At 70.0% G+C, this 57,197-nt stretch carries 52 protein-coding genes (1 of these 52 running past the window's edge); 29 read left to right on the forward strand and 23 right to left on the reverse strand.

Annotated elements, in window-relative coordinates:
* From BLW84_RS26675 to BLW84_RS26710, 8 genes are all read left to right on the forward strand, one after another.
* The coding region (locus tag BLW84_RS26675; protein WP_143061112.1) for a transposase at positions 1–326 on the forward strand (326 nt) is incomplete at its 5' end.
* Positions 327–511: 185 nt separating this feature from the next.
* Positions 512–1,372, forward strand: a complete 861-nt coding sequence (locus BLW84_RS26680) for an ABC transporter permease (RefSeq protein WP_093270450.1) — start codon at positions 512–514, stop codon at positions 1,370–1,372.
* Positions 1,345–2,082, forward strand: a complete 738-nt coding sequence (locus tag BLW84_RS26685) for an ABC transporter ATP-binding protein (protein ID WP_093270453.1) — start codon at positions 1,345–1,347, stop codon at positions 2,080–2,082. The genes BLW84_RS26680 and BLW84_RS26685 overlap by 28 nt, the downstream gene beginning before the upstream one ends.
* Entirely contained in the window at positions 2,079–3,179 is a 1,101-nt protein-coding gene (locus BLW84_RS26690) for an LLM class flavin-dependent oxidoreductase (RefSeq protein ID WP_093270456.1), read from the forward strand. Before BLW84_RS26685 ends, BLW84_RS26690 begins: the two co-directional genes overlap by 4 nt.
* 114 nt (positions 3,180–3,293) lie before the next feature.
* Positions 3,294–4,106, forward strand: coding sequence for a class II aldolase/adducin family protein (locus tag BLW84_RS26695; RefSeq protein WP_093270459.1), 813 nt, complete (start codon positions 3,294–3,296; stop codon positions 4,104–4,106).
* A 16-nt stretch (positions 4,107–4,122) separates the two neighbouring features.
* A complete protein-coding gene (locus BLW84_RS26700) occupies positions 4,123–5,088 on the forward strand; it encodes an ABC transporter substrate-binding protein (protein ID WP_177226705.1) in 966 nt (321 codons plus the stop codon).
* Positions 5,089–5,100: 12 nt separating this feature from the next.
* Positions 5,101–6,132, forward strand: coding sequence for an Rrf2 family transcriptional regulator (locus BLW84_RS49980; RefSeq protein ID WP_093270465.1), 1,032 nt, complete (start codon positions 5,101–5,103; stop codon positions 6,130–6,132).
* A gap of 19 nt (positions 6,133–6,151) precedes the next feature.
* Positions 6,152–6,631 (forward strand): cupin domain-containing protein, encoded by a 480-nt coding sequence (locus BLW84_RS26710; protein ID WP_093270468.1) that lies wholly within the window; start codon positions 6,152–6,154, stop codon positions 6,629–6,631.
* A 291-nt stretch (positions 6,632–6,922) separates the two neighbouring features.
* On the opposite strand, the gene BLW84_RS26715 is transcribed toward BLW84_RS26710, so the two are convergent.
* Together BLW84_RS26715 and BLW84_RS26720 are read right to left on the reverse strand one after the other, a co-directional pair.
* Positions 6,923–8,149, reverse strand: a complete 1,227-nt coding sequence (locus BLW84_RS26715; RefSeq protein ID WP_143061113.1) for a phospholipase D-like domain-containing protein — start codon at positions 8,147–8,149, stop codon at positions 6,923–6,925.
* 142 nt (positions 8,150–8,291) lie between these two features.
* Entirely contained in the window at positions 8,292–9,587 is a 1,296-nt protein-coding gene (locus BLW84_RS26720; protein ID WP_093270474.1) for an MFS transporter, read from the reverse strand.
* 156 nt (positions 9,588–9,743) lie between these two features.
* Between BLW84_RS26720 and BLW84_RS26725 the strand changes: the two genes are divergently transcribed.
* The 7 genes from BLW84_RS26725 to BLW84_RS26755 all read left to right on the forward strand — a co-directional run bounded on the left by BLW84_RS26725 (position 9,744) and on the right by BLW84_RS26755 (position 17,576).
* Positions 9,744–10,700: a DUF6772 family protein gene (locus tag BLW84_RS26725; protein ID WP_245761399.1), complete on the forward strand. Its 957-nt coding sequence runs from the start codon at positions 9,744–9,746 to the stop codon at positions 10,698–10,700.
* A gap of 10 nt (positions 10,701–10,710) precedes the next feature.
* Positions 10,711–11,046, forward strand: coding sequence for a DUF6385 domain-containing protein (locus BLW84_RS26730; RefSeq protein WP_093270714.1), 336 nt, complete (start codon positions 10,711–10,713; stop codon positions 11,044–11,046).
* Positions 11,047–11,095: 49 nt separating this feature from the next.
* Positions 11,096–12,127 carry a LacI family DNA-binding transcriptional regulator gene (locus BLW84_RS26735; protein WP_245761400.1) on the forward strand — a complete coding sequence of 344 codons (1,032 nt, stop codon included), beginning with the start codon at positions 11,096–11,098 and terminating at the stop codon, positions 12,125–12,127.
* A gap of 330 nt (positions 12,128–12,457) precedes the next feature.
* Entirely contained in the window at positions 12,458–12,859 is a 402-nt protein-coding gene (locus BLW84_RS26740; RefSeq protein WP_093270483.1) for a hypothetical protein, read from the forward strand.
* Between the two features lie 35 nt (positions 12,860–12,894).
* Positions 12,895–13,266, forward strand: coding sequence for a hypothetical protein (locus tag BLW84_RS26745; protein WP_143061114.1), 372 nt, complete (start codon positions 12,895–12,897; stop codon positions 13,264–13,266).
* Positions 13,263–14,207 (forward strand): ATP-grasp domain-containing protein, encoded by a 945-nt coding sequence (locus tag BLW84_RS26750; RefSeq protein ID WP_093270489.1) that lies wholly within the window; start codon positions 13,263–13,265, stop codon positions 14,205–14,207. Before BLW84_RS26745 ends, BLW84_RS26750 begins: the two co-directional genes overlap by 4 nt.
* Positions 14,208–14,330: 123 nt before the next feature.
* Positions 14,331–17,576, forward strand: a complete 3,246-nt coding sequence (locus BLW84_RS26755; protein ID WP_093270492.1) for an acetyl-CoA carboxylase family protein — start codon at positions 14,331–14,333, stop codon at positions 17,574–17,576.
* A gap of 99 nt (positions 17,577–17,675) precedes the next feature.
* Here BLW84_RS26755 and BLW84_RS26760 read toward each other — a convergent pair whose 3' ends face one another.
* Positions 17,676–17,882 carry a hypothetical protein gene (locus BLW84_RS26760; RefSeq protein ID WP_093270495.1) on the reverse strand — a complete coding sequence of 69 codons (207 nt, stop codon included), beginning with the start codon at positions 17,880–17,882 and terminating at the stop codon, positions 17,676–17,678.
* 204 nt (positions 17,883–18,086) lie between these two features.
* Between BLW84_RS26760 and BLW84_RS26765 the strand changes: the two genes are divergently transcribed.
* A complete protein-coding gene (locus BLW84_RS26765; RefSeq protein ID WP_177226706.1) occupies positions 18,087–18,980 on the forward strand; it encodes a helix-turn-helix domain-containing protein in 894 nt (297 codons plus the stop codon).
* On the forward strand, positions 18,943–19,137 hold the full coding sequence (locus tag BLW84_RS26770) for a DUF397 domain-containing protein (protein ID WP_177226707.1): 195 nt from the start codon (positions 18,943–18,945) through the stop codon (positions 19,135–19,137). The genes BLW84_RS26765 and BLW84_RS26770 overlap by 38 nt, the downstream gene beginning before the upstream one ends.
* A gap of 60 nt (positions 19,138–19,197) precedes the next feature.
* Here BLW84_RS26770 and BLW84_RS49310 read toward each other — a convergent pair whose 3' ends face one another.
* The 9 genes from BLW84_RS49310 to BLW84_RS26815 all read right to left on the reverse strand — a co-directional run bounded on the left by BLW84_RS49310 (position 19,198) and on the right by BLW84_RS26815 (position 29,026).
* On the reverse strand, positions 19,198–19,413 hold the full coding sequence (locus BLW84_RS49310; protein WP_093270503.1) for a biotin/lipoyl-binding carrier protein: 216 nt from the start codon (positions 19,411–19,413) through the stop codon (positions 19,198–19,200).
* A gap of 15 nt (positions 19,414–19,428) precedes the next feature.
* Complete coding sequence (locus BLW84_RS26780; protein ID WP_093270506.1) at positions 19,429–20,751, reverse strand: ATP-binding protein; 1,323 nt, start codon at positions 20,749–20,751, stop codon at positions 19,429–19,431.
* The gene (locus BLW84_RS26785) at positions 20,748–21,935 is read right to left on the reverse strand and encodes a CaiB/BaiF CoA transferase family protein (protein WP_093270509.1); all 1,188 of its coding nucleotides are present in this window, start codon (positions 21,933–21,935) and stop codon (positions 20,748–20,750) included. Before BLW84_RS26785 ends, BLW84_RS26780 begins: the two co-directional genes overlap by 4 nt.
* A 4-nt stretch (positions 21,936–21,939) precedes the next feature.
* Entirely contained in the window at positions 21,940–23,472 is a 1,533-nt protein-coding gene (locus tag BLW84_RS26790) for an acyl-CoA carboxylase subunit beta (RefSeq protein ID WP_093270512.1), read from the reverse strand.
* Positions 23,473–23,691: 219 nt separating this feature from the next.
* Entirely contained in the window at positions 23,692–24,549 is an 858-nt protein-coding gene (locus BLW84_RS26795; protein WP_093270515.1) for an ABC transporter permease, read from the reverse strand.
* A gap of 4 nt (positions 24,550–24,553) precedes the next feature.
* Complete coding sequence (locus BLW84_RS26800; RefSeq protein WP_093270518.1) at positions 24,554–25,534, reverse strand: ABC transporter permease; 981 nt, start codon at positions 25,532–25,534, stop codon at positions 24,554–24,556.
* The gene (locus BLW84_RS26805; RefSeq protein WP_093270521.1) at positions 25,531–27,039 is read right to left on the reverse strand and encodes an ABC transporter substrate-binding protein; all 1,509 of its coding nucleotides are present in this window, start codon (positions 27,037–27,039) and stop codon (positions 25,531–25,533) included. The genes BLW84_RS26800 and BLW84_RS26805 overlap by 4 nt, the downstream gene beginning before the upstream one ends.
* Positions 27,036–28,019 (reverse strand): ABC transporter ATP-binding protein, encoded by a 984-nt coding sequence (locus BLW84_RS26810; protein WP_218157487.1) that lies wholly within the window; start codon positions 28,017–28,019, stop codon positions 27,036–27,038. Before BLW84_RS26810 ends, BLW84_RS26805 begins: the two co-directional genes overlap by 4 nt.
* Positions 28,016–29,026, reverse strand: a complete 1,011-nt coding sequence (locus tag BLW84_RS26815) for an ABC transporter ATP-binding protein (RefSeq protein ID WP_245761401.1) — start codon at positions 29,024–29,026, stop codon at positions 28,016–28,018. The genes BLW84_RS26810 and BLW84_RS26815 overlap by 4 nt, the downstream gene beginning before the upstream one ends.
* A 124-nt stretch (positions 29,027–29,150) precedes the next feature.
* Between BLW84_RS26815 and BLW84_RS26820 the strand changes: the two genes are divergently transcribed.
* Positions 29,151–29,771 (forward strand): TetR/AcrR family transcriptional regulator, encoded by a 621-nt coding sequence (locus BLW84_RS26820; protein WP_177226708.1) that lies wholly within the window; start codon positions 29,151–29,153, stop codon positions 29,769–29,771.
* Positions 29,772–29,916: 145 nt separating this feature from the next.
* On the opposite strand, the gene BLW84_RS26825 is transcribed toward BLW84_RS26820, so the two are convergent.
* On the reverse strand, positions 29,917–31,557 hold the full coding sequence (locus tag BLW84_RS26825) for an FUSC family protein (protein ID WP_093270527.1): 1,641 nt from the start codon (positions 31,555–31,557) through the stop codon (positions 29,917–29,919).
* Between the two features lie 51 nt (positions 31,558–31,608).
* On the opposite strand from BLW84_RS26825, the gene BLW84_RS26830 reads away from it, so the two are divergent.
* The 4 genes from BLW84_RS26830 to BLW84_RS26845 all read left to right on the forward strand — a co-directional run bounded on the left by BLW84_RS26830 (position 31,609) and on the right by BLW84_RS26845 (position 39,996).
* Positions 31,609–32,091: a MarR family winged helix-turn-helix transcriptional regulator gene (locus BLW84_RS26830; protein ID WP_235883544.1), complete on the forward strand. Its 483-nt coding sequence runs from the start codon at positions 31,609–31,611 to the stop codon at positions 32,089–32,091.
* A 121-nt stretch (positions 32,092–32,212) separates the two neighbouring features.
* Complete coding sequence (locus BLW84_RS26835) at positions 32,213–33,526, forward strand: glycosyltransferase family 87 protein (RefSeq protein ID WP_093270533.1); 1,314 nt, start codon at positions 32,213–32,215, stop codon at positions 33,524–33,526.
* 460 nt (positions 33,527–33,986) lie between these two features.
* Positions 33,987–38,552: a glutamate synthase large subunit gene (gene gltB / locus BLW84_RS26840; RefSeq protein ID WP_093270536.1), complete on the forward strand. Its 4,566-nt coding sequence runs from the start codon at positions 33,987–33,989 to the stop codon at positions 38,550–38,552.
* Positions 38,545–39,996 (forward strand): glutamate synthase subunit beta, encoded by a 1,452-nt coding sequence (locus tag BLW84_RS26845; protein ID WP_093270539.1) that lies wholly within the window; start codon positions 38,545–38,547, stop codon positions 39,994–39,996. Before gltB ends, BLW84_RS26845 begins: the two co-directional genes overlap by 8 nt.
* A gap of 79 nt (positions 39,997–40,075) precedes the next feature.
* On the opposite strand, the gene BLW84_RS26850 is transcribed toward BLW84_RS26845, so the two are convergent.
* The gene (locus BLW84_RS26850) at positions 40,076–41,035 is read right to left on the reverse strand and encodes an SDR family NAD(P)-dependent oxidoreductase (RefSeq protein WP_093270543.1); all 960 of its coding nucleotides are present in this window, start codon (positions 41,033–41,035) and stop codon (positions 40,076–40,078) included.
* Between the two features lie 55 nt (positions 41,036–41,090).
* On the opposite strand from BLW84_RS26850, the gene BLW84_RS26855 reads away from it, so the two are divergent.
* The 4 genes from BLW84_RS26855 (at position 41,091) to BLW84_RS26870 (ending at position 44,438) form a co-directional block, all read left to right on the forward strand.
* Positions 41,091–41,522: a MerR family transcriptional regulator gene (locus tag BLW84_RS26855; protein ID WP_093270547.1), complete on the forward strand. Its 432-nt coding sequence runs from the start codon at positions 41,091–41,093 to the stop codon at positions 41,520–41,522.
* Positions 41,523–41,626: 104 nt separating this feature from the next.
* Complete coding sequence (locus BLW84_RS26860; protein ID WP_093270550.1) at positions 41,627–42,376, forward strand: glycoside hydrolase family 30 protein; 750 nt, start codon at positions 41,627–41,629, stop codon at positions 42,374–42,376.
* 621 nt (positions 42,377–42,997) lie between these two features.
* On the forward strand, positions 42,998–43,552 hold the full coding sequence (locus BLW84_RS49315) for a glycoside hydrolase family 30 beta sandwich domain-containing protein (protein ID WP_245761402.1): 555 nt from the start codon (positions 42,998–43,000) through the stop codon (positions 43,550–43,552).
* Between the two features lie 43 nt (positions 43,553–43,595).
* On the forward strand, positions 43,596–44,438 hold the full coding sequence (locus BLW84_RS26870; RefSeq protein WP_093270553.1) for a hypothetical protein: 843 nt from the start codon (positions 43,596–43,598) through the stop codon (positions 44,436–44,438).
* Positions 44,439–44,478: 40 nt separating this feature from the next.
* Here BLW84_RS26870 and BLW84_RS26875 read toward each other — a convergent pair whose 3' ends face one another.
* Entirely contained in the window at positions 44,479–46,143 is a 1,665-nt protein-coding gene (locus BLW84_RS26875; RefSeq protein ID WP_245761403.1) for an amidohydrolase, read from the reverse strand.
* A 17-nt stretch (positions 46,144–46,160) separates the two neighbouring features.
* Positions 46,161–47,489: an MFS transporter gene (locus tag BLW84_RS26880; protein ID WP_093270556.1), complete on the reverse strand. Its 1,329-nt coding sequence runs from the start codon at positions 47,487–47,489 to the stop codon at positions 46,161–46,163.
* Between the two features lie 158 nt (positions 47,490–47,647).
* On the opposite strand from BLW84_RS26880, the gene BLW84_RS26885 reads away from it, so the two are divergent.
* Positions 47,648–48,547: a LysR family transcriptional regulator gene (locus tag BLW84_RS26885; RefSeq protein ID WP_093270559.1), complete on the forward strand. Its 900-nt coding sequence runs from the start codon at positions 47,648–47,650 to the stop codon at positions 48,545–48,547.
* A 24-nt stretch (positions 48,548–48,571) separates the two neighbouring features.
* Here the strand turns inward: BLW84_RS26885 and BLW84_RS26890 are convergent, their stop codons facing one another.
* Positions 48,572–49,765 carry an MFS transporter gene (locus tag BLW84_RS26890; RefSeq protein WP_218157479.1) on the reverse strand — a complete coding sequence of 398 codons (1,194 nt, stop codon included), beginning with the start codon at positions 49,763–49,765 and terminating at the stop codon, positions 48,572–48,574.
* Positions 49,766–50,131: 366 nt separating this feature from the next.
* On the opposite strand from BLW84_RS26890, the gene BLW84_RS26895 reads away from it, so the two are divergent.
* Complete coding sequence (locus BLW84_RS26895) at positions 50,132–51,145, forward strand: M14 family zinc carboxypeptidase (RefSeq protein ID WP_093270728.1); 1,014 nt, start codon at positions 50,132–50,134, stop codon at positions 51,143–51,145.
* A gap of 261 nt (positions 51,146–51,406) precedes the next feature.
* Here BLW84_RS26895 and BLW84_RS26900 read toward each other — a convergent pair whose 3' ends face one another.
* The 6 genes from BLW84_RS26900 to BLW84_RS26925 all read right to left on the reverse strand — a co-directional run bounded on the left by BLW84_RS26900 (position 51,407) and on the right by BLW84_RS26925 (position 56,793).
* Positions 51,407–52,801, reverse strand: a complete 1,395-nt coding sequence (locus BLW84_RS26900) for an MFS transporter (RefSeq protein ID WP_245761404.1) — start codon at positions 52,799–52,801, stop codon at positions 51,407–51,409.
* 29 nt (positions 52,802–52,830) lie between these two features.
* On the reverse strand, positions 52,831–53,343 hold the full coding sequence (locus tag BLW84_RS26905; RefSeq protein ID WP_093270562.1) for an SRPBCC family protein: 513 nt from the start codon (positions 53,341–53,343) through the stop codon (positions 52,831–52,833).
* A gap of 114 nt (positions 53,344–53,457) precedes the next feature.
* The gene (locus BLW84_RS26910; RefSeq protein ID WP_093270565.1) at positions 53,458–54,675 is read right to left on the reverse strand and encodes an RNA polymerase sigma factor; all 1,218 of its coding nucleotides are present in this window, start codon (positions 54,673–54,675) and stop codon (positions 53,458–53,460) included.
* Complete coding sequence (locus BLW84_RS26915; protein WP_093270732.1) at positions 54,672–55,007, reverse strand: YciI family protein; 336 nt, start codon at positions 55,005–55,007, stop codon at positions 54,672–54,674. The genes BLW84_RS26910 and BLW84_RS26915 overlap by 4 nt, the downstream gene beginning before the upstream one ends.
* A 490-nt stretch (positions 55,008–55,497) precedes the next feature.
* Entirely contained in the window at positions 55,498–55,932 is a 435-nt protein-coding gene (locus BLW84_RS26920; protein WP_093270568.1) for a VOC family protein, read from the reverse strand.
* Positions 55,933–56,091: 159 nt separating this feature from the next.
* Positions 56,092–56,793, reverse strand: coding sequence for a haloacid dehalogenase type II (locus tag BLW84_RS26925; RefSeq protein WP_093270571.1), 702 nt, complete (start codon positions 56,791–56,793; stop codon positions 56,092–56,094).
* An 82-nt stretch (positions 56,794–56,875) separates the two neighbouring features.
* On the opposite strand from BLW84_RS26925, the gene BLW84_RS26930 reads away from it, so the two are divergent.
* On the forward strand, positions 56,876–57,197 hold the 5' portion of the coding sequence (locus tag BLW84_RS26930; RefSeq protein ID WP_177226709.1) for a CGNR zinc finger domain-containing protein. 218 nt of this gene lie beyond the right edge of the window; 322 of the gene's 540 nt are visible here — the first part of the coding sequence; it begins with the start codon at positions 56,876–56,878; the stop codon falls past the right edge of the window.

Raw genomic sequence — 57,197 nt, forward strand, 5'->3', positions numbered from 1 at the left:
CCTCCAGCTTCAAGTCCTCCGCCCACCTCGCCGCCTACGCCGGAATCGCCCCAGTCACCCGCAGTTCGGGCTCCTCCATCAAGGGCGAACACCCGGCCAGAACCGGCAACCGCAAACTCAAACGAGCGTTCTTCCTGGCTGCGTTCGCGGCCTTGTCCGATCCCACCAGCAGGACCTACTACCAGCGGAAACGCGATGAAGGGAAGAAACACAACGCCGCGCTGATCTGCCTGGCCCGGCGCCGCTGCGACGTCCTGTTCGCCATGCTCCGCAACAAGACCTACTACCGGCACCCCCATCCAGACGCCGCGCCCGCTGCGGCTTGACAACCACATAGGGACACCCCCCCGCACAGCGTCTCCGCTGGTCAACACCCGTGCGTGGTTTTCGTCGCCATAGCAGCAAAAAGTGCGCACGGCACCTGAGCAGCGGAACCGGGGCTCCGGTGATCCTCCAGCGCGGCCCATCCGTCGTGGCCGTGCTGCGCCCTCATGCCCTCCGGAGAGTGCAGATGACTGTATCCACCGAACGCGCGCCCACCGGCGCGCCGACCGATCGAGATCCGATCCCCGTCACGACCGTGCAAACCCGCACCGCGCGGCGCGAAAACCGCGTTCCCCGCTGGATTTTCAAGCTGATCAGCCCCATCGCGCTGGTGGTGCTCTGGCAGGCCCTCAGCAGCACCGGCGTGCTCAGCGACGACACCCTCGCGTCGCCCGCCACGGTCGCCGGGACCGCCGTGGAGATGTGGGACGAAGGGCGGCTGCAGGAGGCGATCGCCGCCTCGCTGCAACGCGTCGGCGCCGGCCTGGTGATCGGCGTCGGCGTCGCGATCGTGCTGGCGACGCTGTCCGGCCTGTTCCGCCGCGGCGAGGACCTCATCGACGCGCCGATGCAGATGCTGCGCACGGTGCCGGTGATCGGCCTCATCCCGCTGCTGATCATCTGGTTCGGCATCGGCGAGCAGCCCAAGATCGTGCTGATCGCGCTGGCCGTGATCTTCCCGCTGTACATGAACATCTACGGCGGCATCCGCAACGTCGACGCGGGCCTGGTGGAGGCGGCCAAGACGCTCGGGCTCGGCTGGTTCGCCCAGGTGCGGCACATCATCCTGCCCGCCGCGATGCCCAACGCCCTGGTGGGGCTGCGGTACTCGCTGGGCTCGGCGTGGCTGGCGCTGGTCTTCGGCGAGACGATCAACGCCACCGCGGGCATCGGCTACGAGATGAACATGGCCCGCGAGTTCTTCCAGACCGACGTGATCGTGGTCTGCCTGGTGCTGTACGCACTCCTCGGCCTCGTCGCCGACTTCATCGTCCGACTGCTGGAAAGGACCTTGCTGGCATGGCGACCGGCGTTCAGCGGAGCGTAGTGAAACCCGCCTCGGTGCGCGGCCTGAGCCGGCGTTTCGGCGACCGCACCGTGCTCGACGACCTCGACCTGGAGATCGAGCCCGGCCAGTTCGTGGCGCTGCTCGGCCCGAGCGGCTGCGGCAAGAGCACGCTGCTGCGGATCCTGGCCGACCTCGACCGCGAGGTGACCGGCGAGGTCGAGGTGGCCGTGCGGCGCGCGGTGGCGTTCCAGGCGCCGCGGCTGATGCCGTGGAAACGCGTGTGGCGCAACGTGATCCTCGGCCTGTCCGGTCGCCCGGACAAGAAGCGGGCGGTGGCCGCGCTGGAGGAGGTCGGCCTCGGCCACCGGGTGGACGTCTGGCCGAAGGTGCTCTCCGGCGGCGAGGCGCAGCGGGCGTCGCTGGCGCGTGCGCTGGTGCGCGAACCGGACCTGTTGCTGCTGGACGAGCCGTTCTCGGCGCTGGACGCGCTGACCCGCATCAAGGCGCAGCAGCTGGTCGGCGAGCTGTGGCAGCGCCACGGCTGCGCGATCTTGCTCGTCACGCACGACGTGGAGGAGGCGCTGCTGCTGGCCGACCGGGTGCTGGTGATGCGCGACGGCCGCATCGGCTACGACCAGGTGCTGGACCTGGACCGCCCGCGCGATGTCACCGACCCGGCCTTCCTGGCGCTGCGCGCGGAGTTGCTGTCCTGGCTGGGCGTCGGGACCGGAGAGAGGAGTTCCTCATGACCGTCGAGTTCATCGGGATGATCGGGGCGCAGCACGTCTCGGAGATCCACGCCGCGGACGGACCGGCGGTCAACCCGGCGTTCCTGCGGAAGTTCGCCCAGGCCCACGAGGCGGCCGGGTTCGACCGGGTGCTGATCGGCTACGGGTCGAGCAGCCCGGAGAACACCCAGCTCGCCGCCTACGCCGCCGCGCACACCGAGCGGCTGGGATTCCTGATCGCGCACCGCCCGGGCTTCGTGGCCCCGACGCTGGCGGCCCGCACCTTCGCCACCGCCGACCACCTCACCGGCGGCCGGATCGCGGTGCACATCATCACCGGCGGCAACGACGCGGACCAGCGCCGCGACGGCGACTACCTGGGCAAGGAGGAGCGCTACGCGCGGACCGACGAGTACCTGGACGTCCTCCGCAGGGTGTGGGCCGCCGAGGAACCGGTGAGCCATTCCGGCGAGCACTACCGCTTCGAGGACTACAACGCGGCCGTCCGCCCGGTGCGGCAGCCGGGGATTCCGCTGTACTTCGGTGGTTCCTCGGCGGCCGCCCTGCGGGTCGGCGGCAAGCACGCCGACGTCTTCGCGATGTGGGGCGAGCCGCTGGCGCAGACCGCCGAGCAGATCGCCGCGGTCCGGCAGGCCGCCGCGGCGGCGGGACGGGCGGAACCGCCGCGGATCAGCGTGTCGTTCCGGCCGATCCTGGGCGCGACCGAGGAGCAGGCGTGGGAGCGGGCGCACCGCATCCTCGACCGGATCAACGCGGCGCGCGGCGGGCTGGCGTCCTTCACCGGGCCGAAGACGCTGAACCCGGGCCGGCAGGTCGCCAACGTCGGTTCGCAGCGACTCCTCGCCGCCGCAGCGGCGGGCGAGCTGCACGACCGTGCACTGTGGACGCCCACGGCGGCGGCCACCAACGCGGCGGGCAACTCCACGGCGCTGGTGGGCACCCCGGAGACGGTGGCGGCGGCGCTGCTGGACTACGTCGACATCGGCGTGACGACGCTGCTGATCCGCGGCTACGACCCGTTCGACGACGCGGTCGACTACGGCCGCGAGCTGATCCCGCTGGTACGCCAGGAAATCGCCCGCCGCGTCGCCGCCTGACCCGCGGTGCGGCGATTTCGCGCGAAATCGCCGCCTGCCAGGCGTGCCGAACGGCGATTCGCGCGAAATCTCCATCGATCGGCGCCGAGACACCAACAACCTTATGGAGAACACATGACCACCGTCGCATCCGGGCGATCCGAGTTCGCTCGGTCGCTTTCCCCGCGGCAGAACAGCTTCCCCGCCCGCCCGGTCTTCGAGGATGTCGAGGACGAGCGCCGGTTCCGCAAGCAGCGGCTGGCCGCGGCGCTGCGGATCTTCGGCAAGCTCGGCTACAGCGAGGGCGCCGCCGGGCACATCACGGTCCGCGACCCGGAGCTGCCGGACCACTTCTGGGTAAACCCGCTGGGCCGGGCCTTCAGCCGGATCAAGGCGTCCGAGCTGCTGCTGGTCAACCACGACGGCGAGATCGTGCACGGGGACCTCCCGGTCAACCAGGCCGCGTTCGCCATCCACTCGCAGATCCACCAGGCCCGCCCGGACGTCGACGCGGCCGCGCACAGCCACTCCATCTGGGGCAAGGCGCTCGCCGCGCTGGGCACCGAACTGCTGCCCATCTCGCAGGACAGCGCCCAGTTCTACGAGGACAACGTGATCGTGCCGGACTTCTCCGGGGTCGTGCTCGACCTGGAGGAGGGCCGCCGGATCGCCGCCACGCTCGGGCAGCGCAGGCTGGCGATCCTGGCCAACCACGGGCTGCTCACCGTCGGCCGCAGCCTGGAGGAGGCGGTGTCGCTGTACGTGGCCGCCGAGCGGAATTCGAAGGTGCAGGTCGTCGCCCAGGCGGCCGGGCAGCTGCAGCCGATCCCGCACGAGATCGCGCGGCACACCAGGCAGCAGTACCAGCAGCACCGCGACCCGGGCTGGGTGACCTTCGCCCCGCTCTTCGAAGAGATCGTGCACGAGCAGCCGGATCTGCTCGACTGAGACTGGAGACAACGAAGTGCGTACGACCAGAATCCTGGTGTCGGTGCTGGCCGCGGTGCTGCTCACCGTGGCCGGCTGCGCCGGGGGCAGCTCGCCCAAGTCGCTGTCCGACGTGACCCTGGTGCTCGGCGACCAGGCGGGCGGGCTGCGAGCCAGGGTGGAAGCATCCGGGGCGTTCGAGGACGCCCCGTACAAGATCCGCTGGGCCAACTTCCAAGGCGCGGCACCGCTTTTCGAGGCCATGCGCTCCGGCGACGTGGACACCGCGACCGCGGCGGACGCGCCCACGGTGCAGGCCATCGCCGGTGGCGTGCCGGCGCGACCGGCCGTGGCGACCGCGGCGTCCCCGGCGGCGACGGCGATCATCGTGCCGCCGGGATCGCCGATCCGCACCGTCGCCGACCTGCGCGGCAAGCACCTCGTGGTCTCCACCGCGCCAGGCAGCGTCTCGCACTACACCGCGCTCGGCGCGCTGGAGGAGGCCGGGCTGACGCAGCAGGACGTGCAGATCACCTTCAGCCTGCCGACCGACGCGCAGGCGGGCTTCAGCGCCGGGCACATCGACGCCTGGGCGACCTTCGACCCGTACCTGGCGATCGCGGAGAGCGCCGGGGCGCGGGTGATCCGCGACGGCGAAGGCATCAACGGCCGCAACGGCATCCTGTCGGTGTCGACCGCGTCCGCGGCGGATCCGCTCAAGCGCGAGGCGCTGGCCGACGCGATGCGGCGGTTCGAGGCGGCGTGGCGGTGGAGCGACGAGCATCCCGCGGAGTACCAGCGCGTCTACGAGAAGCTGACGTCGCTGGAACCGCCGGTGGCGCAGAAGATCCTGACCCGGACCAAGCAGGAGGTCCGGCCGTTGACCGATGATGTGGTCGCCGACCTGCAGGCCGTGGCGGATCGCTACCTCCAGGCGGGCGTGCTGCGCGAGAAGGTGGACGTGGCGAAGGCCTGCGAGCGGGATCTGTACCCCGGCGAGTGAGAGGAGCCTGAGATGACCCGGAACTGGGAGCCGGACGGGCCTTGCCGCGGCACCGTGGTGGTGCTGCCGGGCAGGGGCGAGAACCCCGCCGTCTACCAGCGCTTCGGCCGGCGGCTGTCCGCGGACGGCTACGCCGTGGTGGTGCCGGACCCGGACACCGATCCCGGGACGTGGTTCCGGCCCGGGGCGGCGCGATTCCTGGCCGGCACCGATGTCGGGGCGCTGCGCGCCTGGGCGCTCGCGCTGGAGGTCGAGGTGGACGGCCTGATCCTGGCGGGCACCCCGCTCGCGCCGGGGCAGCAGCCCGCCGACCGGGACGAGGAGATCGGGGTGCGCACATCGTGCCCGGTGCACCGCGAGCTGCTGCAGAACGACCCGGAGTTCCAGTGGGGCCGGCTGGGCGACGACGTCCCAGAGCCGCCGAAGCGGCTGCCGGACGTGCCGACCCTGCTGCTGCACGGCGATGCGGACACGCTCGCACCGGTCGCCCCGGTGACGTCGCTGGCGGCCAAGCACCCGCAGAGCTCGGTCGCGGTGTTCAAGGACGGCGTGCACGACATCCTCAACGACAAGTTCCACCGCAGCGTGGCCGCGCGCATCGTGCTGTTCTGCGAGGAGGTCGCCAAAGGCGCGGTGCTGCTGCCCGAGACGCCGGCCGCACCGCGGGCTCGCCGGTCGGCTCCGGTGCACATCTCGGCGCGCACCGACTACTCGGTGCGGGCGCTGCGGGACCTGGCGGGCGGCGGCCCCGAGCCGGTCAAGTGCGAGGTGATCGCCCGGCGGCAGGGCATCCCGCTGAACTCGCTGGTCAACCTGATGATCGAGCTGCGGCGGGCCGGGCTGGTCACCAGCCAGCGCGGCTGCGACGGGGGCTACTCGCTGGCGCGACCGGCAGGCGAAATCACGATCGGCGAGGTTGTGCGCGCGGTGGAGGGTGAGGTTACCTCGGTGCACAACGATTCACCCGGCGCCGAGGTGTGGCGCGAACTCGGCCGGCAGGTCGGCGAGTTCCTCGACGGGGCGCCGCTGGTCGGCGATCGGTGAACAAGGGAGAAGGATTCTGATGACCCAGCACGACGCGTTCCACCCCGATCTGCCGACCCGGGTGTCCGAGGAGCAGCGCCGCTCGCTGCGCACCCGGCTGCACCACGTCCGGGCCGCCGATCTGGACAACAAGACGGCGCAGACGGAGGGCATGCGGCGGCTCGCGGCGATCAGCGGCGACCTGGTCGGCTCGGAGCGGATCTGGATGGGCGAGACGCACGTCGGCCCGTCGACGGCCTCGGACAACCACCACCACGGCGAGTCGGAGACGGCGATCTACGTGGTCAGCGGCCACCCCGAGTTCGTCTTCCACGACGGCACCGAGGAGGTGCGGATCAAGACGGAACCGGGCGACTACATCTTCGTGCCGCCGTTCGTCCCGCACCGCGAGGAGAACCCGGACCCGAACGACCCGGCGGAGGTGGTGATCGCCCGCAGCACGCAGGAGGCGATCGTGGTCAACCTCCCCGAGCTCTACCACCTGGAGCAGGACCACTGATCAGGTGAGCGGCGAAGGGGCTCTTTGAGCGCGCTCGGGGAACCTGGTCCGCGGGAACGGGTTCCCGGCGGCAGCCGGACCCGTTTCGGTCGGCCGGTCGTCGATCTGGAAGGTGGCGCTCATCGCTTCTCCGACCACTTGTCGACCGCCCCGCGCGGACGCCATCGGGGGCGGTGCGCGGCCCCGCTCGCTGATCCGGTTACGTCCTGGGGCACGCCACGAGGGACGTGTCCTCCTGCATCGGAGGGCACGTCCCGCATCGTCCGGGGCGATCGCGTGACCGAGGCGGCCTCACTCGGCCAGTTCGGCGCTGCTGAACATCCGGTCGAAGGCGGCTGAGTACGCCGCGACCATGGCGGGCTGGTGCAACGTGAGGGTGGCCTCGTCGTTGCGGCGCAGCGACGTATGCGTCCAGTTCTGGCTGCCGGTGCTCACCCAGCCGGCGGCAGCACCGCTGCGACCGTGGTCGACCACGACGTACTTGGAGTGGACGGTGCCGGGCAGGGTCTCGTTCTTCAGCTTGCGGACCTCGATGGCGGGCGTGGCGTCGATCAGCGCCTGCCCCTTGGGTTCAAGGCTGCCGTGGACCATGCGGACCTGGCAACCGGCGTTGGACAGGCGGACCAGCTGTTCCACCGCGGCCAGGCGGGTGTCGTCGATCTCGGACATCCCCACGCTGATCCGGGTGGCCGGCGTGCAGCGGACACGTGCGAGTTGCTCGGTGACGGGGTCCCCCTGGGGTACTGGCGAGAAGTACACGTCGACCGGGCCCTCGGGCATGCCGGTGTGGAAGGTCCCCATGGTGGCGGACGTGCGCTTCTCCGCAGCGAGTTCGGTGAAGTACCGGTCGTACACGCGGTAGAGCTGCGGGTTGTCCCGCAGAACGACGGCGTTGTTCCAGTAGGTCCGCGAGTTGACGTCGGTGAGGTTGGACGACGACTGCATCACCACGTTCCGCTGTCCTCCCGTCTCGGAGAAGAGCGCGAACTTGTTGTGGTTTCCCTTGGTGCCCAGGCAGGAGGAGGTGTTGCCCTCCGGCGAGATGTTGCTGCACACGTGGAGCCAGGAGAGCTGCTCCTGATCGGTGCCGAGTTCCGCCAGGATGGCCTGCGCCGGGGGTTTGTCGTCCTGCCAGCCGTCGAGCACCATTTGGATCTGGACGCCGCGACGGTGGGCGTCGCTGAGCACCTCGGCGAAGTCGGCCCCCGCCTTGCCGCTCACCACGAAGTGGGCGATCCGGATCCGGGATCCGGCCGGTGCCTGCTTGATGAGTGAGCACAGCCGGCTCATGATCGTCGCCGGTTCGCCGGCCGCAGGGTCGTTGAACACGGCCGTGGTTCGCACGGGTGCCTCTTCGGCGTTCGTGCAGGCCTTCATCGGGTCGTTCTCCACAGTGGCCGCAGGTGCGGTGAGCTGGGCCGGATCCGGGTTCGCTGCTGCGGTGGAGAAGCCCCCGATTCCAGTGGCGGCCGTGACGGCCAAACCGGTGGACAGGCAGAGCATTTTGATGCGTGACACGGGTTCTCCCTTGCGTGCGCAGGATAATGCGAGCAAAACATAAGGGCCACCGATGAATCCGAGTGGGCGTCAAGGTAGCCGATGGGCACTTTTCGTCAAGCTGGTTGGTGAAAAGTGCCCATCACGCACCAGTAGTGAGTTCTCAGGCTTCGGCGTAGGAAGGATTTCCCTTGAACCGCAAGTGTTCCGGCTCCACGACCAGCAGAGCGCCGAGTGTGGAAAGCAGGCACAGCGCCGAACACAGAACGACGATGCTCCAGTAACCGGCGGTCCACTCGCTCAGCTGCGCCGCGACGAACGGCAGGCAGCCGCCGACCACCGCGCCGACGAGTTCACGGCTGAAGGTGACTCCGGTGTAGCGGTACCGCACGTCGAAGAGTTCCGACAGCATCGTCGCCTGGGAGGCGAGGGTCAGGTCGTTGCAGAGCGTGAACACGAGGACGAAGGCGGCCCACACCAGTACCGGGGTGCCGGTGTCGAGCATGACGAAGAAGGGGTAGAACATCGCCGCGCCGGCGGCCGAGCCGGTGATCATCACCGGCCGCCGGCCGAACCGGTCGCACAGCCATCCCGCGGTGGGTACGGTCACCAGCTTGACCAGGTTGGCGATGACGATGCCGGTGAGCCCGATCCACGCCGGTGCGCCGACGTTCTTGGCCAGGTAGGTCAGCGCGTAGACCGACGGCACGTAGCTGATGACGTTCGGGGCGACGCTGATGAGCATGCCTGCGAAGACCTGACGGCGGGAGGTCGTCAGCAGGTCGCGCAGGGGCGTCCGGGAGACGCCGTTGTCCTCCTTGGCTTCGTGGAATTCGGGGCTGTCGGAGATCTTCAGGCGGATGAGCAGGCCGGCGACCCCGATGAAGCAGCTGATCAGGAAGGGAATCCGCCAGCCGAAGGAGAGGAACTGCTCTTCGGACATGACCGCGGCGGTCAGCCCGAAGGCGCCCGTGGCGATCAGCGCCCCGACCGCGTTGCCGAGCGTCGGAGCGCTGGCGTTCAGACCTCGTGAGCGGCGGTCGGCGTGCTCGGCCGACATCAGCATCGCGCCGGCGTATTCGCCGCCCGCGCCGATGCCTTGCAGGACGCGGAGGGCGATGAGCAGGATGGGCGCGGCGACGCCGATGCTCGCATAGCTGGGCAGGCAGCCGATCAGCGTTGAGGAAATCGCCATCAGCACCAGCGTCAGGAACAGCATGGTCCGGCGGCCGATGCGGTCGCCCATGATGCCGATGAGCACGCCGCCGACGGGACGTGCGAGGAAGCCGACCGCGAAGGTCGCCAGCGAGGACAACGTGGCGGCGAAGCCGTCGCCCGCTGGGAAGAACACGGCCGGGAACACGAGTGCGGCGGCCGTGCCGTAGAGGGAGAAGTCGTACCACTCCAGAGCTGTGCCGATCGTGGAAGCGACCGTCGCTCGGCTGATTCTTCGTGCCATCGAGTACCTCACGTAGCGGAGCAGAAGAGCCCTAAACGTTCATGTTGATCGATGAGAGTACGGCTGGACATCCGGCAGAACAAGGGGTTAGCCTCTCGTTCATCGACATGAACGTTAATGTTGATGGCCTCGAACACGACACGAGATGGAGATCAGATGACCACCGCCTCAGTTCGGCGGGAGGGTGCCCAGCGCTCCTTTCCTCCTGGGCACGACGTGGAGCTGTCCAAGTTCAACCCGCTGCCGCGCGTCCTCTGCTACGACAAGTTCGACTCGAGCACGCACGGGTGGACGGAGTTGCTCGGCAACTACGACGGGACCGGTGATCTCGACACGGTCGACGACCACATGTGGGACTTCCGTCCGCCGCAGTTGTCCACGTGTTCGTTCTTCGACGTGGGTACGCACGGCACTCTCAGCGGAGACTACGCACTCAAGCTCGCCACCCGCCCGCACAAGGGGCACACGGCTGTCGCCATCCGCCGGCTGACGATGGCCGGGCGGGGACTGGTGCAGATCGAGACCCACTTCGCGTTCAAGGCGGAGGCGAACGTCGGCGCGCCGCGGCAGTCGGCCCGGGCGGTGAGCTGGGACGGCAACCACCACCCCTCGGAGGCGGAGTTCGGCGCGTTCACCGTGGCGACCGACATCTGCGCCGACAACGGGGTGCGCTACCACAACGTCGCTCGTTACCAGAACACCAACATGGACAACGAGATGACCCAGCGGTGGATGTACCCCACCGTGCCCGAGCCGACCCCGAGGGACCACTTCGAGGGCAAGTTCGCGCTGCCCTACGCCAGCGACTTCACCGCGCCGGACCCGAACGACTGGCGCACCTTCGGCGAGCCCCTCGACCTGTGCGTCAACGAGGTCCCGACCAAGATCAACTGGCACTACCTGCGCTGGCAGATCGACACCGAGTCCAGGACGAACGTCGAACTGCAGATCAACGACAAGATCATGGACATGCGGGACGTCCCGGTCCCGGTGTACCCGGATCGGTACCGGACGCTGGACAACCTGCTGAACTTCTACTTCTCCGTACGCACCCACGCCGATGTCCGGAACTTCCTGTTCCTCGACTCGGTCCTCATCTCGGTGGACTGGTGACATGCTCTCGATGCGATCAACGACGACGGCGGTTCTGGAGCGCAAGGCCAAGGTGCGCACGTCGTTCACCACTGAGCCCTACGAACTGCCGTGGGCCGGCGAGGCCCGCTTCTTCGTCCACGCGCTGGAGTTCGACGGGGACGATACGAGTCTGGAGTTCATCACGCAGATCTCGCCGGACGGCTTGCACTGGTGCGATCTCGACGACGTGCGGCACCGGGTGGACTCGGTCGGTGTCACGAGCTGGCTGGTCACCGGGTTCGGGCAGTGGCTGCGGCTAAGCTGTCGAGTGACCGGTCCGGAGCCGGCCGCGACGGTGCGGATCTACCTGGTCGGCAAGAGCTGAGCAGCTGGCTGGGTTTGGTGTAGGGGAGTTCATGGTTCGTTCGCGGCGCGTGACGCTTCAGGATGTTGCCGACAAGGTCGGTCTGTCGGTCAACACGGTCTCGCGCGCGCTCGCCGGCAAGAGCCAGGTGAGTGAGCAGACCCGCAACGCCATCCGGGCCGAAGCCAGCCGGCTCGGCTACGTCCCCAACAGCCAGGCCCGCTCGCTCGTGTCCGGCCGGACGATGGTCATCGGCCTGGTCATCACCAATCCCTCCAACCCGTTCTACGCCGCGTTGATCTCGGCCGTAGAGCAGCGCTGCCGCAGGTCCGGCTATTCGGTGCTGTTGTTGGTCACCGAGGAGTCGGAGGGGAACGAGGAGGAGGCGGTCCAGCAGCTGCTGACCTACGGCGTCGATGGACTCATCGGGATTCCAGTGCAGGACAAGGGCGACAGCTGGTCCCGGCTGGCGGCCGCGAAGGTCCCCGTGGTCTTCGTCAGCCGGGACATCCCCGAGTTCGGCTTCGACTTCGTGGGCATCGACGCCGGAACCGGGATCGCCGATGCCGTCGAGCGCGTTTCCGGCGGGATCGCCCGGGCTTGGCTGTTCGAAGAGGATCTGCGGATCAGCACGACGGAGGCGCGGATCGCCGGGTTCCGGCGTGCGCTGGAATCCGCTGAGATCGATCAGCAGCGCTCGCTGGTGATCAAGGTGCAGACCCGGCGCACGGCGGGCGCGAGCCTGCCGTGGCGGCCGGACGACGCGTACCAGATGGCGGCGAACCTGATCACCGCGCAGAACTTCCCCGATCTCATCGTCGCGGGCAACGACTACTTCGCGCTCGGCATTCTCAAGGCGCTGCGGGAATGCGGCCTGACCGTGCCGGACGACGTGATGGTCGTGGGGTACGGCGACCACCCGTTCGCGGCGTACCTGGAGCCCGCTTTGACAACGCTCCGGCTGCCCGCCGAGGAAGTGGGTGCCACCGCCGTGGACTACCTGCTCGAACGCATCGCCGATCCGGCCGGACCGCGCAAGACCCGGTTGCTCAGCCCCGAGCTGGTGGAGCGAGGTTCAACCCGGCGTCCGCGGTCTGCTTAGCTCCCGAGCCCTACCGCCTGGAGTCGGGGGAGAGCTGACGCGTGCGGGTGGTCGTGGCCGGCCCCGACCACCCGCTCCTGGCCGACCACGCGGTGTGGTCGGCCGATGTGGAACGAGGTCGCGTTCGGCGCGAGTCGTCACGTGCGGTGGCCGACCGTTCCTTTTCTGGTGCAAACACGGGGTTTTCCCGGTCAATCGGGCATTTCGGGTGTGCTGGTCCGGGTTTACGATGGTCTCGACCCCAGGTGCGGACGGCCGTAGTCGTCGCGGGGTGGCGCTGTGGTCAGCATCCCGCTCTGGGAGTCGTGTAAGCGTCTCAGGGGGATCGTCATGAGCGCGCAGAAGACCAACGAACTTTCGGAACTGCTGGAGCGGCTCGACAAGCAGTCTTCCGACCTGTGGAAGCGAGTCGTGCTGGAAGGGCGGCCGGTGAGCCGCGATGACGGCAACATCCACCTCGCGATCGAATCGGGTGTCGTCGCCATCCCGGTAAAGGAGATCGAGGAGCTCCACCCGATCTTCGGCAGGGCGGAGGCGGTGACGGTCGTGGTCCGCAACGCCGACCACATCGAATACCTGCGTCGAACGGAGGATTTCGCGCAGGACGCCGCCGTCGCCGCGAGCGACTCCGACGGCGTGGTGCTGCGGGCGATGCGCTGCGGCGACACCGCGACCTGCACGTCCGCGCAGGGGTATGACGCCACCGACGACTACTGCTGCAGGCCGATGTGAACTCGCGGTCTCCGCTCCGGCGGTGGCTCGAACGCGTGCCGCGCGCGGACCGGCGAACGTCGTGCCGGCTGGACGGAATCCTGCTCGGCGCACCGTCCGGGATGCTGCGGATCGTGGTCGGAGACCTGTGCCTGGACCTGGATCCGGACGATCTGGTTGCCATCGCGGAAGTTCCGGCTCCCGGCGAGCCCTCGCCGCGCTTCGGCATCCGCGTGCGGCTCGAACTCCGCCGCGGTGCCGGGCTGTGGGGGGTGTCGCCGGGCGCGGCCTACCTCAACTGGTTGTTCCCGCCGCGCCGGCCGTTCGCCATCGCCTGCCGGACCTCGGTCGACGAGGTGCCGGCAGACCGATTCCGTGCCCAGGAAAAGGAATTCCTCCGGCGGCACGGGCTGGATCCGCCCCGGTGATCCTCGTCGTTTCCAGTCCGCACGACGTGCACGCGCGCGTGGTCGCGGATCGCCTCCGGCGGCGCGGGAAGCCGGTGGCGATCCTCGACATGAGCACTCTCGCGGCGGACGAATTCCTCTCGTATCCGATAGGCCGCGCGGGGATCGCCCCGCGCATCACCGCCGCCGATGGGCGCGTGGTCGATTTCGGGGCCGTCGAGGCGATTTGGTACCGGCGGTTCCACGAGGTCGCCATTCCGCCGGACGTCGGCGACGCGGACGACCGGGCGTTCGTGCGGCACGAGTGGCAGGACGCCCTCAACGGCATCTTCCTCGGCCTGAAGTGCCGCAGCATCAACCCACTACTGGGGCAGCTCGCCGCGACGAAACCCCGTCAGCTGGAACTGGCGCGGCGAACGGGTCTCCGCGTTCCCGAAACGCTGATCACCAACGATCCGGATCGTCTCGAAGGCTTCCTCGAACGCCACCGCGGGCGGGTCGTGCACAAGGCCATGAGCGCCCCCGCGAACCACTTCGTCGACACCCGGCGCTGGGCTGACGCGGACCGAACGGCGCTGCCCGATCTCCCGCTCGCGCCGACGATCTTCCAGGAGGAGATCACCGGCCCCAGCGACGTGCGCGTCACCGTGGTCGGCGGCCAGGTCTTCGCCGCGCGCATCGACACGGCCGAGGGACGATCGGACCTGGACTCCCGGCTCGACCTGGACGCTCCGTGCCACCCGCACGCGTTGCCGCCGGAAGTGCGCGAACGGCTGCTCGGCCTGATGCGCGCGCTCGGCCTCCGCTTCGGCACCGTCGACCTGAAGATCACCGAGCAGGGCGAGCACGTCTTCTTCGAGGTGAACCCGCAGGGCCAGTTCCTCTACATCGAGATCCTGACGGGGCTGGGGATCAGCGCCGCGATGGCCGGGCTCCTCGCCGGCGACCAGCGCCGCTCCTGATCCGCCGGGAAGTCCCGGTGTTGACACCCGCCTGGTTCTTCACGAGGCTGGACGCCAGGAACCGACTGGTCGGTATGCATCGGTGCGGTCCGGCAGGCGCAGTGCGGCGCGGAGGAGGCGTGGATGGGCATCGGGGAGCCGTTCGGGACGTTGCTGGTCGCGAACCGGGGCGAGATCGCGTTGCGGGTCTTCCGCGCCGCCGCGGTGCTGGGCGTCGGCACGGTCGGCGTGCACGCGGCGGATGACGCCGACTCGCTGCACGTGGCCCGCTGCGACGAGGCCGTGCCGCTGCCCCAGAACGGCGCCGCCGCGTACCTCGACGTCGCCGCGATCATCGAAGCGGCCCGCAAGACCGGCGCCCAGGCCATCCACCCCGGATACGGGTTCCTCTCGGAGAACCCCGCCCTGGCCAGGGCCTGCGCCGACGCGGGCATCGCCTTCGTCGGCCCGGACCCGAGCGCGCTGGAACTCTTCGGCGACAAGGCGAAAGCCCGCGCGCTCGCCACCGAACTGGAGATCCCGACGCTGCCCGGCACGGCGGTGGCGACGCTCGCCGGCATGGAACGCTTCCTGGACACCCTCGAACCGGACCTCTCGCGCGGGCGCGGCGCGGCGGTGATCAAGGCCGTCGCCGGTGGCGGCGGCCGGGGCATGCGCGTGGTGCGCGGCCGGGACGAGCTCGCCGAGGCGTTCCGGGCCTGCGAGGCCGAGGCGCTCGCCGCGTTCGGCTCCGGTGACCTCTACATCGAACGGCTGCTCACCGACGCCCGGCACATCGAGGTCCAGGTGATCGGCGACGGCCAGGCAGTCGCGCACCTCTGGGACCGCGACTGCAGCGTGCAGCGGCGGCACCAGAAGCTGATCGAGGTCGCGCCCGCCCAGGGGCTCGACCAGCGGCTGCGGCAGGACGTGCTGCAGGCCGCGACCCGGCTGGTCGGCGCTGCCGCCTACCGGGGCGTGGCGACCGTGGAATTCCTGGTCAGCGGCCAGGAGTTCTTCTTCATGGAGGTCAACCCGCGGCTCCAGGTGGAGCACACCGTCACCGAGGAGGTGCTCGGCCTGGACCTGGTGCGCAGCCAGCTGGAGATCGCCGCCGGCGCGAGCCTCGCCGACCTCGGTCTCGACCAGGATCGGGTGCCGTGCCCGCGCGGCAGCGCGATCCAGATCCGGATCAACGCCGAGACGATGACCGCCGACGGGCAGGTCCTGCCGCAGTCGGGCGTGCTCGATCGGTTCGCGATGCCCGCGGGGCGCGGCATCCGCGTCGACACGGCCGGCTATCCGGGATACCGCACCAACCCGGGTTTCGACTCCCTGCTAGCCAAGATCGTGGTGCACGACGCGGCGGGATTCACGGCGGCCCGCAGGCTGGCGGTCCAGGCGCTCGACGAGCTGCAGATCACCGGGGTCGCCACGAACCTCCCGCTGCAGCAGGCGATCCTGCGCACCGACGAGTTCGCCGCCGGGCGCTGCGCGACGTCCTATGTGGATAACCACCGCGCCGAGCTCTTGGAAGCCGCGCCGAACGCCGTGCCGGACGCGCCCCTCGGCGCCACCGTCGCGCCGATGAGCGGCTCGGTCGTCGCGGTGGAGGTGTCGCTCGGCGACGTGGTCGCGCGCGGGCAGGTCGTGATGGTGCTGGAAGCGATGAAGATGCAGCACGTCATCCGCGCGGACAGCGGTGGTGAGGTGACGCAGATCCGCTTCCGGGAAGGCGACGTGGTCGACGCCGGGGAACCGGTGGTGATCGTCTCCGGCAACGACGGGCCAGGCCTCGCCGATCTCGCGGACGAGCGCATCGACCCCGACCACATCCGGCCGGACCTGGCCCGCGTGCTGGAGCGCAAGAGCCTGTGGGCCGACGAGAACCGGCCCGAAGCGGTGCAAAAACGCCACTCGCGGGGCATGCGCACCGCGCGCGAGAACGTGACCGACCTGGTCGACGAAGGCACGTTCACCGAGTACGGCGGCTTCGCCATCGCCGCGCAGCGCAAGCGCCGCGAGCTCGACGACCTGCTGCGCAACACACCCGCCGACGGCATGATAACCGGCGTCGGCCAGGTCAACGGCGCGCAGTTCGGGCCGGAGCGCAGCACCTGCGCGGTGCTCGCCTACGACTACACCGTGCTGGCGGGCACGCAGGGCTACTTCAACCACCGCAAGACCGACCGGATCCTGGAGGTCGCGCGGCAGCAGCAGTACCCGGTGGTGCTGTTCGCCGAGGGCGGCGGCGGCCGGCCGGGCGACGTCGACATCCCCAAGGGCGGCGGGCTGATCACCCCGTCGTTCCTGGCGCTGGGCGAGCTCAGCGGCCGGGTTCCGACGATCGGCATCGCGGCGGGCCGCTGCTACGCGGGCAACGCCGCGCTGCTGGGCACCTGCGACGTGGTGATCGCGACCCGCGACGCCAACATCGGCATGGGCGGCCCGGCGATGATCGAGGGCGGCGGGCTCGGCGTGTTCGCCCCCGAGGAGATCGGCCCGATCGACGTGCAGACGGCCAACGGCGTGGTCGACGTGGCGGTCGAGGACGAGGCCGAAGCGGTCGCGGTGGCCAAGCGCTACCTGTCCTACTTCCAGGGCGATGTCACCGACTACTCCGAGCCGGACCAGCGCGGACTGCGCCACGTGGTGCCGGAGAACCGCAAGCGCGCCTACGACGTGCACACCGCGATCGACGTCCTCTGCGACGAGGGCTCGGTGCTGGAGCTGCGGCCGGAGTTCGGTCGCTGCACGATCACCGCGCTGGTGCGCATCGCGGGCCGGCCGATGGGGCTCATCGCGAACAACCCGATGGTGCTCGGCGGCGCGATCGACGCCGACGGCGCCGACAAGCTGGCGCGGATGCTGCAACTGTGCGAGGTGTTCGGGCTGCCGGTGGTTTCGCTCTGCGACACACCGGGATTCATGGTCGGCCCGGAGTCGGAGAAGACGGCGACGGTGCGGCACTTCGGCCGGATGTTCGTGCACGGCGCGCGCCTGACCGTGCCGATGGCGACGGTGGTGCTGCGCAAGAGCTACGGTCTCGGCGCGATGGCCATGGCCGGCGGCACGATGGTGAAACCGGCGTTGACGGTCGCGTGGCCGAGCGGCGAGGTCGGCGGCATGGGCCTGGAAGGCGCGGTGCGCCTGGGCTTCCGCCGCGAGCTGGAGGCGATCGCCGACCCGTCGCAGCGCCGGCGGCGCTACGACGAGCTGGTGGCCCAGATGTACGAAACGGGCAGCGCGATCAACACGGCGATGCACCTGGAGATCGACGACGTCGTCGACCCGGCCGACACCCGGGATCTCCTGCTGCGAGCCCTCCCGCCGGTAGCGCGAACGGGCTGGACCAACCCCCGAGCGCGAGCCGTCATCGACGCCTGGTAGCGGCTGCTCAGGGCCCGTGCGTACTTTGTGCTGTTATAGCAACAGAAAGTACGCACGGGGCCTGGCCTGGCCGAACAGGTCCAAGACCGTAGCCTTCGGCTACTGCTCCTCTTGAGCCCTGAGTTCACGGAGCTCCCGAAGGGCGTCGGTCGCCCTGGCGACGAGCTTTGCGAGTCCTGCCTCGGTGGTGAAGAGATCGAAGCCGGACTGACCGCCGATCTCGAACTCGACCTCGTCCTGGCAGACCGTATAGCTGATCGAGCACTCGTCCATGCTGACCCAGGTGCCGACCTTGGTTCCGCCCATGCTCGCTCCTTCGCTTCCGTGGGTCGCTGACACAGCCGCGACCTGGCCTTGTATCGTCGAGCCCTGCTTTGACCGGCGGCCTCGACCTTGCCTTTGAAATCAAACAGTTCGGGATCAATACAGGCAACGCGACGCGGCGTCCCGTTCGGGTGATCTGTCAGCGCAAGGCTGCTGATGCTCGCTGCCGTGTCCAGGAGGAGCAAAGTGATCACATCATCCCCGGCGGTCGTCCGGTACTACCTCGCGCTGCGGCTGTCCCAACTGCGTGCGGAATCGGGATTGACCAAGCAGCAGGCGGGAAAGCGGATCGGCCGTACCGGGCAGACCATCGCCAACCTGGAGAAGGGCCTCCACGCACCGACGCAATCCGATCTTGAGAAACTCCTGGAGCATTACGGCGCGGCGGAACAGATCCCGGAGCTGCGAGACCTGCTCCCGGTTGCGCGCAAGCGCACGCCGAAGCGCGCGGCACCGATCCCGGAGGACTACGACCTCCGGTTGAACCTCGAAATCGACATGGCCCGACTCGACATCGTGGAAACCTCGCTGGTGCCAGGACTTCTGCAGACGCCGAAATATGCAGCGGCGGTGTTTCGGGCGGACCCGAATCACTCAGATGCCGAGATTCAACAGCTCGTTGATGCTCGGATGGAGCGCAAGCAGGTCTTCATGCGGGCAGAACGTCCGGCCGAACTGCACGTGGTCCTCGACGAAAGTGTGCTGTACCGGGTGCGCGGAGGAAATGGTGTGATGCGCGAACAGCTCGACTACCTCCAGGAGGTTGCTCGGACTTCCACCGTCGATCTGCAAGTCTTGCCGCTCGATGCAGGGGCCTTCCGCGGGCAGGGCAAGTCGTGGACGCTGATGACTTTCCCGGAATCGTTGCAGGAACATCCCGGCATGGTGTGTCTGGACCTGTTGGAGGAGTCCAGGTACGTGGATGATGTGACTCTGGTCGACCTGTACCGCCGGACCTGGCGGCACGTTCTCGGCGCAGCGGCGTCGATTGACCGTTCGTTGCAACTGATTCGCAAGGCAAGGAAAGAATGCGGTGGGGACTGTGAAGAACTTGGCCGGATGGAGGAAATCCAGTCGTAGCGACGAAAAGCGTGACTGCGTCGAGGTCGGGTTCGCACCTGGGATCGTCGGGGTCCGAGACACCAAGGATCGCGAAGGCGGAACATTAGCCTTCAACCGGTCCGCCTGGCGCGCCTTCACCGGCGGGCTTCACTCCGGTGCGTTCGACGTGCGTTGACGTGAGGTGAAGGGCGTCTTGTGTCGAATTACTCGACCAAAGATGCCCTTCACCTGCAGCTCACTTGTCGGAGACGACGGCGATGAGGTCGCCTTCGTTGACCGCGTCGCCTTCGGCGACCGCCAGGCGGGTCACCACGCCGTCGGTTTCGCTGAGCACCGGGATCTCCATCTTCATCGACTCCAGGACCGCCAGCTCCTGGTCGGCCTTGACCGCCGTGCCCTCGGTCACCAGCACCTTCCAGACGTTGGCGACCATTTCCGCCTTGATCTCCATGTTGTTCCCTTCCCGTCAGCGGGCGGCGATGATCCGGTCGACCACGCCGGTGTCGTAGTTCCCGGCGGCGAACTCCGGGGCGTCCAGCACTTCGGCCAGGAACGGCAGGTTGCACTTCGGGCCCTGCACGACGAACTCCGCGACCGCCCGCCGCGCCCGGGCCAGGGCGTCCGCGCGGTCGGCGCCGTGCACCACGATCTTCGCCAGCAGCGGGTCGAAGTGCGGGCTCACCTCGGTGCCGGCCGCGTAGCCCGACTCGACCCGCACCCCGGCCGGCTCGGCCCACCCGGTGATCCGCCCGGGCCGGGGCAGGAAGCGGACCGGGTCCTCCGCGTAGACCCGCAGCTCGACGGCATGCCCGCGCGGCGCGGGGAAGTCCGCCGGGACGTCCGCTCCCGCGGCGATCCGCAGCTGCAGCTCCACCAGGTCGATGCCGTGCACCTCCTCGGTGATCGGGTGCTCCACCTGCAGCCTGGTGTTCACCTCCAGGAAGAAGAACTCCCCGGTGCCGGGATCGAGCAGGAACTCCACGGTGCCCACGTTGCGGTACCCGACGCTCTCGGCCGCCCGAACCGCAGCCGCGCACAGCCGGGAGCGCAGCGCGGCATCCACGGCCGGGGAAGGGCATTCCTCCACGACCTTCTGGTGCCGCCGCTGCACCGAGCAGTCCCGCTCGCCGAACGTGCGCACCGAGCCGTCGGGCATGCCGACGACCTGCACCTCCACGTGCCGGGCGCGCGGCACGTACCGCTCCAGCAGGATCCGGGCGTCGCCGAACGCGCTGCCGCCCCGCGACAGCGCGGTCCGCACCGCGCGTTCCAGGGACTCGGCATCGCGAGCGATGCCCATCCCGATGCCGCCGCCACCGGAAACCGCCTTGACCATCAGCGGAAAACCCAGCTCCGAGGCCGCGGCGTCGGCCTCGGCGGCCGACGCGATCCCGGAGCTGCCCGGCAGCACCGGAACCCCGGCCGACGCCATGTGCGCCCGCGCCGCAGCCTTGTCGGCCAGCAGCTCCATCGCCTTCGGCGACGGACCGACCCAGACCAGGCCCGCTGCCGCGCAGCGGCGGGCGAAATCCGGATTCTCCGACAAGAACCCGTAGCCCGGATGCACCGCCGTCGCCCCGGTCTTCCGCGCCACCGCGAGGATCGCCTCCGCCGAGAGGAAGTCGCGCGGCGAGTCCAGCGGGACCGCCTCGTCGGCTTCGGCGACGTAGGGCAGCCCGGTGTCCACTTCGGAATGGATCGCGATGGTCCGCACCCCGAGCCGGCGGGCGGTCCGGATGATCCGCCGCGCGATCTCGCCCCTGTTGGCCACCAGCAGGCCGTCGATCACGAGGCCCTCCCGGTGACGTTGTCCCGGTGCAACGCGCTGATCCGCTCCGCCGAGTAACCGAGCTGCGCCAGCACCTCGTCGGTGTGCTCGCCCAGCCCCGGCGGGCGTCCGGGGGAGCGGGCCGGGGTGTCTGCCAGCCGCAGCGCCGGGCCGGGCACCGTCGCGTGCACGCCGTCGCGCAACGGCACCTCCACCGCGATGCCCCGGGCCCGCACCTGCGGATCCGACACCAGGTCGGCCACCGATTGCACCGGGCCGCACACCACTCCGTCGGCCTGCAGCGCCGCCACGACCTCGGCCTTCGTGCGGCCCCGGGTCCACTCGACGACCTGCGCGTCGATCCGCTCGCGCTCCCGCACCCGCCAGCCGCGCTCGGCGGCCTCCTGCTCCGCCCACTCCGGGTGGCCGAGCAGGGCGCTGAAGGACTCCCACATCTTCGGCGTGATCGGCGCGATGTACACCCAGCCGTCGCCCGCCGGGTACAGCCCCGAGTAGTTCGTCGGCAGCGCCGAGCCCCACCGCGTCGGCTCGCCGATGCCCGCCGCCGCGACCGACAGGTGGTGCGCCAGCAGCGGGAACATCGAATCCAGCATGCCCACGTCGATCAGCTGGCCCCGGCCGGTTCGCTCCCGCGCCAGCAGGCCGAGCATGGCCGCCATCGCTGCCTGCATGCCGGTGACGTTGTCGGCGACGAACGGCCCCGCGATGGTCGGCGCGCCGTCGGGCTCGCCGGTCATGTCGGCCAGCCCGCTCATCGCCTGGATGATGCCGTCGTAGGCCACCCACGACGAATACGGCCCGGTGCGGCCGAATCCGGTGATGTGCACCATCACGGCCCGCGGGTTGATCCGGTGTACCTCGTCGAAGCCGAAACCGAGCCGGTCCGGCACGCCGTTGGCGTAGTTGGTCACCAGCACGTCGGCCCGGCCGATCAGCTCGTGCAGGACCTCCTTGCCCTGCTCGCTGCGCAGGTCGAGGGTGATGGCGCGCTTGGTGCGGTTGTTCGCGGCGAAGTAGAGGCTGTCGCCGTCGTGGACCGGCTGGGCGCGGCGACCCATCTCGCCGTCCGGCGGCTCGACCTTGATCACCTCGGCGCCGTGGTCGGCGAGGATCTGGCAGCACTGCGGTCCGGCGATGTAGTGCGCGATCTCCAGCACGCGCACCCCGCTCATGGCGCTGATCATCGCGTCACCCCCGGAAGTGCCAGGTCGAACGGCCCGCGGCGCGCAGCGGTGCGGCCAGTTCGGCGAACTCGCACAGCAGCGGCCTGGTGTCGCGGGGATCGATGATCTCCTCGATGTTGAACGCCTCCGCCGTGCGGAACGGGGAGCGGATCGCGTTCATCTTCTCGGTGATCTCGTCCAGCAGTGCCTGCCGGTCCTCGGCGGCGTCCAGGTCGGCCCGGTACGCGGCCTCGACGCCGCCCTCGATGGGCAGGGAACCCCAGTCCGCCGATGGCCACGCGTATCGGTAGTGCACCCGCGCGGCGTTGGTGTGCGCGGCACCCGCGACGCCGAAGACCTTGCGCAGGATCACCGACGCCCACGGCACCTTCGCCTGGTAAACGGCGTTGAGCGCCCGCACACCGTAGCGCATGGTGCCCGCCTTCTCGGCCTCCACGCCGATGACGAAGCCGGGCTGGTCCACCAGGTGCACCACCGGCAGGTGGAACGTCTCGGCGAGGTCCACCAGCCACTCGATCTTGCGGCTGGAGTCGGCGGTCATGCCGCCGCCGTAGACCATCGGGTCGCTGGCCAGCACCGCCACCGGCCAACCGTTCAGCCGCGCCAGGCCGCCGACCGCCGACCGGCCGAAACCCCTGCCCAGCTCCAGGAACGAGCCCTGGTCTACCAGAGCGTTGATGATCGGGCGGATGCGGTAGGGGCGGCGCCGGTCGCGCGGGATGGCCTCGATCAGCCAGTCCTCGCGGCGCTCGGTGTCGTCGCCGCACTCCGCGCGCGGCGGCAGCTGGTGCACCGACGGCGGCAGGTAGGACAGGAAGCGGCGGGTGCGGTCGAAGGCCTCCTTCTCGGAGTCGACCACGTCGAACACCACGCCGTTGCGGCCGTGGATGTCGCTGCCGCCCAGCTCCTCCTTGGTGACGGCCTGCCCGAGCCGCGCCACCAGCGGCGGCCCGGCGGCGAAGACCTGCGAGATGCCGCGCACCATCACCGAGTAGTGGCTGGCGGCCACCCGCGCGGCGCCGAGCCCGGCGACCGAACCGAGCGCCAGCGCCACTACTGGCACGGTGCCCAGGTTCGCCGCGACCCACTCCCAGCCCGGGTTGGCTGGGACGTAGGTGCGGCCGATGGTCTCCAGCGAGCGGATCGAACCGCCGCCACCGGTGCCGTCGACCAGCCGCACCAGCGGGATCTGCAGCTCGTTGGCCAGCTGCTCGGCCATGATCTGCTTCTCCCGGATCGAGGCGTCCGACGCGCCGCCGCGCACCGTGAAGTCGTCGCCGCCGACCACGACCGGCCGGGCGTCCAGCCGCCCGCGGCCGAACACGAAGTTCGCGGGCTGGAACGCGCCGTCCGGCTGGAACTTCCCGGCGATGGCGCCGATCTCGCGGAAGCTGCCGGGATCCAGCAGCTCGTCGATGCGTTCCCGGACGGTCAGCTTGCCGTGGTCGTGCTGCCGCTTGACCTTCTCCGGCCCGCCCATGCGCTGCGCGAGCTCCTCGCGCCGCCGCAGTTCGTCGATTTCCGGTTGCCAGGACAATGTCCCTCCAAAGTGGTCACGGGGGTCGGTCGGTGTAGGCGCGTCAGCGCGCACCCGGTGCGGCACGCGGGCCGGGGGAGACGCCGTTTTCGCGCGAAACGGCGTTCGGCACGCGTGGCGCGCGCCGTTTTCGCGCGAAAACGGCAACTCGCGAGCGGGCATGTGGACGGGCGGACGGCGTGGTGTCGGGAGCCTTGCGCGACGCATTCGGGTTAGCTCCTAGCGGTTCCGGCGCGGGTCGAGGGCCTGTTGCGCGACGTCGCCGAGGACGTTGAACGCCAGCGCGGTCGCGGCGATCGCGATGCCGGGCACCAGCATCTGCAGCGGTGCCTGGTAGAGGAACGTGTAGGCGCGGGCCAGCATCGAGCCCCAGCTCGGGTCGGGTGGCTGCACGCCGAGGCCGAGGAAGCTCAGGCTGGCCTCGGCGATCAGCGCGTGCGCCAGCAGCAGGCTGGACTGCACGAGCACCGGCTGGATCGCGTTCGGCACCAGGTGCCGCAGCACGAGGTGCCGGCCCCGGCTGCCGAAGCTGCGCGCCGCCTCGACGTAGGTCTCCTCCTTCACCGCGAGGACCTGCGCGCGCATCAAGCGGGCCACCGAAGGCGCGAACACGATGCCGACCGAGATCATCGAGTTGACCAGGCTCGGCTGCAGGGCCGCCGTGATCGCGATCGCGAGGATGATCGCCGGGAACGACAGCAGCGTGTCCACCACGCGCATCACCGCGCTGTCGACGATGCCGCCGAGGTAGCCCGCGGCCAGCCCGAGCGGGATGCCGATCAGCAACGCCACGCCGACCGCCAGGAAGCTGGCCAGCAGCGACGCCTGCGCGCCGTGGATCAGCCTGCTGAGCACGTCCCGGCCGAGGTCGTCGCTGCCCAGCAGGTAGCCGGGCGTACCCGCCGGGGCGAGGATGGCGTCGAAGTTCTGCGCGTTGGGTTCGTGCGCGGTCACCACCGGTGCCAGCAGCGCCAGCGCCACCAGCACCACGAGGTACCCGGCGGACGCCAGGCCGCGCCAGTCCCGCACGACCAGCCACAGCCGGTTCTCCCGGCGCGGTGGGGAAAGCGTGGTCATGGCATCACTCCGAGATACGCGGGTCGATGAACCGGTAGGCGAGGTCGACCACCAGGTTCGTGAGCAGCACCAGCAGCGCGGTGATCAGCACGACGCCCTGGATCACCGGGTAGTCGCGCTGGGTGGTCGCCTCCACGACGAGCGTGCCGAGGCCGGGAATCGCGAACAGCGTCTCCACCACGACGCTCGCGCCGAGCACCCGGCTGACCAGCAGCCCGATGATCGTCGCCAGCGGCAGCCCGGCGTTCTTCAAGGCGTGCCGCCAGACCATCGTCCGGTGCGACAGGCCTTTCGCCCGGTGGGTGCGCATGAAGTCCGACCGCAGCACCTCGATCAGCGCGCTGCGCAGCTGGCGGCACACCTCGGCGGCGCCGACCATGCCGAGCGCGATCGCGGGCAGGACCACGTATTGCACCGTCTGCAGGGGATTCTCGGTGAGGCCGACGAATCCCGTCGCGGGCAACCACTGCAGCTGGACGGCGAAGACCAGCACCAGCACCATGCCGATCCAGAAGTTCGGCACCGCGATGCCCAGCGTCGCCGCGCCGGTGATGGCGGTGTCGGCCGGTCGCCCCTGCCGCAGCGCGGCTGCCACCCCGAGCGGCACGCCCAGGCCAACGGCCACCAGCAGCGCCGCCGCGCCGAGCGTCAGCGTGGTGGGAAGCCGTTGCCAGATCAGCGATCCCACGCTCTCGCCGGTGCTCAGCGAGGAGCCGAGATCGCCGGTGATCGCGTGCCGCAGCCAGTCGAGGTACTGGACCGCGAACGGCTGGTCCAGCCCGAGCTGGGCGCGGATCTCGGCCAGCCGCTCCGGGGTGGCGTGCTCCCCGGCGATGGCCTGCGCCGGGTCGCCGGGGATCAGGTGCAGCAGGCCGAACACCACGAACGTCGCCAGCACCAGGGTCGGGACGGCGACCAGGACCCGCCGGCCGATCATGCGCAGCAGCGCGGTGTCCCGGCCCGGTCGCAAAGCCAGCGCGGTCATCGTTGGATCCTCACGGTGGTGAACTTGGGTTTGCCCAGCAAGTTCGGTTCGAAGCCCTGCACGTGCTCGCGGTAGGCGGCGACCGCGTCCGGGAAGATCAGCGGCACGAAGAGCGACTGGTCGGCCACGATCCGGGCCACCGCGCCCAGCTTCTCCGACCGCTGGGCCAGATCCGCGGTGCCGTTCGCGGCGTTGAGCGCCTCGTCGATGCCGGGCGTGGCGACGTGCCCGGCGTTGTAGTAGCCGCGCTCGGTGAACATCAGCTTGTAGGTCAGGCCCGGATCCGGCCGCCCGGTCCAGGCCGACAGCAGCGCCGGGTACTTGCGCTCGTTGAAGAACTCGCTGCTGGCCTGCGTCAGCTCGGTCGGGATCAGGTCGATCTGCACGCCGACCTTGCCGAGCTGGTACTTCAGCACTTCGGCCAGCCGCACGTTGACCGGATCCGGGTAGGTGAGCAGCGGGAACCGCAGGCCGTCGGCGTGACCGGCTTCGGCGAGCAGCCGCCTGGCCCGGTCGGGGTCGTGCGGGTAGGTGGGCACCGCGGACTTCGGGAACGCCCAGTGGTCCGACGGCAGCGGCGTCCAGCCCGGTTCGCCCTGCCCGAACTGCGTGACCTTGAGGATCTGCTCGCGGTCCAGCGCCAGGTTCAGCGCCTCGCGGACCCGCCGGTCGCGGAACACCGGCGCGCTCAGGTCCAGGTAGATGATCAGCTGGTACAGCTGCGGTCCCGCGGCGACCTTCGTGCCCTTCGCCGCGCTGAGCAGCCCGACGTCCTGCGGTGGCGGGTTGAACACCATGTCCTGCTGGCCGGAGCGCAGCGCGTTCACCGCGGTCGAGCCGTCCTTCATGATCGTGAAGTCGATGCTGTCCAGGTGCGGCAGCCCGCGCTGCCAGTAGCCGAGGAAGCGCTCCACCCGCACCAGCTGGCCGTAGCGCCATTCGACGAACTTCCAGGGCCCGGCGCCGACGGGATTGCGTTCGAAGGCGTCGCCCTCGCGCTCGGCGGCGGTGGGGGAGACCAGCATCCCGGCGCGGTCGGCGAGCGTGAGCAGCAGCGAGCTGTCCGGCCGGGTCAGGTTCAGCCGCACCGTCCGCACGTCGAGCACGTCGACGCCGGTCACGGCGGCCACATCGGACTTGATGTTGGACTTGGGGCCCTTGGCGCGCTCGATGTTGTACTTGACGGCCTGCGCGTCGACCGGCGTGCCGTCGTGGAACCGCACGTCCGGGCGCAGGTGCAGCACCAGCGCGGTCGGGTCGTCCTGGTTCCAGGACTCGGCCAGTCCCGGCGCGGGCTCCAGGGTCTTCGGGTCGAACGACACCAGGGTGTCGTACATGGTGTAGAGGATCGCGTGGTCCGAACCGGAGTTGCCGCGCTGCGGGTCCAATGAGGACGGATTGGACCGCCACGCCACCCGCAGGTGCTGCCCGCCCTCGGCGGCTCCGCTGCCGCACGCGGTCAGCGCCAGCAGCAACACCCAGACCACTGCGGCGATGCGCTTCACGCCTGGCCTCCTTCGACGCCGCGCAGCGGCAGGGATTCGGGGAAGTGGCACGCGGACCAGCGGCCCGGCTCGACCTCCGCCCACTTCGGGACCTCCTCGGCGCACCGCTGCTGCGCGTAGCGGCACCGGGTGCGGAACCGGCAGCCCGAGGGCGGGTCCACCGGGCTCGGGATGTCGCCTTCGAGGACGATCCGGTCGCGCTGCTGCGAGCCGATCCGCGGCTGCGCCGAGACCAGTGCCTCGGTGTAGGGGTGCAGCGGCCGCTCCACCACCTCGTCCACCGGGCCGAGCTCCATCAGCCGGCCCAGGTACATCACGGCGACCCGGTCGGCGATGTTCGAGACCACCGCCAGGTCGTGGGTGATGAACAGGTAGGACAGCCCGAGGCCGGCCTGCAGCCGGCGCAGCAGGTCGAGGATCTCCGCCTGCAGAGCCACGTCCAGCGCGGACACCGGTTCGTCGCAGACCACCAGCGCCGGATCCAGGACGAGCGCGCGGGCGATGTTGACCCGCTGCTTCTGGCCGCCGGAGAGCTCGTGCGGGTAGCGCTCGCCGTGTTCGGCCGACAGGCCGACCGACTCCAGTGCCGCCAGCGCGCGGGTCCTGCGCTCGGCGTGATTCCCCTTGCCCTGCACCAGGAGCGGCTCCTCGACGCTGGACGCGATGCGCATCCGCGGGTCCAGCGACGCGTTCGGGTCCTGGAACACCATCTGCAAGCGGGTCAGCGCCTCGCGCCGGGCCCTGCCGCGCAGCGTCGCCAGGTCCGCGCCCGCGAGGCGCACCTCGCCGCCGCTGGGACGCACCAGTTGCAGCAGCGCTCGGCTGAGCGTGGACTTGCCGGAGCCCGATTCGCCGATCAGACCGAGCGTTTCTCCTTCACGCAGTGCGAAGGAGACCCCGTCGACGGCGCGCACTCGCTCGCCCTTGCGTTTGGTCGCGAACGACACCGCGAGGTCATCGACCTGAAGCAACTCGCTCACCGGGCGACCCCCGGCAGCGTCAGGTCGGCGGTGCGGACGCAGCGCACCGTGCGCGCGCCGGCGACTGGGAGCAGCTCGGGCCGGTGGTCCCGGCAATCGTCGGTGGTGAAGTCGCAGCGCGGGTGGAAGACGCATCCCGGCGGCGGGGCGTCCGGCGGCGGCACCCGGCCGGGGATCGCCTTGAGCTCGGCGTGGCGGGCCTCGATCCGAGGGATCGCCTGCAGCAGCCGCGAGGTGTAGGGGTGCCGGGGCGCGCCGAGCACGTCGGAAACGGGCCCGCTCTCGACGGTTTCGCCCGCGTAGAGGGTGACCATCCGGTCGCAGAGCTCGGCGACGACGCCGAGGTCGTGGGTGATGAACAGGACCGCCGTGCCGTGCTGCCGCGTCAGGTCCCGCAGCAGTTCGAGGATCTGCGCCTGGATCGTCACGTCGACGGCGGTGGTGGGTTCGTCGGCGATCAGCAGCCGGGGGCGGCAGATCAGCGCGATCGCGATCACCACGCGCTGCCGCATCCCGCCGGAGAGCTGGTGCGGGTACTCGCCGAAGCGCTGCTCCGGCAACGGGATCCCGACGGCTTCGAGCATCTCGACCGCGGCCTTGCGGGCGGCCCGCTTGCCCATGCCGCGATGCGCGAGCAGGCATTCGGTGAGCTGGTGGCCGACGGTGAACACCGGGTCCAGCGCGCTCATCGGTTCCTGGAAGACCATGCCGAGTTCGCTGCCGCGCAGCCGCTGCCGCTCCGGCTGCGAGAGGCGGAGCAGGTCGGTGCCCGCGAAGCGGATCCGGCCGTCGATCACCGCGGGCGGCGTGGGCAGCAGGCCCATCACGGCGAGCGCGGTCAGGGACTTGCCGCTGCCGCTTTCGCCCGCCATGCCGACGATCTCGCCGGCACCGACGTCGAAGGACACGTCGCGCACGGCGGTGGTGCGGGATTTCCGGCCGAGGAAGGAGATGTTCAGGTGCTCGACTTCCAGCACCCGGTCCGGGGAATTGCGGGGGAGTGTCAACGCTGGCCTCCCGAGGGTGTGTGACGCCGGGCACTCTAAGCTGTGTGTAAAACTGACGTCAATATCAATTTTTCGGGATGCGCTAGGTTGGCGCATCTCTGTACCGAGTCACCAGGAGGAAGCGGTGGCCGTTGAGCGGCTGCAACCGGTAGCCAGCCCGAAGACGCCGAAGGGGCGCGGTTCCAAGGAATCGCTGCTGCGCGCGGCGCGCACGGTGTTCGGCCGGTCGGGCTTCGCGGCGTCCCGTGTCGCCGACATCGCGGCCGAGGCGGGCATGTCCAACGGCGCGTTCTACCGGTACTACACGGACAAGCGCGAAGCGCTGGTCGAGCTGATGACGGAGCTGCTGGACGGCCTCTTCGGCCAGTCGCGCGCCCGGTGGAACCCGGGAGACGCGATCGAGTCCGTGGTGATCAGCACGGAGCGCTACTTCCGCTACTACGAGGACAACGCCGACCTGTTCCGGGTCCTGCACGAGACGGCGCAGACGGACCCGGAGATCGAAGCGATGCAGGCCGAGATGCGGCGCACGTTCCACGACCGCATCACGCGGATGGCCCGCAAGGGCATCGAACGGGGCCTGATCCGCCCGAGCCTCGACCCGGAGCTCGGTGCGGCGTTCCTGGGCGGCATGACGGAGCACTACGCCTACACGCGCTTCGTCCTCCACCGCTACCCGGAACGCGAGATCCACGAGGTGAGCCGGGAACTGGCGAACCTCTGGGCCCACGGAGCCCTCGCCTGACAACCCGAACCGCGGGCCGTTCGCTGACGGAAGGTGTCAGTGGGCCGAACCTAGGGTCCGGGCCATGGAAAGAGCCGACGAACACGGCACCGGCGGCAACGCCGAAGGCGCTTGCAACGCCTTGGTTGCCGGGCGGTAGCGCCCGTCAGCCGCGCGACGTCCAGGAGTGCTCGCGAGACGGGGCGGTGGCCGCGAGGATCTCGTAGGACGTGCGCTCGGTGTCGAGGACTTCTCGGGTGCGGGTGTTGCGGTGCCAGAGTTCGCCTTCGGCGACCGCGTGGGCGTTCCGGAGCGCGAACAGGGACCGCATCAGGCGGGCGCGTGCATCGTCCACAGTGGTCTTCTGCGCGGAGACCGCTTCGCGGAGCGCTTCTTGCGCGTCGAGGCAGTCGGCGAGAGCCAGGTCGAGGCGGCGGGTGGTGTGGCGGTCGATCAGGAGGAGGCTCATCGCCGCCGCGATCAGCGCGCCGAGCACCGTGGTGCCGATCCGCTCGGCGACCAGGGCGTTGTGCGCCGCCGGGTTGCCGAGCGAGCTGAGGCCGAGGGCCAGGGGAGTCACGAACATCAGGCCCAGCGCGTAGTTGGCCTGCACCACCAGTTCGGCGGCCAGTTGGCAGATCACCACCAGGACGAGGATCGCCATCGGACCCGGGTGGAAGCCGAACATCACCAGCGCCGGCAGGGCCCCGGCGATGGTCCCGGTCGTGCGCTGGACCGTCCGGTGCCAGGTGCTCGTCGCGTTCGCCGACTGCAGCACCGCGCTGGCCGACACGATCGCCCAGTACTCGTGCCCGAGCCCGAGCGCGCCGGTGATCAGCCCGGCGAGCAGGCACGCGACGACCATCCGCCCGGCGCCGGGCAGCAACGGCCCGACCCGCCGCAGCCGCTGGGTGGTCCGCGGTTTCAATTGAAACCGCGAACCGCCGGTCCTCGTCTGCGGTTTCAATTGAAACTGCGGTTCCGGGGGTCGGTGTGGTGCGGCCGGGACTCGGCAGCGGTGGATCTTCCGGGAGAGGGCCCGGAGTTCGACGGCGGCGTCGGCGGGGTGGTGGAGCAGGGTTTCCGCGTGGGCCACGTGGGCGCGGATGCGGTCGAACGTGCCGCGGTGGGGCTTGCCGCGCAGCGTCGCCGACGCCCGGTGCACCGCGAGGTGCGCGCGGTGGCGGGTGGCGTGGCTCGGGGTTTCGAGGTGGTCCGCGACGGCCGCCAGGGCGCGGGCGGCGGCCACCCGGTGGGGCCCGGTCGGGTGCAGCAGGTAGCCGAGCAGGCTCAGCGCCACCGACAGCGCCGCCGATGCGGCGGTGACCGCGATGTGCAGGCCGACGGTGGACCAGCCGTGCGAGGCGTACGCGGCCGCGCCGGCCGCGAAGACGAACATCAGGCCGCCGGGCGGGCCGAAGTCGAGCACGTCCGACGCCAGCTTCCCCAGCGCCGCGATCGCGGTGAGCACGACGACCCCGGCCAGCGGATGGTCCGTGGCGGCGGCGATCATCGTTGCCGCCGCCACGCTCGCGACCAAGCCCAGCGCGATCAGCGACAGCAGGCGCGCCCGGCGGGACCACGTGTCCACCCGGCAGTACAGCGACGTGAAGGCGCCGAACGCGGCGAAGGGGACGAGATCGATGCGGTTCAGGGCCACCAGCGCGACCATCGGCGTGGCGAACGACACGCCCACGCGCGCCGCGGGCACCACCACGCCGCCGACCGTCCAGTTCAACCGCAGCGCTTCGCGGGTGCGCAGGGTCCGGCGGAGGCGGGAGAAGGCGGTGCGGGAAAAGACGTTCACTAGTAAAATATTACCAGATGGTTTACTTGTGAAGGAGTTGCGTTGGGCGACGTGGTCGGACGGATCAGCGCGCAATGGCGCGAGCAGCGCCCGGACCTGGACGTGTCCCCGATCGACGTGATCGGCAGGGTGCGGCGGCTGGGTGCGCTGACCAACCAGCTCGACGAGTCCGCGTTCGCCGACTCCGGGCTGTCGCGGATGGAGTTCGAGGTGCTCAGCGCGCTGCGGCGGGCCGGCGGCGGGCTGCGGCCGAGCCAGCTCACCAGGGAGACGCTGTCCTCCGGCGCGGCCACCACCAAGCGGCTGGCCCGGCTGGAGACCGAGGGGCTGATCACCCGCACCTCGTCCCGGCGCGACCGGCGGGAGATCGACGTGCGGCTCACCGAGCGCGGGCTGGAGCTGATCGACCGGCTGTTCCCGGCGCAGCTGGAACGCGAACGCGACCTGCTCGCGCCGTTGGCGCCCGACGAACGGGAGAAACTGGGCGAGCTGCTCGCCAAGGTGCTGGAATCACTCGACGGAACCGCGCGATGACCCGCTGTCCTGCGGCGAGGCGAGTGCGGGCAGCTGATCTCGTTGGGTTAGAGTTCTTCGGTTCATCACGGGTGTTTCCCGCGACCTGGCGAACTCGGAGTGATCGCTCGATCACGAAGCGGTGGTCGACGTCGGTCGCCTGATCGAGAGGACCCAGTTGGCCACGGTGCAGTTCGAGTCCGGCCGTGCTGTCCTGAACCTCGGCGGCCTGCCGGACCGGCTTCGCGGAATCGTCGTGAACCACTCCCGCGCCGTCATCGCGGTCTCGGTGCCGCTGCTGATCGCGTCCTTCGCGCTGCTGGTGCTGATGCGCCGGGCCGGGCTGGACCAGGGCTCCGGCATCGACTACCAGGTGTACCGCTGGGCGGTGCACACCTGGCTGGCCGGCGGCGACATCATGAACACCGCCCCGACCGTCAGCATCGGCCGGGTGCTGCCCTGGGTGTACCCGCCGTTCGCGCTCCTGCCGCTGCTGCCGTTCGCGCTGCTGCCGTTCGTCGCCGGGTTGGTCGCGCTCTACGCCGTGGACCTGCTCGCCATCGGCGCGGCGCTGTACCTGGTCACCCGCCACCTGTGGCCGGTGGTCGGCAAGCGCGGCGCGCTCGCGGTGGCGATGGCGCTGCTGCCCTGGACGTTGTTCCTGGAGCCGGTGTACGCCTCGTTCGGGCTGGGCCAGATCAACATCGCGCTGATGGGGCTGGTCATCGTCGACTGCCTGGCGCCCAACCCGCGCTGGCCGCGCGGCATGCTGATCGGCATCGCCGCGGCGATCAAGCTCACGCCCGCCGCATTCCTGCTGTTCTTCCTGTTCCGCAAGGACTTCCGCGCCGTCGGCGTCGCGGTGGCGACGGCCGTGCTCGGCACGCTGGCGGGCTTCGCGCTGAACTACCGGGCCGCCGTGGAGTACTGGTTCGGCAAGGGCCCGGCGCACGGCGTCAGCGGCTCGGCCTTCCACACCAACCAGTCGATCATGGGTGGGCTGGCCCGGCTGGAACTGGCCCCGGTGGCGCAGAACGGGATGTGGCTGGTGCTCGCGCTGGCCTGCGCGGCCGTCGTGGCCTACGCGATCCGCCGGACCGAGCCGGCGCTCGCCGTGGTCGCCAACGGCCTGCTCGCGCTGCTGGTGTCGCCCACGTCGTGGTCGGATCACTGGGTCTGGTGCGCGCCGGGACTCCTGGTGCTCCTCGGCTACGCCGTTCGGCTGCGCAGCCCGGGCTGGCTGCTCGCCGCCGGGGTGACGCTGGTGACCGTGCTCGTCGCCTCGTTCCGGATGCTGCCCACGGGCCCGCCATGGGCGCCGTTGCAGCACCTTTTCGGCAATCCCTATCTATTGCTCGGATTTGCACTGCTTGCGCTTCTCGGTCGTTTTGCCCGGAATTTCCCGAGCCCGATTGCGCCGGAAGGACCACTCGCTGCGGCCGCGTTGCGGAGCTGAGCCGGGCCTCCGGCTCGACAGTGGACGGTCCGCGGCCGCGAACTCGTTGGCAATCGGGTGGGTTCGCCGTGCTGTACCCGGGGTGTCCGGTCGAACACGGAAAACACTTGTTCTGAACCGAATCCGAACTCGTAGTTCGAAGATTCGGTGGTGCGCAAGAAGATCGTGAACAATGCCACTTGGGGCTTGGAACAGTCGCGTATGGACACTGTCGTGGTGCAGAATTCCCGAGCCCGCCGGGTTTGCGACAACGGTGTCCCAATGGCTGGGAGCTCCGTAATCTTCGTTTAACTTCGCGTTACTCAGCGGTAGCTTTCCGGCCGCTCGCTATGTAGAGTGCCTCAAACTGACCAAGAGTGCAACGGCGCATCCTTTTGTCAGTGCCCCCAAAGGCTCTTGCGGGATCGCAGTGGGTGAGTCATGCCCTGCTGCGACCTGCGGCCTGACGACGGGAGGTCTGATGCCCCGATCCCACCATGCAAGAAAATTGGCGCAGCGAAGCGCCGCTTCCCAGGGTCTTTACGACCCGGCCAATGAACACGACGCTTGCGGTGTCGCGTTCGTCGCCGACCTGCGCGGTCGGCGCAGCCACGACCTGGTGGCCAAAGCGCTGACGGCGCTGCGCAACCTGGAGCACCGCGGTGCCAAGGGTGCCGACCCGGACACCGGGGACGGCGTCGGGCTGCTGACCCAGATCCCGGACGAGTTCTTCCGCGCCGTCGTGCCGTTCGACCTGCCCGAACGCGGCGGCTACGCGGTAGGCACCGCGTTCCTGCCCGCAGACCCCGACGAAGCGGCGCGGGCCGCGGCGGCCATCGAGCGCATCGTGGCCGAGGAAGGCCTGCGGCTGCTCGGCTGGCGCGAACTCCCGGTGGAGTCCAGCTGCGCCGGCAGCTCGGCGCGCGAGACCATGCCGGGCTTCCGCCAGCTCTTCGTCGGCCACGGCACCGATGCCGCGCACTGCGAGACGGCGCTGGAGTTCGAGCGGCGCGCGTTCTGCGTCCGCAAGCGGGCCGAGCACGAAGCCGACGTGTACTTCCCGAGCCTGTCGGCGCGCACCATCGTCTACAAGGGGATGCTGACCGAAGCGCAGCTCGGCGCGTTCTACCCCGACCTGCACGACGAGCGGTTCGCCAGCGCGATCGGCCTGGTGCACAGCCGCTTCTCCACCAACACGTTCCCGTCCTGGCCGCTGGCGCACCCGTACCGGTTCATCGCGCACAACGGCGAGATCAACACGGTCAAGGGCAACCGCAACTGGATGCGGACCCGCGAGAGCATGCTGGCCACCGACCTGATCCCCGGTGACCTGCAGCGGCTGTACCCGATCGCGACGCCCGGCGCCAGCGACTCGGCGACCTTCGACGAGGTGCTGGAACTGCTGCACCTGGGCGGCCGGTCGCTGCCGCACGCGGTGCTGATGATGATCCCCGAGGCGTGGGAGAACCACGCCGAGATGGACCCGGCCCGCCGCGCGTTCTACGAGTTCCACAACTACCTGATGGAGCCCTGGGACGGCCCCGCGCTGGTGGCGTTCACCGACGGCACCCAGATCGGCGCGGTCCTCGACCGCAACGGGCTGCGGCCCGGGCGCTACTGGGTCACCGAGGACGGGCTCGTGGTGCTGGCCAGCGAGGTCGGCGTGCTGGAGGTCGACGCGGACAAGGTCGTCCGCAAGGGCCGCCTGCAGCCGGGCCGGATGTTCCTCGTCGACACCGGCGAGGGCCGCATCATCGACGACGACGAGATCAAGGGCGAGCTCGCCGCCGAATTCCCGTACCAGGACTGGCTCGACGAGGGCGTGGTGCACCTCGCCGACCTGCCGGACCGCGAGCGCGAGCTGCCCTCGCACGACTCGCTGGTGCACCGGCAGCAGGTCTTCGGCTACGCGCAGGAAGAGCTGGGCGTCCTGCTCAAGCCGATGGCAAGCACCGGGGCCGAGCCGATCGGCTCGATGGGCAACGACGTGCCCTTCGCCGCGTTCTCCGAGCGGCCGCGGCAGCTTTTCGACTACTTCACCCAGCTGTTCGCACAGGTCACCAACCCGCCGCTGGACGCGATCCGGGAAGAGCTGGTCACCTCGCTGAGCACGCACGTCGGGCCCGAGCACAACCTGCTCGACCACGATCCGCGGGCCTGCCACAACCTGGCGCTGCCGTTCCCGGTGCTGGACAACGACGAGCTCGCCAAGATCGTGCACGTCGACGACGACGGCGACCACCCGGGCCTCAAGCCCGCGGTGATCGACGCGACGTTCCGCGTCGCCGGCGGCGGCGAGGCGCTTCGCGCGCGCCTCGACGAGATCTGCGACGAGGTGTCGGCCGCGGTGGCGAGCGGGGCGCACGTGCTGGTGCTCTCGGACCGCTCGGCCGACGTCGAGCGCGCGCCGATCCCGTCGCTGCTGACGACCGGTGCCGTGCACCACCACCTGGTGCGCGAGAAGAAGCGCACCCAGGTGGGCCTGATCGTCGAAGCCGGCGACGTCCGGGAAGTGCACCATGTCGCTCTTCTCATCGGTTACGGCGCCGCTGCCGTTAACCCGTATGTGGCGATGGCCACCGTCGAAGATCTGGTGCGCGGTGGCGTGATCCAGGGCATCGACGCCAAGCAGGCCACCGCGAACCTCATCAAGGCGCTGGGCAAGGGCGTCCGCAAGACCATGTCCAAGATGGGCGTGTCCACTGTGGCCTCCTACACGGGCGCGCAGATCTTCGAGGCCATCGGCCTCGGCGACGAGGTCGTGCGGCAGTGCTTCACCGGCACCACTTCGCGGCTCGGCGGCGTCGGATTCGACGTGCTGGCCGAGGAGGTCGCCGACCGGCACCGGCGGGCGTACCCCGCCGACGGCGTCGCGGCACCGCACCGGTCGCTGCAGATCGGCGGCGAGTACCAGTGGCGGCGCGAAGGCGAGCCGCACCTGTTCAACCCGCAGACGGTGTTCAAGCTCCAGCACTCCACCCGCAGCGGCCGCTACGAGGTGTTCAAGGAGTACACCAACGCCGTCGACGACCAGTCGCGGGAGCTGATGACCCTGCGCGGGCTGTTCAAGTTCCGCGAGGGCGCGCGCAAGCCGGTGCCGATCGACGAGGTCGAGCCGGTGTCGTCGATCGTCAAGCGGTTCGCCACCGGCGCCATCTCCTACGGGTCGATCTCGCAGGAGATGCACGAGGTGCTGGCCATCGCGATGAACCGGTTGGGCGGCAAGTCCAACACCGGCGAGGGCGGCGAGGACGCCGACCGGTTCACCCCGGACGCAGGCGGCGATTCGCGGCGCTCGGCGATCAAGCAGGTCGCCAGCGGCCGGTTCGGCGTGACCAGCGAGTACCTGGTCAACTCCGACGACATCCAGATCAAGATGGCGCAGGGCGCGAAGCCCGGCGAGGGCGGGCAGCTGCCCGGCCACAAGGTGTACCCGTGGGTGGCCAAGACCCGGCACTCCACGCCGGGCGTGGGCCTCATCTCGCCGCCGCCGCACCACGACATCTACTCGATCGAGGACCTGGCGCAGCTGATCCACGACCTGAAGAACGCCAACCCCAGGGCGCGGATCCACGTCAAGCTGGTGTCCGAGGTCGGCGTCGGCACGGTCGCCGCGGGCGTGTCGAAGGCGCACGCCGACGTGGTGCTGATCTCCGGCCACGACGGCGGCACCGGTGCCTCGCCGCTGTCGTCGATCAAGCACGCCGGCGGCCCGTGGGAGCTCGGGCTGGCGGAGACGCAGCAGACGCTGCTGGCCAACGACCTGCGCGACCGGATCGTGGTGCAGACCGACGGCCAGCTCAAGACCGGGCGCGACGTGGTGATCGCGGCCCTGCTCGGGGCCGAGGAGTTCGGGTTCGCCACGGCGCCGCTGGTGGTCTCCGGCTGCATCATGATGCGGGTCTGCCACCTCGACACCTGCCCGGTGGGCGTGGCGACGCAGAACCCGCAGCTGCGCGAGAAGTTCACCGGCAAGGCCGAGTACGTGGTGAACTTCTTCGAGTTCATCGCGCAGGAGGTGCGGGAATACCTGGCGGAGCTGGGATTCCGGTCGCTGGCCGAGGCCATCGGGCACGCCGACCTGATCGACACCTCCGATGCGGTGCGGCACTGGAAGACCCAGGGCCTCGACCTCACGCCGATCACGCACGTGCCGGAGCTGCCGCGCGGCGCGGCGCGGCACCAGACCACCGAGCAGGACCACGGTCTGGAGAAGGCGCTGGACAACACGCTGATCCAGCTGTGCGAGGGTGCGCTGAAGGAAGGCAACCCGGTGCGGCTGGACATGCCGGTGCGCAACGTCAACCGCACGGTCGGCACCATGCTCGGCTCGGAGCTGACGCGGCGGTGGGGCGGCGAAGGTCTGCCGGACGACACCATCGACGTGACGTTCACCGGCTCGGCCGGGCAGTCCTTCGGCGCGTTCGTGCCGCGCGGCATCACCCTGCGGCTGCTGGGCGACGCCAACGACTACGTCGGGAAGGGCTTGTCCGGCGGGCGGATCGTGGTTCGCCCGGACGCGTCCGCGCCGTTCGCGGCCGAGCAGAACATCATCGCGGGCAACGTGCTGCTCTACGGCGCGACCAGCGGTGAGCTGTTCGTCCGCGGCGTCGTCGGCGAGCGGTTCTGCGTGCGCAACTCCGGCGCCGTGGCCGTCGTCGAAGGCGTCGGCGACCACGGTTGCGAGTACATGACCGGCGGTCGCGTGGTGATCCTCGGCGAGACGGGGCGCAACTTCGCGGCCGGTATGTCCGGTGGCGTCGCGTACCTGCTGGACCTGGACACCAGGCGGATCAACCCCGAGATGGTCGACCTGGACCCGCTAGACGACGCCGACCGCGAGTTCCTGCACGACCGGGTGCGGCGGCACTTCGAGCAGACCGAGTCTGCGGTGGCGCGCCGGCTGCTGGCCGATTGGGACGCCGCCGTCGAGCGCTTCGGCAAGGTCATGCCGAGGGACTTCAAGCGGGTGCTCGCGGCCCGGACCGCCGCCGAGCGCGACGGGCGCGACGTCAACGAGGCGATCATGGAGGCCGCACATGGCTGATCCCAAGGGATTCATGACGACGCCGCGGGAAACGCCGCTGCGTCGCCCGGTGGACGTGCGCATCAAGGACTGGCGCGAGGTCTACCTGGAGTTCGAACAGCCCAAGCTGCAGAAGCAGGCCGGCCGCTGCATGGACTGCGGGATCCCGTTCTGCCACCAGGGTTGTCCGCTGGGCAACCTGATCCCGGAGTGGAACGACCTGGTGTGGCGGGACGACTGGCAGGAGGCCGCGGAGCGGCTGCACGCCACGAACAACTTCCCGGAGTTCACCGGGACGTTGTGCCCCGCGCCGTGCGAGGCGGCCTGCGTGGTCGGCATCAACTCCGACCCGGTCAGCATCAAGCAGGTCGAGATCACCATCATCGACAAGGCCTGGGAAGCCGGTCACGTCCGCCCGCAGCTGCCCCGCGCGGGCACGGGCAAGACGGTCGCCGTGGTCGGCTCCGGGCCCGCCGGGCTCGCCGCGGCGCAGCAGCTGACCCGCGTGGGCCACAACGTCGTGGTCTACGAGCGGGCGGACCGCATCGGCGGGCTGCTGCGCTACGGCATCCCGGAGTTCAAGATGGAGAAGCACCGGCTGGACCGGCGGCTGGGCCAGATGCGGGCCGAGGGAACCGAATTCCGCACCGGCGTGAACGTCGGCGTGGACGTGACGGTGGAGCAGCTGCGCGAGGACTACGACGCGGTGGTCCTCGCCGGCGGTGCGACGCAGGCACGGGACCTGCCGGTGACAGGGCGCGAGCTGGACGGCGTCCACCAGGCGATGGAGTACCTGCCGCTGGCGAACAGGGTGCAGGAGGGCGACCTCGCGCGCTCGCCGATCCACGCCGAGGGCAAGCACGTGGTCGTCATCGGCGGCGGTGACACGGGCGCGGACTGCGTCGGCACGGCGCACCGGCAGGGTGCGGCTTCGGTGACGCAGCTGGAGATCATGCCGATGCCGCCGGAGTCGCGCTCCGAGGCGCACCCGTGGCCGACCTACCCGATGATCTACCGGGTGTCCTCGGCGCACGAGGAGGGCGGCGAGCGCCTGTACTCGGTCAACACCCAGGAGTTCCTGGGCGATGACCAGGGCCGCGTGCGGGCGCTGCGGCTGGTGGAGGTGCGGCGCACCGACACCGGCTTCGAGCCGGTCGAGGGCACGGAGCGGGAGCTGCCCGCGCAGCTGGTGCTGCTCGCGATGGGCTTCGTCGGCCCGGAACGAGCGGGTCTGCTGGAGGATCTCGGCGTGTCCCTGGACGCCCGCGGCAACGTCGCCCGGGACGAGAACTTCATGTCCAGTGTGGACGGGATCTTCTCGGCGGGGGACATGGGCCGCGGCCAGTCCCTGATCGTCTGGGCGATCGCCGAGGGCCGGTCCGCGGCGGCGGGAGTCGACCGCTACCTGGCGGGCCGCAAGATCCTGCCGACTCCGATCGCACCCACCGATCGTCCGCTGGTGTGATCGAAGCCCGCTGAGGCGAGGAACATCGGAGGCCGTGGGTCCGCTGCACAGCGGACCCACGGCCTCCGATGTTCCGTCATCAGGCGAAGGCGTCGACGCCGGTCAGCTCGGCGGAGAGCGCCCACAGCCGGGCCGCCTGGTCCGGGTCGGTCGCGTGGTCGCGCACGCCGGTCCAGCCTTCGGTGCTGTCGGTGGGTTCGGCGATGTCGCAGTCCTCGCAGTAGGCGCCGCCCATCCCCGCCAGGCGCGGCGATGCCGCCGCCCAGACCTGCGTCGCCGCGCCCTGCTCGGGCGTCTTGAAGTCGCTGTTCACCAGGTTGCCCGCCGCGTCGATCCAGCCCGCCGCGACCATCTCCTCCTTGGGCAGGTGGCGCACCAGCGGCGTGAGGATGGCGCCCGGGTGCAGCGAGAACGCCCGCACCCCGCGATCCCGGCCGAGCGCGTCGAGGTGGGTGGCGAACAGGGCGTTCGCGGTCTTCGACTGCCCGTAGGCCAGGAACCTGTCGTAGCCGCGCCCGAAGTGCGGGTCGTCCCACCGGATCCCGGAGAACTGGTGGCCCGCCGAGGAAACCGAGACGACGCGCGCGCCCGGCGCGATCGCCGGCCACAGCAGGTTGATCAGCGCGAAGTGGCCGAGGTGGTTCACCGCGAACTGCATCTCCCAGCCCGGGCCGACCCGCGTCTCCGGGCAGGCCATGGTCCCGGCGCTGTTGATGACCAGGTCGATGCGGCGGCCGGTGGCGAGGAACCGTTCGGCGAAGCTGCGGACGCTGTCCAGGTCGGCGAGGTCCATCCCGGCCACCTCGACATCACCGAGGGCTTCCCGCGCCTCGGCCACCCGGCGCGCGGGGACTACGACGTGCGCGCCGGCGTCGGTGAGCGCGCGGGTGGTCGCCAGGCCGATGCCGGAGTAGCCGCCGGTGACGATCGCGAGCTTGCCGGTGAGATCGATCCCGCGCAGGACTTCGGCGGCGGTGCTGCGGGCGCCGAACCCGGACCCGATCTTGCCCTGGGGTGTTGCGGTCGGTGTTGCTGTCATGCGGCGGACGCTATGAGCTAGAGCCCGCTCTAGGTCAACTCAGTAGGCTCGCGGCATGTCCCCAAGCGCCTCGGAACTCAGCATCGGGCAGGTCGTGGAACGCACCGGGCTGAGCGTCCACGCCCTGCGCTTCTACGAACGCGAAGGCCTGCTGATCGGCCCGGTGCGGCGCAATTCCGGCGGCCGTCGCGTCTACCGCCAGATCGACGTGGAATGGCTGCTCAACTGCACGAAGTTCCGCGCCTCCGGGATGCCGCTGGCCACCATCCGGCGCTTCGCCGAGCTGGTCCGCAGCGGCCCCGGCAACGAGGACGAGCGGCTCGCGCTGCTGCGCGAGCACCAGCGGCAGGTCGTCGAGCGGATCAACGAGCTCACCGACTGCCTCGCCCTGATCGACCACAAGGTCGAGGTCTACGAGGAGCACCTGTCCAACGGCACCGCGAACGGCCTCTGGAACCTGCCGGAATCCGCCGATCAGGCGGGCTGACGCGGAGTTCCCGGTGCTCCCTTGTCGGCGGAGCCGGGCCGTGGCACTCTTTGTTGTCGTTGACAACAAAATGCCGGTACGTCCCGCCCGCCGAGGAGCCGACCATGATCTCCGCGCACCGAAAACCACTGGGAAGACTGGTAATCCTGCGCCGCGCCGCGTCGCTCGCGGTCGTCGGCGCCGCCCTGCCCGCGCAGGCCGCCGGTGAGATCGTGGACATCTGGCTCACCACCACGTCCGATCCCGGCGGCCGCGTCGTCACCCGAGGCCTGGAGCAGCAGGCGCCGGTCGAGTTCGGGCCCGGCGGCGGAACCGGCCAGGTCACCATCGGCGTCGACGAATCCCGTGCCTACCAGGAGTTCGAGGGTGCCGGCGCGTCGTTCACCGACACCGCGGCGTGGCTGATGAACTCCAGCGGCGCGTTGTCCGAAGCCACCCGCGAGGACACCATGCGCCGCCTGTTCGACCCGAACGCCGGAATCGGGTTGTCGTTCCTGCGCAACCCGATGGGCTCGTCCGACCTCGCGAGGTTCGACTACTCCTTCGACGACACCTGCTGCGACGTCGGAGACTTCTCCATCGAGCACGACCTGGCCGACGTGCTGCCGCTGACCAAGCGCGCGAAGGAGCTCAACCCGGCGATGAAGATCATGGCCTCGCCGTGGAGCGCGCCCGCGTGGATGAAGGACAACGGCAGCATGCACCAGGGCTGGCTGCAGGCGCAGTACTACGGCGAATACGGCCGGTACTTCGCCAAGTACGTGCAGGAGTACCAGGCGCGCGGCGTGCCGATCGACTACGTGTCGCCGCAGAACGAACCCGGTTGCTGCCCCGGTTATCCGTCGATGCAGTGAGGTTTTTCCAACCTCGTTCTGCGTGGCGGTGCGGGTGGCGGAACCTCAGCGCCCGCCTGGCTGTGGGTGCCCTGACTTGTGTATGCCCAATACACGGCGTCAGGGCCGTCCTCGCCAGGCGAACGCTGAGAACCCGCGGCGGTGCCAGTTGCGAAGGGGCCCGAAAGCGCCTGACGGCGCTTGGCGACGGCACGCACGCAGGCGCAGGTCAGACACCGCAGCTGCGGTACCCGACCAGGATGAAAAACCCTCAGTGGAACACCGAAGGCCTGATGTACTTCGCCAAGAGCGCGCTGTGGCCCGCGTTCCGTGAAGCCGGGATCGGCACCAAGACGCTGATCATGGACTGGAACTGGGACGGCTACGACACCTGGGCCCGCCCGCAGCTGCAGGACCCGCAGATCGTCGGCGATCCGCTGTTCGGCGGCATCGCCTGGCACGGCTACGGCGGCGACGTGTCCGCGCAGACCCGAGCGCACGACGAGTTCCCCGACGTGAAGTCCTACGACACCGAGCATTCCGGCGGCACCTGGATCGGCGACCAGCAGGCCGAGGACATGCTCAACATCATCGACTACACGCGGAACTGGGGCCGCAGCGTGGTGAAGTGGAACCTTCGCGGTGGACCAGAACCGCGGCCCGCACAACGGCGGCTGCGACGTCTGCACCGGGCTGATCACCGTCCACAACGGAGACGACCGGCACGGCGAGGTGGACTACGCGATCGAGTACTACTCGACGGGCCACCTGACCAAGTTCGTCAAGCCCGGCGCGGTGCGCATCGAGTCCGACGACGACACCTCGGTGCGCAACGTCGCCTGGCGCAACCCGGACGGTTCCAAGGCGCTGATCGCCTTCAACACCACCGATGCCACGCAGAACGTGGTGGTGAACTGGGCGGGGCAGTCCTTCGCCTACGACCTGCCGGCCAACACCACGGCGACGTTCACCTGGGGCGGCGCGGCCGCCCACCCCGTGAGCGCGGGCGGGGCGAGGCTGCTGCGCTGCCGGCCGGCGCGACCCGGCGGGACGGTCGCCGTCGGGCGGCCTGAGCAGGACTGCGAGCGGGTGCCGGGCGGGGAGAGTCCGGCACCCGTCCTGGCGGTCCACATTGGAACTCGCGCGGCACGTTCACCGATCCGGACCAAGCTTTTGAGCCGAAGGTGTTGCAGATGATCAGCGGGCCTCGGCGGCCCGGCCGCGCTGCCAGAATCGAGGCATGTCGCAGTCCCGCGGAAACAGGACGCCGTTCGATGAGATCTACGACCAGCCCGACCCCCGCGCCTACTTCAGCACCCTCGGCCGGTACGGCTACCGGACGCCGCACCACGCCCAACCGGTGTTCCGCCGCCTCCTGGCGGAACGTGCGAAGTCCGGGCGGGTGACGGTGCTGGACCTGTGCTGCTCGTACGGCATCAACGCTGCGCTGCTCAACCACGACCTGACCTTCGACGACCTCCACGCCCACTACGCCTCGCCGGGCGTAGCCGAGCTGGGCACCGCCGAACTGATCGAGCGCGACAAGGACTTCTACGCGGCCCGCCGACGCGCGGACGCGGTCCCGGTGGTGGGCCTGGACATCGCCGCTCCCGCGATCGACTACGCGGTGTCCGTCGGCCTGCTCGACGCCGGTTTCACCGAGAACCTGGAGGCGGCGTCCGCGTCTCCGGCGTTCTTGCGGGCCGCCGCTTCGACGAACCTGATCACTGTGACCGGCGGCATCAGCTTCCTCTCCGCCCGGACCTTCCACCAACTGCTGCAGGCCGCCGCCGAACCGGTGTGGGTGGCCGCCTTCGTCCTGCGCACCGGGACCTACCGGCCGATCGCCGACGCCCTAGCCGAACACGGACTCGTCACGGAGGTCGCCGTGGACCGCACCTTCGAGCAACGCCGGTTCACCGACCCGGAAGAGCAGCGCTACGCCATCGCCGCCGTCGAGGCCGCCGGAGCGGATCCCGCCGGGAAGGAGACCGAGGGCGGCTACCACACCGCACTGCACCTGTCCCGCCCGCCGCAACACCTGGCCACGCCGCACGGCAGCTTCGTCTGGCCGGGAAGCTGAACCGCCGCCGCAGGGTTGTGCGGCGGCGGTCGCGGTGCGCTCAGGCGATCTTCAACGCCCCGGTGTCGTGGGCGATCCGCCCGCCGACGACCGTCGCGCCCACCGTGAGCTCGCCGATGCGTTCCGGCGCCACGCGCAGCAGGTCGTCGCTGAGGACCGTGAAGTCGGCGAGCATGCCCCGGGCGAGGGTGCCCTTGACGTGCTCCTCGTGGACGGCGTGGGCCGAGCCGATCGTGTAGGCGCGCAGCGCCTCGTGGGTCGTCACCGCCTCGTCCAGGCCGATCGGCGCGCCCGAGGCGGTTCGCCGGTTCACCATGTCGTGGATGCTCAGCAGCGGGTCGGGCGCGACCACCGGCGCATCCGTGGAGCCCGGCAGCACCACGCCCGCGTCCAGGAACGAGCGCATCCGGTAGGCGAGCCGGCTTCGCTCCGGGCCGAGGGCCGCCAGCATCCCGTCGCCGATCTCCGACAGGAACCGGCCCTGCGGCACCGGGATCAGGCCGAGCTCGGCGATCCGGGCTACCTGCTCGGCGCTCGTCACCGCCGCGTGCTCGATCCGGTGCCGCACGTCGGTGCGCGGGTGCAGCCGCTGCGCCTCCTCGTAGGAGTCGAGGACGACGTCCAGGGCGGCATCGCCGATGGCGTGCGTGGCGACCTGCCAGCCGCAGCGGTGCGCCTCGACGATGTAGCGGCGGATCTGCTCCCGTTCGTACTGCAGCAGGCCGCTGTTGCCGGGGGAGTCGTGGTAGTCGCAGCACATCGCCGCGGACCGGCCGATCAGCGAGCCGTCGGAGAGGATCTTGGTCGGCCCGATGCGCAGCCACTCGTCGCCGAACCCGGTGCGCAGGCCGAGGTCGAGGCCGTACCAGGTGTTGCCCGGCTCCAGCGCGCCGCAGTCGTGCAGCGCGGTGATGTAGGGCATGACCGTCATCCGGACGCCGAGCAGCCCCCGTTCCCGCGCGCGCATGTAGGCGTCCAGGTCGGCGGGGCCGTTGCCGATGCCGTCGACGACGCCGATGCCCGGCTCCGTCGCGCTGGTCAGCCCGATCGCGAGCGCGGCTTCCGAGGCGGCGGCGATGTTGGCGACCCACTCCTCGGACGGCTCCGGCCGGAGCACGTGCTCGACCAGCTGCATCGCGGTCTCCTGGAGCAGCCCCGCCGCGCGCCCGTCCGCGTCGCGCACGACGTGGCCGCCCGGCATGTCCGGCACGTTCGCGAGGTCGCCGAACCCGGCCCGCGCGAACGCCTCCGTGTTGGCCACGGCCATGTGGTGCGAGGTGTGCATCAGCCACACCGGGCGGCCCTGCGCGGCCCGGTCGAGCGCTTCGGCGGTCGGGTGGGCGCCGATCTTGTTCTGGTCGTAGCCCGAGCCCGTCACCCACGCGTCGGCCGGCAGCGTCGCCGCCCGCTCGGCCACCGCCTGGTAGAGCGCGTCGAGGCTCGGCGCGGCCTCGTAGGAGACGTCCAGTTCGCGCAGCCCCTTGCCGACCAGGCTGAGGTGGTGATGCGCGTCGTTGAAGCCCGGCACGGCGTGCGCGCCGCCGAGATCGACCACCACGTCGGAGGCACAGGCCGCCGCCTCGTCGTCGAGCGCGGCGATCCGGCCGCCCAGCACGCCGATGGTGTGGGCCGCGGGGCGGTCCGGGTCGAGGGTGGTGAACCGTCCATTGTGGAAGATCGCGTCGAGGCGCACGGTTTTGGTCAACTCCTTCTCTGGATGGGTCAGGCGATGGCTTGCGCGGGCTGTTCCTGGGCCGCTCGCCGCGCGCCGAAGCGGGCGAGACCGGCCACGCTCGCGGTCGTGATCAGCAGCAGGGTCACGTAGAACCCGGCCACCGGCCAGAAGGAACCGCCGCTGGAGGTCAGCAGGGCTTGGGCCGCGAACGGCGTCGTGCCGCCGATGAGCGTCGAGCAGAGCTGGTAGGCCAGCGAGATCCCGGTGTAGCGGATCCGGGAGGGGAAGGCTCGGGCGAGGAAGCCGGCCAGCACGGCGTAGTACCCGGAGCCGCTGACGATGGCGAGCGCGATGCCGGCGAAGACCAGCAGCGGCTGCGCGGTGTTGATCAGCAGGAACATCGGGACGGCAACGACGGCGTTGACCAGCAGCGAGCACACCATGAACCGGGCCTCGCCGACGCGCTCGGAGATCAGCGCGGCGATCGGTTGCCACGCGAACTGCACCACCGAGATCGCGAGCAGGACGTACAGCATCGTCTGCCGGTTCATGTGCAGCTCGTTGGTGGTCCAGGAGAGCACGAACGTGTTGGTGAAGTAGGCGGTCGAGATGCCCATGATCGAGGCGCCGATGCCGAGCAGCACGGTCCGCCAGGCGGTGCGCAGCACCTCGGCGACCGGCAGCCGCACCACGTCGCCGCTGGACTTGACCCGTTCGAACTCGCCGGACTCCTCGACCTTCATGCGGATCAGCAGGCCGACCACGACGAGGACCCCGGACAGCAGGAACGGCACGCGCCAGCCCCACGCGAGGAAGGCGGCGTCGTCCAGGGTGCCCGCGGCCAGGAAGACCAGCGTGGCCAGGATCGCCCCGGCCGGGGAGCCCTGCTGCACCAGCATCGCGAAGAAGGAGGCCCGGCCCTTCGGCGCGCTCTCGGAGGCCATCAGGACCGCGCCGCCCCACTCGCCGCCGACGGCGATGCCCTGGACGGCGCGCAGCAGCGCCAGCAGGAACGGGGCGGCGACGCCGATCTGCGCGTGGGTGGGCAGCACGCCGATCATGAAGGTGGCGACGCCCATCAGCAGCAGCGTGGTGACCAGCGTGCCCTTGCGGCCCATGCGGTCGCCGAAGTGGCCGAAGATGATGCCGCCCAGCGGCCGGGCGAGGAAGCCGACCCAGAAGGTGGCGAAGGAGGCGAGCACGCCCGCGGCGGGCGAGACCTCGGGGAAGAACAGCTTCCCGAAGACCAGCGCGGACGCCGTTCCGTAGATGTAGAAGTCGTACCACTCGATGGTGGTGCCGACGAACGAGGCGAGACCGGCGCGGCGGGCTTGGCCAGAGGCGCGGGCAACCCCGGCGGGGCGTGGGACGTTCATGGGGTCTCCGGCGGTAGCGGAGCCTTCGGTGCGGGTTCTCACCGGAGGAGCCGGGTGGGTGTTGGACAGCCCATAGTTTGAGTTCGGCCACCGATGTCGTCTAATACTTGATTGCTAGCAATCTGATGCCTCAGAGGCATCGCCGAAGGGAGGGCGACGTGGAGCTGCGGGTGCTGCGCTACTTCCTCGCCGTCGCGGAGTCCGAGTCGGTCACGGCCGCGGCCCGCATGGTGCACGTCGCGCAGCCGTCCCTGTCCCGCCAGCTGAGCGCCTTGGAGCGAGACCTGGGGGTATCGCTGTTCACGCGCCGCCCCGGGTCGCTGACGCTCAACGCCGCCGGCCGCCGCTTCCGCCCGGTCGCCCAGGACTTGGTGCGCCGTGCGGAGCAGGCCGCCGAGACGATGGCCGCCATGGGCGAGGGGGAGGAGGCGGCGCTCACCGTGGTCGCCGCGCCCGCCACGGTCGCGTCCCTGCTGGCCCCGTTCATGGCCGGCGGCGGCGCGGCGGGGCCCACGCTCCGCGATGCCATCCAGGAGGAGCCGAGCCGGGTCTTCGACACCCTGATGCGCAGCGACGCCGACCTCGGCATCTCGACGTTCCCGGCCCCGGCCTCGCTGGAGTCGGCGTTCCTGGGGCGCACCCCGGTGCTGGCCCAGGTCCCCGCCGATCACCCCCTGGGCGGGCGCACCACGATCGACCTCGCCGAGCTGGTCGCCGAGCCGCTGATCGTGATGACCCGGTCGAACGTGGCCCGGCTGGTCGTCGACGAGGCCATCAGCCGGGAGGGCCTGACGCCGGCCGGCGTCGTCGAGACCGGCTCCTCGGCCTTCGCCCAGGCCCTCGCCGCGGCTGGCCGGGGGATCTGCCTGGTCACCGACGAGGCCCGGTTCGGCCTGCGGGACCTGATCGTGCGTACCGGCGAAGGCCCGCTGACGGTGCCGCTCCACGCGGGCTGGGACGCCGCGCACTACGCGCTGCCTTCCATCCACGCCCTGGTCGACGGCTTGCGCGTCTACTGCGTGGAGCGCACGCGGCGGTTCCCGGGACTGCAGCCCTGAACCATCAGAGTCCCTTGTGGACGTTCATCGCGGGGCCGTCGGGAATCGGGATCCGCCCACCACGAACAGGGCGAGGACGGCGAGCGCCGCGCCGAACCACAGCACGCTCGCGGTGCCGATGCCGTCGACGGCCAGGCCGCCGACGAGCGAGCCGAGCGCGATGGACAGGTTGAACGTGGAGACGTACAGCGAGGATGCGGCCTCGGTGGTCTCCGGCGCGGCCTTGAGGATCCAGGTCTGGAAGGTGACCGGCAGCGCGCCGTAGCCCGCGCCCCACAGCACCAGGACGCCGGCCGCGGTGACGGCGGTGTTGTCGACGACGGCGAGGACGACCATGGCCAGGGCGAGGATCGCGGCGATGCCCGCGGCGGTCTGCCGCATCCGCCTGGCGATGAGCGCGCCGGCGACGAAGTTGCCGCAAAGCCCGGCGAGGCCGAACGCCAGCAGCAGCACGCCGATCAGCGCGCCGTCGACGCCGTCGGCCTGGAGGATCGGACGGACGAACGTGTAGGCCAGGAAGTGGCCGGTGACGCCGAGGAACGTGATGGCGATGCCGGCCCGCACGCCCGCGTTGCCGAAGAAGACCCGCGGCAGGTCGGCGAATCCGATGGTCTGCCGGGCCGGCACCTTCGGCATCAACAGGGCGATGCAGACCAGCGAAACGAGCCCGAGGACGCCCACGGCCGCGAACGCGTTGCGCCAGCCGGTGAGGTCGCCGAGGAACGTGCCGATGGGAACGCCGAACACGGACGCGGTTTCGACGCCGCCGAAGATGACCGCGGTCGCCCGGGCCACGTGGCGCTCCGGCACCAGTCGCAGCGCGATTCCGCCGGAGATGGACCAGAATCCGCCGACGCTGATGCCGATCAGGAAGCGGGCGATCAGCACGGTGGTGAAGCCGGTCGCGAAGGCGGAGGCGAGGTTGGCGGCACCGACCAGGCCGATCAGTGTAGCCAGCACGACGCGGCGGTCGAGCCGGCCGGTCGCGACCGTGACCAGCGGTGCCGAGGCGGTGGCGACGAGGCCGGGAACGGTCAGCATCAGGCCCGCGGTGCCTTCCGACACGTCCAGCTCGGAGCCGACCGGCGTGAGCAGTCCCACCGGCAGCAGTTCGGAGGTCATCAGGGAGAAGATGCCCAGTGCCACGGCCAGCACGGCGAGCCAACCCCTGGCGGTCGACCGGCCGGTCTGGGGCACCGAATCCTCGCAGGTCGTCACGACTCTGAAAACCTTTCTCGGGGAGAGCGATCCGCGGCGCGCCGCCGGCGGTCAGGCGGTGACGAGGACGGCGGAGGAGTCCATGCGCTGTGGCACCGGGAAAGCTGTCACGCCACGACCCTAAGCGCTGGAACGACCGCGGATCTGGTGCATTCCCGTGCGGGGAACACGGGCCAATTCGCCGCCGGACAGCCCGGCTGGAACTCGCGCACGCTCGGAACCCCGGTTTCGGCCGGTGCCGCACCCGGTCGGGCCTGGCGCCAGCAGGTGCCGCCGACGTCCGCGACCGCTGGGTCGTTGCCGATGCAAGGGAATTCGGCTCCGGATCTTGTGGTGCGGCCGTTCGGCGGGGCAGACTCCTGCGTCATGGTGAAGTCGACGCGCATAGCGCTGCTTTCCGTTGTCGTAGCGGTCCTTTCGATCCTGGGGTTCGTCGCGCCTTCGCAGGCCGCGCCGCCCGGCCGGGTCGACCCGCGGCCTAGCACGGAGAAGCTCGCCCGGGAGCTGCAGGAGCTCCAGTGGCGCAGCCGTGGTGCGATCCAGGTGAACGCGATCGGCGAGTCCAACCAGGGCAGGCCGGTGTGGAGCGCGCGGGTCGGCGACGGGCCGTTGCGCATCCTCTACGTCACCCAGCAGCACGGTGACGAGCCGCTCGGCACGCCCGCCGCGCTGGAGTTCCTGCGCGACGTCGGCGTCGGCCAGAGCAACTACCAGCGCTGGTTGCGGTCGCAGGTGACCGTCGACATCGTGGTGCGGGCGAATCCCGATGGTCACGAGCAGAACTGGCGCTACAACTACGCGCCCGACGCCACCCCCGAGTACGGCGAGGCGGGCAAGGGCTACGACATCAACCGCTACCACGACCCGGCGGTTGCGCCCGAGGACAACCCGGCCACCGAGGCGGGCCTGATCCAGCGGCACTACGCGCAGTTCCAGCCGCAGATCGTGGTCGACTACCACATGCAGGGCCGCTACGTCGACGGCTCGGGGCGCGAGATCACCGCGTCGCTGCTGTGGCCGACGAACCAGGGCGTTGCGGCGGACGACATCGCGCTGGCCAAGCAGATCTCGGTGGTGGCGCAGCGGTCGATGACCGAGGGCGGCGCGAACGTGTCGCAGTACCCGGGCGGCGACTACCAGGGCATCGCCCGCAACGCCTACGGGCTGCGCGGCAGCGGTAGCGTGCTCATCGAGCTGAGCGACATGGGCGCGGAGCACGAGCAGGCGCAGATCGAATCGGCGCTGCGGTCGATGCTGGCCATCGCGCACAGCGCGGCCGATGGCTCGCTGACGAAGGTCGATCCGGCCGGGGCCGACGCGATCCCGCCGCGCGGGACGCCGCTGCCGCAGGCCGCGGCGAGCAGCGTGCACTCCGACTGAGTCGGCAACGGAGCACACGGCCTGCGGTTGCGCAGGCCGTGTGCTTCTCCGTTTCCGGGCTCAGGTGCGCTAGCGATTCGCCGGCACGCCGAAGGATTCCAGCACTGTGTCCACATAGGATTCGGCGTACTCGGGTGCGGCGTCAGCGCTGTTCAGCGCGACCGTGCCGAGGTAGACCGCGTACGCGGCGGCGGCGAGATGCCGGGCCTGGTCGGCGGGCGGGCCAGGTTCGGCAAGTGCGGGTTTTGCGGGGCAGGTGCGTTAGGCATAGCGCCGGAATCCGGTTACCGCGGTGATAGCTCCGAGACCGGCGAGGATACCGATAGCGGCGAATGCGGTGTGGAAGCCGCCGAGGCCGGTTCCGGCCACGAGGACAGTTGACACGGCCGCGACGCCTGCCGCGCCGCCGATCTCACGCATCGTCTCGATCAAGCCCGAAGCGAGTCCTGATTCCGATTCCGTGACGCCGGACAGCGCGCCGATCTGCAGCGAGGGCGCGCAGAGCCCGAAGCCGAGTCCAGCGAGCAAGAACGCCGGAAGCAGGTCGGAGACGTAGTCGACGTCGGCGGGGACCCGCGTAAGCCACACCATTCCGACGGTCACGAGCATCAGGCCGATCACCAGCAGGCGCCGGACGCTCACGGCGGCTGCGAGGCGGCCCGCGGCGGACGATGCCACGAAGACGGTCGTTGTCGTGGCAAGCCACGCCAGACCAGTATGCGTCGGCGAGTAGCCGAGTTCCTGTTGCATCAGCAGCGATCCGAGGAAGATGAACGAGAAGAACGCACCGAACACGAGCAAAGCGGTGAGGTTCGCCGCGACGAGCGTGCGATTCCTCAGTGCCCTGGCCGGCACGAGCGGGGCTGGTGAACGCTTCTCGAGCCAGACGAACGCGGCTGTCAGCCCGCCCGCCGCGATGAACCACGCCAGTGTGATGGCGGAGGTCCATCCGTGGGTGGAGGCATGGTGGAGTGCGTAGACGAATGTCAGCAATCCGCCGGTCACCGTGCTCGCCGCTGCGACGTCGAGCCGCCCGGAACGGCCACGGGGCTCATCGGCCGCAAGGCAGATGGTGGCGAGTGCGATGAGCACGAGTCCTGCGGGAACGTTGATGAAGAACGCCCACCGCCAGCCCGGACCAGCGGCAATGAGACCACTCGCGACAACGCCGACCGTTCCGCCTACGCTGGCGACGGCTCCGAGGATGCCGAAAGCCCGATTGCGTTCCCGCCCTTCGCGGAAGGTGACGGCCAGCAGCGACAAGGCTGCCGGTGCGATGAGTGCGCCGCCCAACCCTTGGAGCCCACGGGCTGCGATCAGCATGCCGACGTGCTGCGCCACGCCCGCCAACAGCGATGCGGCGGTGAACAAGCCAAGGCCGGCGAGCATGATGCGGCGTCGTCCCAGCAGGTCGGTTATCCGACCACCGACGAGGAGGAATCCGCCGAGCAGGAGGCCGTAGGCGACGACAATCCACTGCAGACTGGCTTGGCTGACGTCGAGGTCTCGCTGGATCGAGGGCAGGGCCACGTTCACGATGGCGATGTCAACGCCCACCATCGCCTGGGCGGCGCCCGCCAGTACCAGCACGAGGCCTTGGCGAGGGCGTGCCTTCTTCTCGCGAGTGGTTTCCACGGTGCTTTCCATGGCAGACATAGGTTCGGTGTCCTTCAACTCGCGGCGGTTCACCGGCGGTAGCTCGCCATGGGCTGGCCGGCACCGGTGGTGATCAGCTGCGACAGGCTCTTGGTGATGAAGAAGGTCCAGGCGCGCGAGCACGCTTCGAAGCAGGCGGATTCCGCCGCGGTGAGGCCTTCGTGCGTGAAATGCAGCGTCGTGCCCTGCGCGTCGGTGGTGATGTCGAAGATGACGTTGGTGTCGGTCCACTCGTCGCGGTCGTCGCTGAAGGTGCGGTCGGAGGGCAGCGAACGCACGCAGTCCACGACGTGCCAGACCACCCGTCGGCCGGGCACGACCTCGGTGATCTGGAACCGGGCGAAACGGATGCCCCCCTTGGCTCGGGCGGTCTCACCGGCGTATTCGGTGTCGTCGGTGAAGACGAACTCGTCGTGCAGGGCGGCAGAGTGGCCGATGAGGTTCTCGCTCCACCAGCCGCGGGCGTTGGTAATGGCCTCGAAGACCTGCTCCGGCGTCCGGTCGACGGTCATGGTGGCGGTCAGGTACTCGGTGTCCGACATCGTCCTTGCCTCTCTCTCGGGTGGTTTCGCCCCACCGACGAAGGAGGCCGCCCGGGATCGACATCGACCGGGAAGAAACTTCGAAAAATTCGGCCGCGATGACCTTTGTGCTGGTCAGAGCTCGGAAAGACGACCCGACAGATAGCGACGTTCGGCGTCGGTCGGCGCCAGTTTCAGCGCCTCCTCGTAGGACGTCGCGGCCTCGGCGAGGCGGCCGTCCCGGCGGAGGAGATCGGCCCGTGTCGCGGGCAGCAGGTAGTAGCCATCGAGCTCGCCGGACTCGGTGAGATCGTCGACGAGGGCGAGTCCGGCGGGGATGCCGTCGGCCATCGCGATCGCCACGGCGCGGTTGAGGTCCACCACGGGAGATGGCGCCAACCGCATGAGCTCCGCATAGAGGGCGGCGATCTGCGGCCAGTCGGTAGCCGCGGCGGCGGGCGCTGTGGCGTGACAGGCGGCAATCGCGGCCTGCACCTGATACGGCCCGGAGCGCCGCACGGCCAAAGCTTGGTCAAGCGTCGTAAGGCCTTCGGCGATCAGCGCGCGATCCCACTGGGATCGGTCCTGGTTCTCCAACGTGACCAGCACGCCGTCATCGGTGCGATGCGCGCGGCGGGCCTCGAGCAGCAGCATCAACGCCAACAGGCCGCGCGCCTCAGGCTCGGTCGGCATCAGCCGGACCAGCGTCCGGGCGAGGTGGATCCCCTCAGCGGCCAGTGCCCTGCGCCCGTCTTCTTCGTCGTAGCCCTCGTTGAAGATCAGGTACAGCACCGCGAGGACAGCTGTCAGCCGGCGCGGCAGGAGCTCCGCCGGTGGAACTCGGTACGGTATCCCGGCCTCGACGATCTTGCGCTTGGCGCGCACCAGGCGTTGCGCCATCGTCGGTTCGGCGGTCAGGAACGCCTTGGCGATCTCACCCGTGCTCAGCCCCGCCAGCGTGCGTAGCGTCAGGGCCACCCGGGCAGGGAACGGCAGCGCGGGATGACAGCACGTGAAGATCAGTCGCAATCGCTCGTCAGGAATCTCCTCCGCCGACGGCTCGATCGGATCCCGCTCCAGCACAGCAAGCTGCCGCACCTTCGCCGCCCCCACCGTGTCACGCCGCAGCCGATCGGTCGCCCGGTGACGTGCCGTCGTCGTCAGCCACGCACCCGGACGAGCTGGAATTCCATCGCGCGCCCACGTCGCCAACGCGGCGGCGAACGCGTCCTGCGCGCAGTCCTCCGCCAGGTCCCAGTTCCCGGTCAGCCCGATCAGCGTGGCGACCACTTGGCCCCACTCGTCCCGATACGCCGCATCGACCGCGGCACGAACCGCCTCCGGCGCGGTCATTCCCAGACGGGGCGGACCTCGACACAACCCCGGCTCGCGTAGGGGTGCCGTGCCGCGATCGCGATCGCCTCGTCCAGATCGACGCACTCGATGATGTCAATACCGCCGATGAAGTCCTTCGTCTCCGCGAACGGGCCATCGGACACCAGCGTCTCCCCATCACGGACACGGACCGTCGTCGCATCCGCCACCGGACGCAGCCGCGCACCACCGAGAATGGCTCCCCGCCGATCCACCTCCACCCCATACGCCTGATACGCCGGGTCCGCCGCAATCTCCTCCATGGTCGGCGACACCTTCTCGTCGTCACAGATCAGCAACACGTACTTCATGATCCCACTATGCCCGACCTGCCCGATCCGCTCGAACGCCACACCTCTGCCGAACGATCGGCTGCCGCCCTACCCGGCGTTCGGACGTTCACCGCTGCCTGCACGCCATTGAGCGTTTTTCATCCTGGTGAGCCCGCAGTCGCGGGTCGCAAAGCTGCACGTCGATGGGGTGTCGCATGCGCCGCAGGCGCATAACCCACCTACGACGCTTGCACCGCCGCGGGTTCACGGTGCCCACCCCTTCGGGGTTCCCTCGGCGAGGACGGCCCCGACGCCGTGTATCGGACATACATAAGGAAGGGCACCCACAGACCAGGAAGCCTCTGAGGTTCCGCCACCCGCACCGCCACGCAAACTGAGGTTGGAAAAACCTCATTGGAAAGGGCTGATTTCGAGGGCGAGAAGTGGGATCTGGCCCGCATTCCTCGTGATCGACACGGCTCCGCGAATTGTGGGCCAGATCCCAGAACGAGGGCGCGTTCGTGGCCCCTCAGTCGAGACAGAACTCGTTGCCCTCGATGTCCTGCATCACGATGCACGACTCGTTGTCTTCATCGGCAAGCAGTAGCCGCACGCGTACCGCGCCGAGCGCGACCAGTCGTTCGCACTCGGCCTCGAGTGTGGCGAGACGCTCTTCGCCCACGAGCCCGGTGCCGACCCGCACGCAAAGGTGCAGCCGATTCTTGACGACCTTGCCTTCGGGAACGCGCTGGAAGTACAGCCGCGGGCCCACACCTGAGGGATCACTGCAGGCGAACGCTGAACCCTGACGCTCGGGCGGCAGCGAGCGATCGAAATCGTCCCAAGTAGCAAATCCTTCCGGTAGCGGCGGTACGACGTACCCCAAGATCTCGCACCAGAAACGAGCGACGCGCTCAGGTTCTGCGCAGTCGAAGGTGACTTGGAACTGCTTGACCGACGTCATCGGTCCACCATAGTGGCGCGTGTTGTTCACCGAGCCCCCGGATGTCATCGCCGCACTTGCGTTCCGGGCGTCACGGCACGTGCCCGCGTCTTTTTCGGGAACGGCTCCTGAATTCGTGGGCCGCGGACACTGTGCTTGGTCGACCGCGGTGGGCGTGGATCAGCGTGTTCGCCCCGCCGTCAGCGCGGTGGCCAGGTCGTCCAGGTCGTCGAACCGCCCGTCGAAGGTGTCGGTGCTCGTCGGCGGATCTCCTCCCGGCCGGTGGACGTAGGCGGTCCGCATGCCGGTCGCCTGGGCGCCGCGGAGGTCCCAGGCGTGGGCGGCCACCATGAGCACGCGTTCTGGCGGGCAGCCCGCGGTGTCGATCGCGAGCCGGTAGACCTCCTGCGCAGGCTTGTAGACCAGGACGGCTTCGCCGGACGACGTCTGGTGCCAGCGCAATCCCGCATGTGCGCTGAGCCGCAGCAGTGCGGTGCGGCTGGCGTTGGAGAGCCCGAGCACGGCGAAGTGGTCCGCGAGCCGTTCGAGGCCGGCGACGGTGTCGCCCCAGGGCGGCAATCTTTGACCCGCCGTGGCCAGCCGGGCGATGGCCGCCGGATCGGCGAGCCCGGCGCGTTCGGCCACCAGCCGGGCGGCCTCCCGGTCGATGATCTCGGAATTGGCGTATGGGCGGTGTCCTTGCGCGATGCGTTGCTGTTCGAGCTCGACGTGCTCCAGCCACGAGGTGAGCAGCTCGTCGACCGTCGCATCGTCGGACGTGGGCGCCGCGTCGCGAATCGCCGCTCGCAGCCCGCCAGGTTCGTCGACCAATGTTCCGAGGACGTCGAAGACGACGATCTCGACGTCGCGGATGTCTGCCACGCGATCTCCTCCTGGAACTGGCGTCACCGGTTTGACAGGTGACGAGTTTGCTCCCAGGTTCGTCACCGGTCAAGATGGTGACGTGGATTTCGCCTTCGTGAGCGGCAACCCGGCCCTCGACCTGGCCGGCACCGTGGGGTCTCGCCGGGACGAGCCCATCGACGCCCTGGTCGCGCCCGCGGACCTGGAGCGGTGGGTGGCCGAATGCGCCGAGCTGCCGGACCAGGTCACCGCCGACTTCGCAACCTTCGAGTTCACGCTGGCACTGCGAGAGGCGCTCTACCGGCTCGCGCTCGATCGCGTGCTCGATCGGCCCTTCGACCCGGGCAGCCTCGAAATCGTCAACGGCGCGGCCGCCGCGCCGCTGCCCGCGATCAAGCTCAGCGACGCGGGTCTGCGCACTT

This window comes from Saccharopolyspora shandongensis (genome assembly GCF_900106995.1).
Taxonomy (GTDB): domain Bacteria; phylum Actinomycetota; class Actinomycetes; order Mycobacteriales; family Pseudonocardiaceae; genus Saccharopolyspora; species Saccharopolyspora shandongensis.

Excerpts from the sequence above, each read along its gene's own strand:
- BLW84_RS26850 (WP_093270543.1), bottom strand. The coding sequence starts at position 41,035 with ATGACAGCAACACCGACCGCAACACCCCAGGGCAAGATCGGGTCCGGG.
- BLW84_RS26895 (WP_093270728.1), top strand. The coding sequence starts at position 50,132 with ATGGTGAAGTCGACGCGCATAGCGCTGCTTTCCGTTGTCGTAGCGGTC.
- BLW84_RS26685 (WP_093270453.1), top strand. The coding sequence starts at position 1,345 with ATGGCGACCGGCGTTCAGCGGAGCGTAGTGAAACCCGCCTCGGTGCGC.
- BLW84_RS49980 (WP_093270465.1), top strand. The coding sequence starts at position 5,101 with ATGACCCGGAACTGGGAGCCGGACGGGCCTTGCCGCGGCACCGTGGTG.
- BLW84_RS26845 (WP_093270539.1), top strand. The coding sequence starts at position 38,545 with ATGGCTGATCCCAAGGGATTCATGACGACGCCGCGGGAAACGCCGCTG.
- BLW84_RS26690 (WP_093270456.1), top strand. The coding sequence starts at position 2,079 with ATGACCGTCGAGTTCATCGGGATGATCGGGGCGCAGCACGTCTCGGAG.
- BLW84_RS26860 (WP_093270550.1), top strand. The coding sequence starts at position 41,627 with ATGATCTCCGCGCACCGAAAACCACTGGGAAGACTGGTAATCCTGCGC.
- BLW84_RS26720 (WP_093270474.1), bottom strand. The coding sequence starts at position 9,587 with ATGGCACGAAGAATCAGCCGAGCGACGGTCGCTTCCACGATCGGCACA.
- BLW84_RS26710 (WP_093270468.1), top strand. The coding sequence starts at position 6,152 with ATGACCCAGCACGACGCGTTCCACCCCGATCTGCCGACCCGGGTGTCC.
- BLW84_RS26905 (WP_093270562.1), bottom strand. The coding sequence starts at position 53,343 with ATGTCGGACACCGAGTACCTGACCGCCACCATGACCGTCGACCGGACG.
- BLW84_RS26855 (WP_093270547.1), top strand. The coding sequence starts at position 41,091 with ATGTCCCCAAGCGCCTCGGAACTCAGCATCGGGCAGGTCGTGGAACGC.
- gltB (WP_093270536.1), top strand. The coding sequence starts at position 33,987 with ATGCCCCGATCCCACCATGCAAGAAAATTGGCGCAGCGAAGCGCCGCT.
- BLW84_RS26680 (WP_093270450.1), top strand. The coding sequence starts at position 512 with ATGACTGTATCCACCGAACGCGCGCCCACCGGCGCGCCGACCGATCGA.
- BLW84_RS26920 (WP_093270568.1), bottom strand. The coding sequence starts at position 55,932 with ATGACGTCGGTCAAGCAGTTCCAAGTCACCTTCGACTGCGCAGAACCT.
- BLW84_RS26900 (WP_245761404.1), bottom strand. The coding sequence starts at position 52,801 with ATGTCTGCCATGGAAAGCACCGTGGAAACCACTCGCGAGAAGAAGGCA.
- BLW84_RS26695 (WP_093270459.1), top strand. The coding sequence starts at position 3,294 with ATGACCACCGTCGCATCCGGGCGATCCGAGTTCGCTCGGTCGCTTTCC.
- BLW84_RS26760 (WP_093270495.1), bottom strand. The coding sequence starts at position 17,882 with ATGGGCGGAACCAAGGTCGGCACCTGGGTCAGCATGGACGAGTGCTCG.
- BLW84_RS49310 (WP_093270503.1), bottom strand. The coding sequence starts at position 19,413 with ATGGAGATCAAGGCGGAAATGGTCGCCAACGTCTGGAAGGTGCTGGTG.
- BLW84_RS26755 (WP_093270492.1), top strand. The coding sequence starts at position 14,331 with ATGGGCATCGGGGAGCCGTTCGGGACGTTGCTGGTCGCGAACCGGGGC.
- BLW84_RS26800 (WP_093270518.1), bottom strand. The coding sequence starts at position 25,534 with ATGACCGCGCTGGCTTTGCGACCGGGCCGGGACACCGCGCTGCTGCGC.
- BLW84_RS26910 (WP_093270565.1), bottom strand. The coding sequence starts at position 54,675 with ATGACCGCGCCGGAGGCGGTTCGTGCCGCGGTCGATGCGGCGTATCGG.
- BLW84_RS26730 (WP_093270714.1), top strand. The coding sequence starts at position 10,711 with ATGCGATCAACGACGACGGCGGTTCTGGAGCGCAAGGCCAAGGTGCGC.
- BLW84_RS26870 (WP_093270553.1), top strand. The coding sequence starts at position 43,596 with ATGTCGCAGTCCCGCGGAAACAGGACGCCGTTCGATGAGATCTACGAC.
- BLW84_RS26915 (WP_093270732.1), bottom strand. The coding sequence starts at position 55,007 with ATGAAGTACGTGTTGCTGATCTGTGACGACGAGAAGGTGTCGCCGACC.
- BLW84_RS26795 (WP_093270515.1), bottom strand. The coding sequence starts at position 24,549 with ATGACCACGCTTTCCCCACCGCGCCGGGAGAACCGGCTGTGGCTGGTC.
- BLW84_RS26740 (WP_093270483.1), top strand. The coding sequence starts at position 12,458 with ATGAGCGCGCAGAAGACCAACGAACTTTCGGAACTGCTGGAGCGGCTC.
- BLW84_RS26880 (WP_093270556.1), bottom strand. The coding sequence starts at position 47,489 with ATGAACGTCCCACGCCCCGCCGGGGTTGCCCGCGCCTCTGGCCAAGCC.
- BLW84_RS26785 (WP_093270509.1), bottom strand. The coding sequence starts at position 21,935 with ATGATCAGCGCCATGAGCGGGGTGCGCGTGCTGGAGATCGCGCACTAC.
- BLW84_RS26725 (WP_245761399.1), top strand. The coding sequence starts at position 9,744 with ATGACCACCGCCTCAGTTCGGCGGGAGGGTGCCCAGCGCTCCTTTCCT.